This window comes from Treponema phagedenis, assembly GCF_008153345.1.
Classification (GTDB): Bacteria; Spirochaetota; Spirochaetia; order Treponematales; family Treponemataceae; genus Treponema; species Treponema phagedenis.
The window spans coordinates 1-57,671 of the sequence record NZ_CP042818.1; the positions used below are offsets into that span (position 1 = coordinate 1).

The following is a 57,671-nucleotide window of genomic DNA, read 5'->3' on the forward strand; positions in this document are numbered from 1 at the left end:
ATGGATATATCAGGATATGAAATTTTTTGGAAAGAAACTTTAAAGCAGCTAAAAGAAGAACTTAATCAAGGTGAATTTAATATGTGGTTTATTCAAATTGACTTTAACTCAAGTTCAGATGATAGTATTGAAATTTCCGTACCTTCAGATTTTTTCAGAAAAGAATTTAGTCAAAAATATCAAAAAAAGCTTGAAAATAAATTTTTAGAAATATCTGGACATGAAATTTCACTTCAGTATGTTATAAAAAAACCTAAACTTACAAATTCTGCTAACAAATCAATTATTCCTGAAAAAAAAGAAGAAAAGAGGGAAGAAAGAAAAGAAAAACCTCAAAAGATAAAAAATTCTCACCCTGCTTTAAAGGATAATTATACATTTGATAATTTTGTTGCAGGTGAAGATTTAAAATTTACTCAAAATGCGGCACTTTCCGTCGCAAAATTTCCCGGAAAAAACTACAATCCCTTGCTCATTTTGGGCGGTGTAGGCTTGGGAAAAACGCATTTAATGCAAGCTATCGGAAATGAGATTTATAGGACAACTGACTTAAATATTATTTATGTAACTGCAGAAAGTTTCAGTAACGAATTTATTTCCGCTCTTGGAAGTAAAAAAACCCAAGAATTCAAAAATAAATACAGAAAAGCCGATGTACTTTTAATTGACGACATTCATTTTTTTCAGAATAAAGACGGTTTACAGGAAGAGCTTTTTCATACTTTCAATGCATTATATGAAAGCGGTAGACAAATTGTTTTTACTTGCGATAGACCTATTAAAGAACTTAAGAATTTTTCAGAGCGTTTAAAATCACGATGTACACGCGGTTTGAATGTAGACTTAACTATGCCATCTTTTGAAACTCGTTGCGCAATCTTAATAAAAAAACTTGAAATTTACAATAAATCAAATCCCGATAAAAATATCAAAATTTCAGATGAAATTATTCACCTTATTGCACAAAATGTTTTTTCAAATGTAAGAGATTTGGAAGGCTGTTTAACAAAAATTATTGCATTCACTGAAATTTCAGGAGAGGTAACTATAGATATTATACCAGATTTACTAAAAGACTTTTTTTATCTTCCCAAACCAAAAAACGTCAGCGTGGATATAATTTTGAGAGTTGTTGCGGAAGATTTTAATATCTCATATGTGGATTTAAAAAGCAAAAAAAGAACTAAAACTATTGCTTATCCGCGACAAATAGCTATGTATCTTGCGCGGCAAATGACGGAATTATCAACAACGGAGCTCGGTATTGAATTCGGCGGAAGAGATCATACAACAATTATTCACGGAGTAGAAAAAATCGAAAATGAGATTTTGATCAATCCGTCGTTACAAGCAAATTTAAACTCTCTCAAAAATACCATTTCCGAATTATCAAAAAAATAGGATAAACTCTGTATTTCTTTTGTAAAATATGTTAATATATCGTTAATATTTGTGGATAAGTTTTAAATTTTATATAAGCTTGTGAATTTGTGGATAAACCAAACAAATTATCCACAAGCTTATATACAAGCTAAGTTAATGAAATACAATACTTTAGTTTTGTTCTTAAGAAATTCACAGGACTTACTATTACTATTACTAAATTTATATATTATACATTAATATTAAGAAGAGAAAATCGAGGAGAAAAAAATGAAATTTACCTTTGATAAAGATGTATTCTTGAAAGAATTAGCCATTGCACAAGAGATTATCTCAAACAAAACAGCCATATCTATTCTTTCAAATGTTTTACTTACAGCCAAAGAAGGAAGCTTAATACTTAAAGCAACCGACATTAAAGTAAATTTTGAAACAAAAATTCCTGTAGACATACAGGAAGAAGGCTCTACTACTGTTTTTTGTGATAAATTTGTCAGTGTTATTTCTTCTCTTCCTCAGGGAGAAATTGAAATCACCGAAAAAGATCAAAAACTGATTATAACATCAGTAGCAAAAAAAGCGAAATTTCAACTTCGAACAATTTCAGACAATGACTTCCCGGTATTCTCTGAACCAGATAATATTCAATTTTTTGAAATCAATACAAAAGATTTTAAAGAGATGATAGAACAAACCGTTTTTTCAGTTTCAGATGATGAAACTCGTTATTTTATGAACGGTGTCTATATGGAGAAAAAAAATGAAAACCTTATCTTTGTCGCAACAGACGGACGAAGACTTGCATATATCGAAAAAAACTTTGGCATTACTATTCCCGACTTTAAAGGAATTATTATCCCTCCAAAAATTCTCTCTATTATAAACAGAAGAACTCAAAACGAAGGTTCAATAGCTATTGGCGTAGGAGAAAAAAACATATTCTTCAATTTCGGATCATATAAATTCTCTTCCGTCCTTATAGACGGACAATTTCCAAATTATGATAAAGTTATACCTGAAAATCAAGATAAATCTTTTGAAATTGAAAAGTCGGAATTAACCGATGCTTTAAAACGCGTTGCTTTATTAGTTGAACAAAAAACAAGAAGAATTTTCTTTAATCTTAATTCCGGCTCTCTTATTATCAGTTCTGAAGAAAATGAGTTAGGGCAAGCAAAAGAAGAAATTCCCTGTCAATATGAGGGAGATGAAATAGTAATGGCTTTAAATTATTTATATGTTGAAGAGCCTTTAAAAGTGATAAATTCTGACCGCATAAAAATAGAATTTACTGATCCTATGCGTGCTATCACTCTGCGTGCAGAACCTAATAAAGATTTTTTTCATATTATAATGCCAATGCAAATAGAGTAGGATATGCCCTTTCTTACAATCTCTCTTGTAAATTTTCGCAACTTATCAAATAAACCGATAGATTTATCAGCTCCGGAAGTTTTTTTAATAGGAAAAAACGGGCAAGGAAAAACCAATCTACTTGAAAGCTTGTACATTGCTTCTTACGGCAATTCTTTTAGAACGCGCACAGATTCTGAAATTTATACTACCGGCACAAATGAATACAGCATTCGAGCAATGTATAAAGCGGAAAAAACCGATTCAATTTCCATTATTTCAAAAAACGGAAAAAAACAAATAGAAAAAAATTTAAAAAAAATACGATCTCGTAAAGACTTGGTAAACGCCATTCCTTGTGTACTTTTTTTTCATAACGATTTAGATTTTGTGGTCGGCTCTCCCGAAAGGCGAAGGTTTTTTATAGACCAATCTCTTTCAATGTATAATCCGTTTTATCTTGATCTTTTACAAAAATACACTGTTCTATTAAAAACAAAAAATAAAGAAATTAAAGAGCAAAAAAGAGTTTTATTAGACAGCCTTGATGTGCAAATTGCCTCTGTTGGCTTTGAAATTATCAGCTACCGAAAAAAAACAATCGATGAGTTTAATACCATTTTTTCGGATATTTATGAAAAGGTCAGCGGCATTGATAATGTAAGAATTGAGTATAAACCTTCGTGGAAACATTCATCAGCTGAAGAAGTTATGGCACATCTTGCGGCAAGAAGGGAAAAAGATATTCTTTTAGGAACCTGCATGTCGGGGCCGCATCGTGATAAAATTCACTTTGTACGAAATAACGAACTTTTTATTTCTACCGCATCAACGGGACAGCTTCGTTTAATTTCTCTTGTATTAAGAACCGCACAAGCATTGTTTTTTACAAAGATTACCGGAAAACTGCCTATTTTACTGATGGATGATGTACTTCTTGAGCTTGATCCTGATAAAAGAAAATCATTTACCGATCTTTTACCAAAATATGATCAGCTTTTTTGTACATTTTTACCAGGCGAACCGTATAAAAAATATGCAAAAGAAAAAACCTTAATTTATTTTGTTTCAAACGGAGAATTTCATGCAGAATAAAATAAAAAAAATTGCTGATTTGATCATTCCCGCTACAAAACAAATAGAGTGTTTTTATGAATCCGATGCTTTACAGGCATATAATGCATGGGTTGAAATTGTAGGAGAAAATATTGCATCTCACAGTGAGCTCACTGATATAAAAAACGGACAAGCAATAATTACTGTAGACCATTCCGGCTGGAGTCAACAAATTCTTTTAAAAAAAGAAAAAATTCTTGAGATATTTACAAAAAAATATCCTCAGTTAAACATCACCGGACTCAGTATTTTTGTAAAATCAGAAATTAAAGATGAATATAAAAAAGAAAGAAAATTTTATAAACCTTCCGCTAAAGAAATAAAAGAATTTGAAAATGATGAAATAAAAAAAGATCTGCCTCCAGAACTTAAAAAGAAGTTTAAAAGTTTAAAAAAAGCAATACAGAAAAGTTATAAAAAAGAATAGTTTATTTTTCAGTCAATAACACCATATTTTCACGAAAGAAGCAAGATTTTTTAATAAAACAAAGCTTAAAAAATTTTATAAAGAAAGAGCCCGACACGGCACAAGGGCGAAGTTTTGAAAATTTACTTTAACTTCGCCTACGAGTTTTACCTGTTTACAACAACGGATCAGGTAAAACATCGTTTTGAATTTAGCAACGGTGAGTAATTTACCATAGCAATGTTGAATCCAGTATTTTTGATGTCAATAACCAGTGAATATTTCACCCCTAAAGGGGGTTAATTTTGCAATGAAAATTGCACCCCTTAACACATCGAGTTATCCTGCTTTTGCATCTTTAAGTAAGAATTCATAAATCAAGTCAATAACTACTTGAGGCAGGTCTCCGGTTCGTCCAACCGTATCGGTTCGGTATATATCATCGAGCGGTACAATCGGATAGAATTCATCATGTATTAAAGCGCGTATACCATGTTTTTGTGAAATCAATACATTTACCGTTGTGCCTGCGCCGAATTTATTCTGCTCAATTTTAAACAAATGGTTTTTGATTGAGATGGTAGAACCGCTTGAAAGCTTGCGCGTAATAACCGATGACAACAGTTTATCAAGATCGAGTGTTTTTGGCGTCGGTACAAACATTGAATATGAATCGCAGGCCGAAACACCAAACTGTTTGTTGAAAATACCGATATACTCTTTTAAGAATTGATTCGCTTGCTCTATGGTTGTAATTCCGCGTCGTGCAAATTCAACAGGGAGTCGGCTTTGTAAAGTTTGCCATAATCGCTCAACACGTCCTTTTGCTTGTGATGAATGAGCCGGGAACATATCGATTCCTAAGTACTTGATAATTTTGCCGAATTGTGTTACTTGTTCCTCGGTTCCTTGTAATTGCTCCTCAATGGATAACTGTTTTTTTGCATTAACAAAAAAAACGCTACACTTATCCGGATAAAGAGCGGCAGGGAGTCCATAATTTTCGAGTGTCTGCCGCAGAACTTCTAAATATCCGAGCAGGCACTCGTTTTTGCATAAATAAAGACCGGTAATCATTCCGCGCGCATCATCAATAAAAGCATGTAATGCGGATTTTTCTTTCCCGCCGAACCAAGGAAACGGGGTTGCGTCCACTTGCAACAGCTCTCCGAAGCAAGCTCTTCTCTCGCGCGTTTTATGCACCTTCTTTCGTGTTCGTCTTTTCTTTGGTGAACAAATTCCATGTGATAACAGAATACGGCGCAGAGTCGAATATGACAGCTGCAATTGATATTCTTCAGTTACTATTTCATGAAAATGCAAAAAATTGCTTTTTGACAATGCGGGATCGCTTCGCAGCGCAAGTAATCGCTGCTCAATTTCTTTCGAGGTCTTCTTTGCAGAGGGACGCTGACTGTTGCCATGCAGCATTGCTGCTAAACCCTTTTCTTTGAACGCCTTTTTTAATTGCTGTACGCGTCTTCGTGAAAGGTTTAATCGAAGCGCAGCTTGTTGTACCGTACATCTCCCCTCTAAGCAGTTGGCGATAACATGTCCTCGTGTAATTTGATCAATGCTCATAAATAATTTCATTCCTCCAGTGTAATGTAATAAGTCAATAATTTCACCTCGGTAAAATATAGGGGCGAAATATTCATTGAAAACTTATAGGGGTGAAATTATCACAGATTAAAGACAACCAGTATTTTTGATTGACAGATGAAAAATCGTCCTTTATAATTCTTATAATGCGTCAACGCATTAAACATTACCTTTTTAGGAGGCGTTTTATGAATCCATTGGATTTATCTCAGTATCCGGCAGAGCCGTTTAAAATTAAGGCGGTTGAGCCGGTCGCGGTAATTTCAAAAGAAATGCGCGAAAAAGCTATGGCTGAAGCCGGTTATAATACGTTTAACCTGCGTTCTGAAGATTGTTATATAGACCTTCTGACTGATTCGGGAACAAATGCAATGAGCGATCAACAGTGGGCCGGAATAATGATCGGTGATGAGGCGTATGCGGGATCGCGTAACTGGCTGTATTTGGAATCTACGATCAAAGAGTTAATGGGTTTTGCTCATGTGGTTCCCACTCATCAGGGGCGAGGCGCTGAAAATATTCTTTCAACAATAGCTATTAAACCCGGTCAGTATGTTGCAGGAAATATGTACTTTACCACAACTCGTTATCATCAGGAAAGAAACGGCGGAATTTTCGTAGATATTATCAGAGACGAAGCTCATGATGCAGGTTTAAATGTACCTTTTAAAGGAAATATTGACCTCAAAAAATTAGAGAATCTTATTAAAGAAAAAGGTGCGGAAAATATTGCATATATTTGTCTTGCCGTTACGGTAAACCTTGCCGGCGGGCAACCTGTGTCGATGGAAAATATGCGAGCGGTACGCGAAATTACTAAAAAACACGGCGTAAAAGTATTTTATGATGCAACTCGTTGTGTAGAAAATGCGTACTTTATCAAAGAACAGGAAGAAGGCTATCAGAATAAATCAATTAAAGAAATCGTGCACGAAATGTTTAGCTATTCCGACGGCGCAACTATGTCCGGTAAAAAGGATTGTATTACCAATATTGGCGGATTTTTGGCATTAAATGATGATGAGCTTTTTGGTAAAGCAAAAGAAATTGTCGTTGTTTTTGAAGGTATGCCTTCGTACGGCGGAATGACCGGACGGGATATGCAGGCAATGGCAGTCGGTTTACGAGAATCGGTACAGGATGAGTATATTGAGTATCGAGTAAAGCAGGTTCGTTATCTTGGTAATCTTTTGCTCGCTGAAAAAATCCCGATTATTGAGCCGATCGGCGGACATGCGGTTTTCCTTGATGCACGGCGGTTCTGCCCGCACTTAAAGCAAGAACAATTCCCCGCGCAATCTTTGGCCGCTTCTTTGTACATGGATTCGGGTGTTCGTTCGATGGAGCGCGGTATTGTATCAGCAGGACGCGACCCGAAAACAGGCGAAAATCATATGCCGAAGCTTGAGACAGTACGTTTGACAATTCCCCGACGAGTTTATACCTATAAGCACATGGATGTTGTAGCGGATTCGGTTGTAAGACTTTATAAACATAAAGAAGATATTCGTCCTTTGAAATTTGTATATGAGCCAAAACAGCTGAGATTCTTTACCGCAAGATTTGCTTACGCAGATTAAAAGATAAAAATAAACTAAACTTCATAATTCGGTAGTATATCAAAATCTGATAATTACCGAATTATGTTTATCTTCTGTTGTAATATGTTTTAATTAAAAATAAAATATTTTATCTAAATTAAAAACAAAACTAAGGAGAAAACATTGGGTAATGAAAAAAAATTTCAATCAAAATGGGGATTTATTCTTTCATGCGTAGGTTCTGCCGTCGGTATGGCTAATGTATGGGGATTCCCATACCGAATGGCGGCCAATGGAGGAGGGGCTTTTCTTTTAGTATATATTCTTTTTGTTGCTCTTTTTAGTTATGTAGGTTTATCTGCGGAATACGGGGTAGGAAGAAGATCGGGAACAGGAACCTTGGGGTCATATAGATTCGCTTGGTCGACGCGCAATCAAGGAACGGTCGGATCTGTTATAGCTTGGCTTCCTTTAGCAGGCTCAATGTGTATTGCAATAGGATATGCAGTTATTGTTGCTTTAGTTCTGAAAGGTTTGGTTACTTCGGTTTCTGGTTCTTTATTCAGCTATACTTCGCAAGTTGTAGACGGAGTAACAAAATCCGGTTCTGAAATTTGGTTTGGTGAAAGCGCTTTTACTCCTTATGGATTACTTCCGTATCACATTGTTATTGTAATCGGAACACTTTTGACGCTTGTCTTAGGGGCAAAGAGTATTGAAAAAACAAATAAAGTAATGATGCCCTTATTCTTTATCCTTTTTTTAATTCTTGCTGTTCGTGTTTCTTTTTTACCGAATGTGGGAGAAGGATACAAGTATATGTTTATTCCGCGTTGGGAATATCTTGCAAAACCTTCAACCTATATTTGGGCAATGGGACAAGCATTCTTTTCTCTGTCAATTACCGGCAGCGGAATGATTGTGTATGGAGCTTATTTGCCTGAAACGGAAGATTTAGTCGGCGGGGCAATACAAACTGCACTTTTCGATGCTTTAGCGGCAATTATTGCGGCATTGGTTATTATTCCTGCAACGTTTTCGTTTAATGCAGAGGAAATAGCCGAAGTTGTTGCCGCAGGAGGAAGTATCCATGAGGTTGTAAACAAGGGTCCGGGGCTTCTCTTTATAACTTTGCCTGAATTATTAAAAACAATTCCGATGGGGCGCTTTTTTGCGATTGTATTGTTTTTAGCCGTAACTTTTGCCGGCATTACTTCCCTACAAAACATGTTTGAGGTTGTAGGAGAATCACTCATGCATCGATTCCCAAAACTTAAGCGAAATGCAATGTTAACTCTTCTTGCGGTAATCTGTTTAGGAATAGGAATAAACATGGAAGCCATTTATCAATGGGGATCGTGGATGGATATTATATCAATTTACATTATTCCGATCGGAGCGGTTCTGGGCGGTTTTTCATGGTTCTGGGTTTGGGAAAAAGATGATATGATGAAAGAAATTAACAAAGGTGCTGCACGGCAAATAGGAAGTTCATGGTTAAACCTTGGAAAATATCTCTATGTGCCCCTTGCGATTATTATTTGTGTTGCAGGCTTCTTTACCGGAGGCTTTTAAGCATAGGCTTTTACTGTTGAGACAAGGCAAGCGGATTATTTTAATTTGCTTGCCTTTTTTATTTTAAAATGAGATGTGTTCAAAAAGAAAGGGTGAGACTTTGCTACAGTCTTCCTGAGGGACGGAGTGCAATTCAATGCATAAGCGAAAAAAGCACTTAACACTATGGTAAGTTTGCTCACCGTTGCGCCGTGTCGGGCTCCTTTTTAATAAAATTGTATGGAAAACATCGGACACGCCAAAGCATCTTGTCCAGTAAAAAACTAAAATCGATGGGCTTAATGTCGGCTGCACATTGTTTGTGCGCTTTTATTAAAGGCTTGAAGAAGGCTCTATTTTTTGCTATACTGCATACGTTATGGAAGAAATTACAACCCCTGAGGGCGGAATCCTTATCCCTATTCCGATCGAAACTGAAGTAAAAAGAGCCTACATCGATTATTCAATGTCTGTTATCGTCAGCCGAGCATTGCCGGATGTGCGGGACGGTTTAAAGCCTGTTCATCGGCGTATTTTGTACTCAATGGAAGAAAAAGGTTTACGATATTCGGGGCCGACAAGAAAGTGTGCAAAAATTGTCGGTGATGTGCTTGGAAGTTATCATCCGCACGGAGACGCCTCTGTGTATGATGCGCTTGTTCGATTGGGACAGGACTTTTCTCTTCGGTATCCGGTTATTCACCCTCAAGGAAATTTCGGTACTATCGGCGGAGACCCCGCAGCTGCTTATCGTTACACGGAAGCAAAAATGGCAAAAATTGCCGAATCAATGGTCGAGGATATAAAAAAAGAAACTGTTGATTTTATTTCAAACTTTGACGATTCTACAAAAGAGCCGACGGTTCTGCCCGCAAAATTTCCTTTTTTACTTGCAAACGGTTCAAGCGGTATTGCGGTCGGTATGGCAACAAATATGCCGCCGCATAATTTACGCGAAATTGCTTCCGCTATCTCGGCATATATTGATAATCCGGAAATTACAATTGATGAGCTTTGCAAGCATATAAAAGGTCCCGATTTTCCCACCGGCGGTACTATTTTCGGTAAAAAGGGAATCCGCCAAGCATATAAAACAGGGCGCGGAAAGATTCTTGTCCGCGGTCGATTTACCATTGAGGTTGATAAAAAAGGGAAAGAAACAATTATCTTTACCGAAGTTCCTTATCAGGTAAATACCACAAATCTTGTTACAAGAATAGGCGAGCTTGCGCGTAACAAGGTGATTGACGGTATTGCAAATGTCAATGACGAGACATCGGATCGCACCGGTTTGCGTATTGTTATTGAATTAAAACGGGGTGCAATTACCAAAGTTGTGCTCAATCAGCTTTTTGCAAAAACAGTCTTACAATCATCGTTTGGTGTTATAAATCTTGCGCTTGTAGAGGGGCGTCCTCAAACTCTTACCTTAAAAGATTTAGTGAGGTGTTTTGTAAATCATCGAATTGAGGTTGTTACCAGAAGAACCCGATTTGATTTGCGAAAAGCCGAAGAGCGTGCGCATATTTTGCGAGCGTTAATTGTAGCGATTGACAATATCGATGAAGTAATTGCGATTATTCGCTCTTCCGCCGATACACCGACTGCAAAACTGAACTTGATGAAGCGGTTTGGTTTTGATGAAGTTCAATCGCAAGCAATCGTAGACATGCAGTTGAAGCGCTTAACAAACTTGGAAATAAAGGATTTGCGTAAAGAATTGGAGGAATTAGAGATTCTTATTGCGCATCTTAAAGACTTGCTTGAGCATCCGGAAAAAATTCGTGCACTGGTAAAAGATGAAACAAATGAAATCGCTGATAAATTCGGCGATGAGCGCAGAACCGATATTGTGGCCGATGAGGTTGAAGAGTTGAATATCGAAGACCTAATTCAAAAAGAAGAGATGGTGATTTTGATTTCAAACCTTGGCTATATTAAAAGAATCCCCGTTTCAGCATACAAGAGTCAAAATAGAGGCGGAAAAGGTTCAAACTCCGCAAATCTTGCAGAAGATGATTTTATTGACCAAATATTTACCGCCTCAACTCATGATTATATTATGTTTATTACGAACGAGGGAAAGGCTTATTGGCTCAAAGTTCATGAAATCCCCGAAGCAAGCAGAACAAGCCGAGGATCGCATATTAAATCGTTACTTTCCGTGTCGGGAGATGAAGAAATAACGGCGGTTGTTTCGTTAAAAGAATTTTCAGATTCTACATATTTATTGATGGCGACTGCTGCAGGTGTGGTAAAAAAAGTTACAACCGATAATTTTCAGAATGCAAAAACGCGCGGTATTATCGCTATTAAACTTGATGACGGCGATAAACTGGTCAGTGCCATATTGACAACCGGAAAAGATGAAATCATGCTTATTACGCGGCATGCACAAGCGCTGCGCATGACGGAAGAAGAAATCAGACCGCTTGGTAGAGCTTCGCGCGGAGTTGCGGGAATAAAACTTGCGCAAGGTGATGAATTGACCGGCGCACTTCGCGTTGCGGATAATCAAAAAATGTTGATAATGACTGAAAACGGTTACGGAAAACGTGTGGAATTCTCGGAATTTACTCCGCACGGAAGAGCAACCGGCGGACAAAGAATTTACACTCTGTCTGAAAAAACCGGAGAGGTTGTGGGACTTCTTACTGTTTTGGATGATGATGAGGTTGTCTGCATAACCGGACAGGGCAAAACTATTCGCGTCAACGTTGATTCCATCAGTATTATGGGAAGATCGGCGCAAGGTGTAAGAGTTCTTGACATTGAAAGCCCTGATATTCTGATTGGACTTGATGTTGTTGCAAGGGAAACAAACGAAGAAATTGGACAAACATCTTCGGAGAAAGCAATAAATACGGAACTCGATCTGGACGGAAGCGATTCCTAATCTTCTTTATGAGTCAAAAAAGCCGGCAATTGTGCCGGTTTTTTTATTGATACACGCCTAAGTTTTAAGAAAATACTTTTGCCTGTTCCTAAAGATAAGAAAAGTAATACTGTTAAATGATTTAATTCAAAAAAACACAGTCTAAAAATGTTTCACGTGAAACATTTTGATGGAGTGTAACAGTTATTTAATTTGACAAGGCAATTATTTTTAATTCATCTTATACAAAATCCTAAAAACTTTTATAAAAGAGACCGACACAACGCAACGGTGGGCAATTTACCATAGGAATGCAAAATCTGATTTTGACATTCGTGCCAAAACAACACCTGTGAGTTTTAAAAGCACTTGAAAAGAGTTGTGCTTTTAAAACATCGTTTCTGCATGGAAGCATCGCCATTCGTGGCTATTACTTCGGGAATGTTTAATTGGGTAAGCTTTATTATCGATGTATTTTCTAATAGTAACTTAATCACGAAACGTTATAATAGGGTAGCGATCTTTTGATATCTCAATTAGTTTTTTCGTTCATTTAACACAAATTGTAAAAAAAATTTATAAAAGAGAGCCAACATAAAACAATGGAAACAACTTATTAGAGGAATACTAAATCAGAGAATAATTCTATTAGTATAACAGTAACTTAATTACAAAGCATAATTAGTAATAGGAAAAGAAGGGGAGTTTTATTCTAAAAAGAAAAGTATTTAAAAACTGAAACTAATAGAGAGTAGATTCTCTTTTCGATTTCTTTTTTTTGGTGTTTTAATTTTTAAATAAATGGATTATTATTGTGGATAAGTTGTGTTTAAATTTTTTCTGTTCAGAGAATTTAGCAGATAATGTTTCACGTGAAACATTATCTGCTAAATAAATAAAAAGATTTCTGCTTAAAAGGTTGAAATTATTGCGTATTTGAGGTGTATTTAATGATTTTTTAATCTTATAAAATAAATATAAAAAAGTATTGAATTTTTTAATTGTGGATAACTTGTTAATAAAATATTCTGAATTAACAATATTCTGCTGTAAAAAAGAAAAAGATGGCTGAAGTAGTAAAAATCTCTTTATTTTCACGGAATTATACCTAATTTTCATTGATAATTTTCGATGTTCTGTCTTCTTGTAAAGTTCTGTCTACCAGATATGTTTTTATAAAATTTTTATATTTCTGAATATCTTGTGGATAACTTGTTAAAATTTTATGAAAAGATGTGGAAAATATGTTTTTATTGAGGGTATCAATGACCAGCGAATTGTATCTTACTCTTACGCGTGTGAACGCCCTGCCTGCATAATGGCAGGCGGTCTGCGGATTTGGTATTCCTATGGTAAATTATTCACCCTTGCGAAATTCCAAACGATGTTTTAAAGCATCAACATAAAACTGTAAAATTGAAGTTTAAAAACTCGTTGGCAAAGTTAAAGTAAATTTTCAAAACTTCGCCCTTGTGCCGTGTCGGGCTCATTTTTTATACAATTGTTTACGGTTCGTATGATTAAAAAGTCTTGCTCTTGTTGTGTTTTTCTCTTGCTTTGTTGCGGCTCTATCAGTAAAATGGTATTCTTATAGAAGAAGGAGTTTGCAATGACGAAAAAATCTTTTCGGCAAGTTGCTGCCGGCATTCCGTGGTGGCTGGTGATTATAAGTTTTTTAGGGCTTTATTTTTTGGTTGCGGCATTAGTAAATGAATCGTATCGCAGTATATTTTTTGCCGTGGCAAGCGGACTTATCACAACACTTTTGGTTGCGATAGTTGCATACATCCTTTCAATATTTTTCGGCCTGCTTTTGGGGCTTGCCCGTGCCTCGCATATCCGCTGGCTGAAAGAGCTTGTCACCGTATACATTGAGCTGGTGCGCGGGCTGCCGATGCTTGTTATCCTCTATTATATTGCCTTTGTTGCAGTTCCCGCGATCTCCTCCGTTTTGAATGCGGTTTTCGCACCGTTAATCAATGCGGAAATTATGGAGGGCTTTTCGCCTCGAAGTTTCAGCTTTGCGCTGCGGGCAATTATCGCTTTAGTACTCGGCTATTCCGCCTTCATTGCGGAAATATTCCGTGCGGGGATCGAAAGCGTTGATAAAGGACAGGTGGAAGCCGCCTCCGCACTCGGGCTCACCAAAACTCAAACTATGATTCATATAATTCTTCCGCAAGCAACCCGAAACATTCTTCCCGCGCTTGCAAACGAATTCATTGCCGTGATAAAAGATTCCTCGCTTGTATCCGTACTCGGTGTGCAGGATATAACGCAAATCGGAAAAGTATACTCTTCCGCCACCTTCTTATTTTTTGAAACCTATAACGTAGTCGCCTTCTTCTATCTTTGTTTAACCATCAGTTTATCAATTGCAGTGCGGCGGCTTGAACGCAAACTAAAAAAAGGAAAACGATAATGAGTGCGCTTATTTCAATTATAAACATTTGTAAAACCTTTTCAGCGGGAACCGACACCGAAGTACATGCGCTGAAAAATGTTTCTACCGAAATTCAGCAAGGTGAAGTAGTTTTAATTGTCGGCCCCTCGGGTTCAGGGAAAAGCACTTTGCTGCGCTCCATCAACCTGCTGGAAAAAATCGACTCAGGAAACATTATTATAGACGGAAAGTCAATCACCGCCGATAAAATCGATATTCGCAGTATTCGGGAAGAGGTTGGCATGGTATTCCAAAACTTCAACCTTTTTGCGCATCTTTCGGTGCTTGAGAACATTATGCTTGCACCGCGTCTTGTAAAAAAAATGCACAAGGACGAAGCCCGCTCCGAAGCAATGCGGTTTTTACAGCGAGTCGGGCTCGGCGAAAAAGCAAAAAACTATCCGGCGCAACTTTCCGGCGGGCAGCAACAGCGAGTCGCAATCGCCCGCGCCTTAGCGATGAATCCAAAAATCCTTCTTTTTGACGAACCCACTTCCGCCCTCGACCCCGAAATGATAAAAGAAGTTTTGGACGTAATGAACGACCTTGCAAAAGAGGGCATGACCATGCTTGTTGTCTCTCACGAGATGGGCTTCGCCAAAGCGGCAGCCGACCGCATCATCTTTATGGATCACGGCAGCATTGTCGAAGAAGGCCCGCCGCAGGTAATTTTCACCTCCCCAAAAGAAGAGCGCACTCGGAACTTTATTCAGCATATTCTATAGCTCCCCTTCGCACGACGTACGCTAAAATATGAAAACTCTTCTCATGTACAGCGGATAATCAGCCGATAAGAAATTGGATAGAATTTTTGAATTTGTTTACTATTGGGTAGATTGATTTTATAAAATGTGCAACTATTTTATGATCAATGTATTCTAGTATGATTTTTATTTTCATATTATACTTATATTTACAATTATGAGCGATTTAACTTTTTTTGCAGGAATTCCTTTGCCGCATGGCGCAACTTTAAAAGAAGATGGAATTAATTTCAGCCTTTTTTCTCGGCACGGGTCTTCGGTTATTTTAGAGCTTTTTGATTGCCCTGAAGCAGATACTCCGTATTATTCTTATACATTAGATCCCAAAGTTAATAAAACCGGAAATATTTGGCATGTGTTTGTGCGCGGTTTGGAAAAAAATGCTTTGTATTTATATAGGGTAAACGGTCCCTTTATTCCGAGTGAAGGATTGCGTTTTAATGTACATAATTATCTTTTAGATCCCTATGCGCGGGCGCTTGCGAATTTTGATGCGTTTACCGCCGCTGAAAATGTTCAAACCACTCCTACGCATGTTGACGGAGACTTAAGTTTTTCAACCAAAATATCCGCAAAAAACTTCCCAAAATGTATTGCCACCGATATTTCAGAATTTGATTGGCAGGGAGACCGCCCGCTTAATTATCCTTTACGAGACTGTATTATTTATGAGGCTCATGTAAAAGGCTTTTCCGTGCATCCGAATTCTCCTCAAGAATATAAAGGAACCTATAAAGGAATAATTGAATCTATTTCGTATCTAAAGCAGCTTGGTATTACCAGCTTGGAGCTTTTACCCATTCAGGAATTTAATGAAAACGAAAATACCCGTACTAATCCACGTACCGGCGAGCGTTTGCGTAATTATTGGGGATACAGCACCATTGCGTTTTTTGCTCCGAAGGCAAACTATGCCTTTAATAAAATCGGCAGTGGTCCGGTAAATGAATTTAAAGAAATGGTGCGAGAGTTGCACAAGGCCGGAATTGAGGTAATCCTCGATATTGTTTTTAACCATACTGCCGAAGGGAATCAGTACGGTCCGACTCTTTCATTTAAAGGTTTGGATAATTTTATTTACTATATGCTTGAGGATAATCCGCGTTATTATCGGAATTATTCCGGTTGCGGAAATACTGTTAACTGCAATCATCCGGTTGTGCGCAGCTTCATTATTCATTGTCTGCGTTATTGGGTGGTCGAAATGCATGTGGACGGGTTTCGTTTTGATTTAGGTTCAATTTTAGGAAGGGATTCTAAGGGGAGCCTATTGGAAAATCCGCCGATGATTGAGCGAATTGCGGAAGATCCAATCTTATATCATACTAAAATAATTGCGGAAGCATGGGATGCGGGCGGCGCTTATCAGGTTGGTACTTTCCCTGGCTCTCGATGGGCAGAATGGAATGATAAATTCCGATCCGAAGTGCGGCTTTTTTGGCGAGGAGATACGCCGAATGCCCACCGACTTGCTACAAGAGTTACCGGCTCATCGGATCTTTATCTTGACGACGGAAGAAAGCCTTTTCATTCGGTAAATTACGTTACCTGCCATGACGGTTTTACTCTTTATGATCTTGTCAGCTATAATCGAAAACACAATGACGAAAACGGAGAAGAAAATAAAGATGGCAGTGATGATAACTGCAGTTACAACAACGGTTTTGAGGGACCGACGGAAAATAAAGCGATAGAGAGCATCAGAAGAAAAAAAGCAAAAAACCTCATGAGCACTCTTTTACTCTCACTTGGAACTCCGATGTTTTTAATGGGAGATGAGGTGCTGCGATCTCAAAACGGCAATAATAATGCGTATTGTCAAGACAACGAAATATCGTGGTTTGATTGGGATCTGGTAAGAGAAAATGAGGGAATGTTGCTTTTTATGCAAAAGCTTATTCATTTGAGAAAAATGCATCCGATCTTTAGGCGTGCGGAATTCCTAACCGGGAAGGGTGATGAAAATCGCAAAGGTCCTGATATTTCCTGGTATAATGCAAAAGGTTTTCCGCCGAATTGGGAAATCCCTTCGCAATTCCTTGCGTATTATTTAGACGGTACCAAAGCGCGTACAAGAGCCGAATATGACGACAATGATTTTTATCTTATGCTTAACGCTTCCTCATTTGATGTAACCGCTGTACTGCCGGTACCGCTGCGTGGACGAAGTTGGCATCGCTTAATCGATACTTCTTACCCTGACGGAGAAGAGTTTTTATCGGAAAAGGAAGACGCTTTAATTGCCAATCAACGGCGATATGTAGTGCTTGCACAGACAATTGTTGTTCTTATCGCAAAATAAAATTTTGTGTAAACATAATTTTATCAATGACAGCGGATTCAGAATTCCTATGGTAAATTACTCACCGTTGCTCAATTTCGAACGATGTTTTGCCTCACACTCCGGCGTAAGCAGGCAAAACTCATAGGCGAACCAAAGGCGGAAATTCCAAAAGTTCGCCCTTGCGCCGTGTCGGACTCTTTTTTATAAAAATTTTTTTAGGGTTTGCATAAAATATAATTCACTGCTGATGCTTTTAAACATTGTTTGATGCCGGTGCGATTTATCGTAGGATGCTTGTGGCATAGGTTTTGCGGTTTTTCGTGCAGCCCATATACTGAGAGTTAGATTCCCGTTTTTGTGCATATGTAAACGAAGGCACACTTGCTTGCATTCTTTCCGGTTTTGTGTAATACTCTGAATTATGAGAAAGTTAACAAATATACGAATAGGTATTGATGTCGGCTCTACGACGGTAAAGGTTGTTGCCCTCGATGCAGAGAATGCACTTCTTTTCAGTAAGTATGAACGCCATCGCGCAGATATACGAAATACAATTATCAAAGTAACCGGCGAGGCTCTTGACTCCGTTGAACAGCAATGCGGGGCGGAGGTACGGCTTTCAGTGATGGTAACCGGTTCGGGCGGACTTGCGGTTTCGCATTGGCTTTCCATTCCTTTTATACAAGAAGTGGTGGCATCCACAACAGCGGTGCGCCAACTTATTCCCTACGCCGATGTTGCTATTGAGCTTGGCGGAGAGGATGCAAAAATCACGTATTTTGAGCATAGTATTGAGCAGCGCATGAACGGCACCTGCGCCGGCGGCACAGGGGCTTTTATTGACCAGATGGCAGCCCTGCTCGAAACCGATGCTTCGGGTTTGAATGAGCTTGCAAAAAGTGCAAATACTATTTATCCGATTGCAGCGCGCTGCGGCGTTTTTGCAAAAACCGATGTGCAGCCGCTTATCAACGAAGGAGCGCGGCGGGAAGATATTGCCGCAAGTATTTTTCAGGCGGTGGTAAGTCAGACCATATCGGGACTTGCCTGCGGTAAACCGATTCGCGGCAGAATTGCCTTTTTAGGCGGCCCCTTACATTTTTTAGACCAGTTAAGGAAAAGGTTTATTATCTCTTTAAACTTAGCGGAAGATGAGATTATCACTCCCGATAAATCGGAACTTTTTGTGGCATTAGGTGCCGCTTTTAATGCGCCGCTTGTTACCGACGCCGACGTTAATGCAAGTACAAAAAAGTCGGCAAAGAATTTTGCTTTTCCTTCTTATAATTGCGGCGGAGGTTGTTCCTCTTCCGTAGGAGGTTGTTCGTGCGGCACAAAAACATTTAAGCTTGCAAATCCCGCTCAGCGGATAAGTCTTGCAAAACCGAAACAGCTTAATCCAACACAGATTCAAGCTGCCGTCTTTGATTCGCAAGATGAAGAAACGGTTCACCTTGTGAGCATTGCCGAATTTCGACAGGCTCTTGCAGGAATCGCCGATGCTGAAATGAACGAAGTGCAGCGGCTTGAACCTCTTTTTAAAGATGAGGAGAGTCTTGTTGATTTTCGATCCCGTCATGCAAAAGAAAAAGCGGCAACGGCTGAGCTTGCAAAGGCGGAAGGCCCGCTTTTTTTGGGGCTCGATGCGGGTTCAACCACAACCAAGGCAGCTTTGCTTGATTCGGAAGGAAGAATCCTCTGGAAGTTTTATGCGGTGAATGCGGGCAATCCGGTAAAACTTGCTGTTGAAATGCTCAAAGACTTATACAAACAAATTCCAAAAAAAGCATATATTGCCCGCACCGTTTCTACCGGATACGGCGAAGGGCTTTTTCAAGCCGCACTCGGAGTGGATTCCGGCGAAGTAGAAACAATTGCGCATTACCGCGCCGCAGACTTTTTCTTACCCGGAGTTGAATTCCTGCTTGATATCGGCGGGCAGGATATGAAATGTCTGCATATGCGGGACGGCGCTATAACCTCTATTCAGCTGAATGAGGCTTGTTCTTCCGGCTGCGGGAGTTTTCTTGATAATTTTGCACGCTCACTCGGTATGCCTATCACCGAATTTTCGGAAAAAGCCTTGCTTGCACAAAAACCGGTAGATCTCGGTAGCCGCTGCACAGTGTTTATGAATAGCCGTGTAAAGCAGGCTCAAAAAGAGGGTGCTTCTGTCGGCGATATTTCAGCGGGGCTTTCGTATTCGGTTATCAAAAACGCCTTGTTTAAGGTTATCAAACTTCGCGACCCTTCCGCAATCGGAAAAAAAGTGATTGTGCAAGGCGGCACCTTTAATAATGATGCGGTACTGCGTGCCTTTGAGCTTATTTCTGGCGTGCAAGCGATACGCCCCGATGTTGCGGGCTTAATGGGCGCATTCGGAGCCGCCCTGATTGCGCGAAGCGAATGGATTGACGCAGGCTCAAACGGTGTCTCGAATCTTGCAAATCTCGAAGATTTAGAAGATTTTTCGGTAGACCTTGAGCTGAGACGCTGCGGGAAATGTGCCAACAACTGCCTTTTAACGGTAAATACCTTTAGCGATGGCGAACGCCGTTTTATCACCGGCAATCGCTGTGAACGGGGGGCGGAAATTGATAAACTTCCCGATTTTAAGGCGCCCGTCCGTACCGCAAAACCGAAGGCTGCACCGATTCCGAATCTTTTTGATTGGAAATATAAACGCTTATTTCAGTATAAACCGCTTGCCCCAGACAAGGCTCCACGCGGTGTTATCGGAATTCCGCGGGTGCTTAACATGTACGAAAACTACCCGTTTTGGTTCACCTTTTTTACCGAGCTTGGCTTTTCGGTTAAACTCTCTCCGCGCTCTACACGCAAAGTGTACGAGGTGGGACTTGAATCCATTCCTTCCGAGTCCGTCTGTTACCCGGGAAAAATTGCACACGGACATATTGAATCCCTCCTTAAATCCGGTGTAAAAACAATATTCTACCCTTGTATTCCCTACGAAACAAAAGAGGATGAAGGGGCGGGAAATCATTATAACTGCCCGATTGTAACTTCCTATCCGGAAGTGCTGAAAAACAATATTGACGCATTGCGCCAAGATGCGGATGTGCTTTATATCAATCCTTTTCTTCCATTATATAATAAAAAACGCTTAATCGAACGCTTGTTTGAAGAAATAGGGCAAACCTTCGGACTCTTCCTTTCAGAAATTACCGCAGCAGTAAATACGGCATGGGAAGAGCAGGAATCCTTCCGGCGCGAAACAGAGTTAAAAGGCGAGGAGATTTTAAAAGAGATTGAGGAGCGGCATTTGCACGGCATTGTGCTTGCGGGGCGCCCGTATCATGTCGATCCTGAAATTCACCACGGAATTCCGGAACTTTTAACCGGACTCGGGTTAGCCGTACTGACTGAAGATTCTGTTGCGCATCTCGGTAAGGTAGAGCGCCCTTTGCGTGTGGTAGACCAGTGGGCATATCACAATCGATTATACCGCGCAGGGCAATTTGTCAGCACCAATGCCAACCTTGATCTTATCCAGCTTACCAGCTTCGGCTGCGGACTTGATGCGGTAACAGCAGATCAGGTGCAGGAAATCCTTGAAGCAAAGGGAAAAATGTATACTTTGCTCAAAATAGACGAAGGCTCAAACCTCGGAGCGGTGCGAATCCGTATTCGAAGTTTGATGGCGGCAATAAAAGAGCGTGAGCGCTCTGGCATTAAGCTGCAAAAAAAATCAGCTGCATACAAGCGAGTTATTTTTACTGAAGAAATGGGCAAGCGTTATACTATTCTTGCACCGCAAATGTCTCCAATCCATTTTGAGTTGCTAGAAGCAGCATTTGAGCACTCGGGCTTTAACGTTGAAATTCTTCCCGAAGTGGATTCAAAAGCAGTCGATTGCGGTTTACGCTATGTAAATAACGATGCTTGTTATCCGGCTATTATCGTTGCAGGACAAATGATTTCCGCATTACAGTCAGGCAAATATGATCTTAACCGCATTGCATTGATTATTTCTCAAACCGGAGGCGGATGTCGTGCAACAAACTATATAGGATTTATTCGCAGGGCACTTGCAGATGCGGGGCTTGCGCATATTCCCGTTATCGGGTTAAGTGCACAGGCAATAGAAACGAGCCCCGGTTTTAAACCGACAGGGGCGCTTTTAAACCGTGCACTAAAATCTCTTGTGCTGGGAGATCTTCTCATGCGAGTTTTGTATCGCGTGCGTCCCTATGAAGCTATAAAAGGATCCGCTGATGCGCTACACAGAAAATACGCGGCACGAATAAAAGCTGAACTCAAAGACTTGCCAATGCAAAAATACCACGCACTTATTCAGGACATTGTGGATGACTTTGATACGTTGCCTTTGCGCAATGTACACAAACCGCGTGTTGGTGTAGTCGGTGAGATTCTGGTAAAATTCCACCCTGTTGCGAATAACGATATATTTAGAACAATTGAACGGGAAGGCGCCGAGTGTGTTGTTCCCGATCTGGTTGACTTCTTCTTTTACTCGCTTAAAACGGAAATTGATAAAAATAAAATACTCGAGAACTCACTTAAGCAGCGAATTAAATTTCATACGCTTATTTGGATGCTTGAGCGGTATCGAAGCTATATGAAAAAAGCTTTACGAAACAGCAAACGCTTTAATCCGCCTGAATCCATTTATCATCTGGCACGAGGCGTTGATGGCATTGTACAGCTCGGCAATGTAACCGGCGAAGGCTGGTTTCTCACTGCGGAAATGATAGAGCTTATCCAAAGCGGTGTTCCGAACATTGCCTGCATTCAGCCTTTTGCCTGCCTGCCGAATCACGTAACAGGAAAGGGAATGATAAAAGAACTGCGCCGCCGATATCCCGATGCAAACATTTCCGCAATAGACTTTGACCCGGGCGCAAGCGAAGTAAATCAGCTGAACCGCTTAAAACTTCTTCTTGCAAATGCACCGAAAGGCAGCCATCCGGATGAAACTAAAATTAATCCTGATGCGGATATTCGTGTAAAACGCAGCGACACACAAAAATGGACGCAAAAAACAACACAAGAAAAAATCAAGCCGTCATATAAGCAAAGTTTCGACGCATTGGCGTAATCAACTTCGGCTTAATATTTATATCAAGTCGAAGCTGTTTGCAGCATTTCCAGAGCAGCCCTGCATCTCGCACCGTTAGGAGGAATGCAAGTGTCAGAACGGGCACGGACGCCCGTGGTTCTACGCAGCAACGATGTTTTAAAGCAAAACTATTTATAAAGCTTTAAAACTCGTCGGTTAGTTTTTGCCATGGACGGCAAAAACTAACCAAGGCTCTCTTTATAATTTCGTGTCATCAATTGAATGCAAGAATTCCTTGCATGCCGGAGTTATTGATGCGATGCAGCCCGCAGCAAAGGGGTTTTTGAGATTTGCGTATTCAACAAGTTGTAAAAACGGCATGGAGCCGCCCGCCTTGCAAAGCCGCAGGTAGTCTTTCCATGCAGAGTCGTGGTTTTGTTGCGAGCGCACCCAAAATTGCAGCGCGCAAACTTGGGCAAGGGTGTAATCGATATAATAAAAAGGCGAATCAAAAATATGGGATTGGCGCATCCAATAACCGCCGCGGTTCAGATAATCATTGTCGCCGTAATTGCGCATCGGAAGATATTTTTTTTCTATTGCGCGCCACTGCGCTTTTCGCTCCGCCGGAGAGGCTTCGGGATTTTCATAAACCCAATGCTGAAATTCGTCGACACTCACGCCGTAGGGCAAAAACTCAAGCGCCCCGGAAAGATGGGTAAAGCGGAATTTTTCCGTTTGGTGCTTAAAGAAAAGATTCATCCACGGCCAAGTAAAAAACTCCATGCTCATTGAGTGAATTTCGCACGCCTCATACGTAGGCCAAATATATTCGATAAGGCGGGCATTTCTGCTTTGATAGGCTTGAAAAGCATGCCCCGCCTCGTGCGTCATCACTTCGACATCATGCTGGGTTTCATTAAAATTAGCAAAGATAAAAGGCGCCTGATAATCATAGATGGTGGTACAATACCCGCCGCCCTCTTTTCCTTTTTTTGAAAGCAGGTCAAGTAGCTCGTTATCGGTCATAAACCTGAAAAACTCATCGGTTTCGGGGGAAAGCTCCTTGTACATTGTTTTTGCCTGCGCAATAATCCAATCGGGGTCGCCTTGCGGAACCGCATTGCCGGTGGTGTACTTTAACGCCTCGTCATAATAAAAAAGAGTATCAAGCCCGAGCCGCTGCTTTTGCCGCTTTAAAAGCTCAGTGCTGATAGGCACAATCTCATCGTAAATTTGCTTGCGGTATTTTGCGACCATATCGGCAGTATAATCCGTGCGGTTTAAACGGTCATATCCAAGCTGCACATAGTTTTTATAGCCCAGAGTGCGCGCAATGCGCGTGCGCACTTTTACCAGCTCATCATAGATTGAGTCCATGTCATTTTACATGAGATTTGGCAAAACTGTTACCTTTCGAGCAAATCCATATATAGCGTATGTTTATTAAAAAATAAGCAAAAAGCCATATATATAGTGTTTATCAGTGATAAAGTGTGCTTTTAGGAAAAGGTATGATTTTACACGAGGTTTGGCAAAAATTGATGAAAAATGCCCAAAAAGGGCTGTTTTTAGCCGTTTCTGTTACCTTAAATCTTTTTATTTTTTGGTTTTGAAAAATCGGGAAAATTTTTAAGAAAATCCGCTTAAAAAGTAGTAAAAAACCAGATATCCGGGGCTGTTTTTTATGATGTTGTAAAAGTTATTCACAGCTTGTGGATAACCATCGTTTTACAGGGCTTTTTATTCGGATTTTTACGCCGTTTTAATACCCATTAAACCGCTTTTTTTGATTGCCCTTTTATCGCGGTTTCCAGTCTGTTTTTTGCGATATTAAAATAATTATCGTCAATTTCCATGCCGATAAATCGGCGGTTTGTATTCAGGCACGCAATGCCGGTTGTGCCGGAACCCATAAACGAATCCAATACGACATCGCCTTCATCGGTGCTGTCAAAAATAAATTTTTCCATTAGTTCTATCGGTTTTTGCGTCGGGTGTATTTTTTCGCCGTTTGTTTTTCTCGCTCCGATATTAAACGAGGCTACATCATCAATTATATTTGTTATGTAGGACTTTTTAATTTTTCCGGAAAACATAATAAATTCATGACCTGAACCGTAAACATTTAGAGACGGCCGACCGTGTTTTTCCCAGACTAATAAATTTTTAACCTGCATAACAGAATCAAGAAGCGGATAATAAAAAGCATAGCTGCGCCAATCACAAAAGAAATATATACAGCCGTCAGGCTTTAAAATGCGCTTATATTCTTTAAAAAGCTTTTCATAAAAAGGCTTACAAATAGCTAAATCATTAAAGCAACCCTTTTGGCTATTGTGAGTCATGCCTAAAAAATACGGCGGATCAGTAATTATTGACTGTATGCTTTCATCCGGAATTTTCGGCAAAAAGTCTAAACAGTCGCCATGCAGTAGTTCGATATTTTCGGTTAATTTCATTTTTTTTACCTTCCTTTTTTACATAATTTTTAAATTATACTGAATTAAACGATGTAATTTTGTAATACAGATAAATGCAAAAAAAAATAAAAAATCTTTCAAACAAACTGCTTGAAAGCTTTTTATATTGAGAAGATAATATGTTTTTAAATTTAAACTTATTTTTTATTTTCCGGTTCCGGTATGGGGCTGTCATCAACAATATCGAAAAAAACCTTTGGGTATAAATAGTCTTCTCCGGAATCGTCGACTATACGATAATATTTTCCCTCTATTGCAAATACCTCATAAGCTTCTTTATCTTGAAACCAAATATCTTTTTTATTTTTATTTACTACCTTCATGTATCACCTTTATAATTCGTTTTTGTTTAATCTCAACCTTTCCAATGTTTTTACATTGGTACCAGTGTATTTCAGCACGATATTCATCACCGTCTTCATTCACAAGTATCGCCGTACCTCTCACCTTATACCAATCTTTTGCTTTTGTAAAGCTCCCGTTTTGATGTTTATATGTTTTTATAAGTCTGTTTACATCTCTTATTTCTTTCCCTTCCGCAATTACTTTTATACTTTTTACATAAGTGCCCTGTTTGATAAAAGTATCAAAATCATATGCGTCATATTCAGGATTATATACGGTTTTTTGATGTTTAATATACCACCGTCGTTCCATTGCTCCAACCGATTTAGGAGTAGTTTTAAACGGTGTGTTTTCTATATCTTCTTTTGTAAGAATATAATCTTGTACACCGATTTCCTTTGCCTGCTCTTCAACCTCTTCTTGTATGCCGTACTCTTCTATCCGTTTTTCCATTGATTCAATTAAACGCCACCAATCGCCATTTTCGATTGGATTTCCGCCGAAGCCTTCTTGCGGCATAAAGTCTTTTTTTATTTCGTCTATTGACGGTTCTACGATGTTGGTGCCTGCTCCCGCTTCATAATCGTATACGGCGCGGATTGTGGTGCGGCAGTTAAAATGGTATGGCGGGAATCCGTAGACCGTCCAAAACGGGTGATCGGCCTTGAGTGCTTTCCCGTTGCCTGCAATGCTTGCGATGTTGTTGCATATGTCGGTTGTTCTTCCGTCTTGGATGACTAAGAGCTCCCACGCACGAGGCGGATTACTTGCGTATTGAGTGAGGCGGCCTGCGGTATAAGCGGTCTGCACATTGGTGCGATAAACTGTTTCCCAATAGCCGGGTAAAAAAGGCTTTCTAATATTTTTGGTAAAGCTTTCTATTTCTTCCCATGACTCCTGCCATCCTTCGCCTTTTTCGAGAGCTTGAATTAATCGCTTACGCACATCTTCGATATGGTCGCATTCGCTCAGGCGTGCAACCGTAAAGGCTCTAAAGCGGAACTTCGGCTCCAATGCATCCCAAACTTGTTTTTCAATTGATACTTTGCTTTTTAAAAAACCAATCGCTTCTTCAAACGGGAGCGGGTCAACGGCGGAAGTATAAGAAACATTATCGGCAAGGTTTACGTCTTTTTTTTGCAGCGTAATTCCTGCATGATTAAAGCCTAAAAGAAAAGCACCCGCAATTATTTTTTCGGTGAGCTTGATAAGCTCCGCTGAGCTTTCAGGATACGAGATATTTTTTACAAGCTTTTTTAATTCGTTTTTCTCAAGCGTTTTATCAATGTTGAAAACATCTTTTAACGCTTGTTTTAACGTTTTAGAAATGCACTCATCAAATCGTTTTTTGCCGGCATCGCAAAAAGATTCAAGCTCCGATGATTTTTCTTTTTCATCGGCTAAAATATTTTTACGGGTGATCTGCTGTTTTGAATTTTTTTTTTAGAGTTTGAATCGGCAAGCATAAAGCCTTGCGCTTGCGGAGCCTCTACAATAAACGTATCCTCATCATCTTTCGGGCGCGGTAAACCGTACCGAGTGTATAAGGCCTCTTTTGAAACAGGGATTTTATTTTGTATTGCCTGCATAATTTCCGTAAACGTTGCATAGCTTTTTAAATCAAAATAACCGGACGGTGCTGCTACTCCTTCGCCGAAGTTAATCGCAACCATCCAATTAATTAATTCTTGGAATACGCCTTGCACCGCTTTTGCATCTCCATGACAAACTCGCACTAAATTTTCATCGTGCACTTCTGCTTGACTTCGTGTGCCATATGTGCCCTCTTGCGTGCTTAACGATTGCGTGGTAAGCGCAAAGCTTATTTCTTGATTGCATGTTTCAATTAATACCTTATGGTCTTGCAGAGCTCCGCTCATTTCAAGCGTCTTAATATCTTTGACATTAGAAAGAGCTAAGCCCGCGCCTCCTTCCATTTCTGAAAGGGTTTGCGAAATAGCCTGTGCTGCATTCCTTGCTTCCTCTGTGTTCGTGCTTTCAAACAATGCAACAATAGAAGGAACGCCAGCCTTTTTTGCAGCCTTAAGCCAAAACTCCCAGCCAAACTGTTTAAATCGCCACGGCCAATAACACATTAGCAAATCTGAAAAACCGTAGGGATTTTCAGCGCGCGGATTATTTCGGTAAATTAAAAATTTACATTTTTCGATAAGCGGTCTATTCTCTTTTGTTAACATCGGAACCCATATTGAACGCTGTCCCTGTTTTGTTTTTATAATTTCCGTTTTAAAAAATATTTGCTCCGGTCTTTTATTTCGAAGTGAATCGGGAATCCAGTAGCCCGCATCGTTTTGGGCCCATAAGACTTCTGAAAACGCAAAACCGTATTCAATGGCGGTTAAAAACTCTTTTACATCATTATCCCAATTAAGATTGGAGGTAAGATTATCGCGCACAAACTCATATACTTTATCGCTTGCGTTTTTTTGCTCAATTACAAAATTAAAACTTGTAACAATATCTTTCCGCAAGCGTAAATGCGAACCGATTTTTGAATCAAGCATCATTTCATCGATAAGCGAATAGAAGCTTACCTTATCGCTTATTATCTCATTCGGATTGGGAAGCTCGGCAATTACCGCTTCGAATTTATCCGGTGATATTATTTCAATGTTTAAATTATTTTTCATCTTCTTCTCCTAAAACCATGCAATGCCGCGCCGAGACGGTCAAAGCCGGATGTTAAATTAAACGCGGTAACTTCTTTAAAACCGATTTGAGAAATTTCCCACGCATAATAGAGCGCGTCCTGCAAATCGTCAAACTCCGATTTGGGATACATCGTCAATTGGTCAATTGTTTTATTCATGTTCTCTTTGAACTTAAGCATGCCGTTTTCAATAAACGGTGAAAGTGAAAGAATGCGTTCTTTTCCGATCCCTTTTGTACTGCATCCTTTAATCGGTAAGTACACACCTTTTTTGCTCGCCGCTTCCATGATGTGCTTTTTATAAATTGATTGAAAACCTACCTCTTCAAATCCGATTAAAATCGGTTTGTATAAAAGATACTTTTCAATTAATTTATTTATTGCTGAGTCAACCGAACAACACTCCGCCCATTCGTTGAGTGCATACATCATTCCATCCGAGGCGATACCTAAAGTAAAAATAGCGAACTCATCATGCTTACCGGCGGAAGGGTCAACGCCCATGTATACTTTTAAACTTGATATATCAACATGAGAAAAGCGCGTAAACCATTCAGGTTTAAAGACTCGCTCCTCATCGCTTAAGGGCTCGTTCATGTATTCGGTACTGAATGCTGCACTTCCGATTTCTTTCTTTTTTGTTTCTAGTTTTTCACTTGTCCAATAGGAAGACCAAAGGGAATCGCCTTGCGGAGTAAACGCTGCAAATCGTAAACCAATCCAGTTTTCCAATTCGCCATTTTCAATTCTTTTTAAAAGCCTACTCGGTAAATCATCTGAATGAAAGATAGTATTTATAATAATAGTAAACGTATCTTGACCGAGCGGCATAACAGCTCGCAAGAACCAATTATATATTTTTTGTCTTTGAGAAAATGTACGTGCTGCTTCATCTTTTAAAATGTCATCACAAATAATTAAGTCAGGGCGGTACTGCCTAAACTTCACGCCTCGAACGGCAGCACCCGCGCCGAATGATTTTATTGCTGTTCCGTTTTTAAACGATAAAAAATCGCTTTTCCAAATTGAGCCTTCCATTGCACCGAAGTCTTCAAAAATTATTTCGTTTCCTTCGATTTCATCTTTGATACTTTGTAAAGCTCTATTTGCCATATCTTGCGTTGCACAAAAAATACAGACAAAATTATTTTTTTTAAATAATAAACGCCATAACGGATAGGCTAAAGCCCATCGGGTTGATTTTGAAAATCCGCGCGGCTCAATATCAACAACTGCTTTTAATTTCTCAGTCGGAATTAAAAGCGAATGATATTCTTTTTTAAGAAGCGATTTTATGTTTTCAACATGCTCATTGGTGAGCGTGTGAGTGTTTGCAATGTCAATTAATATTTTATGATACGGAGCAGGCTCGTACGAAAAATAATGCGGAAGGTATGTTTTGCAAAAGTAAAAAAAATCATGCTCCGCTTTTTGAAGCCGCTCTTTTTTTTCAAGAACTTCTTTTGAATTTTCGCCTACAAGCTCATTTAAAATATCGCTCACTTTACTTCTGCCTTATCCACTATTGCGCAAAGCTTTTGTAAAAGTTCTGGATCGTTTTTGATTGCATTTTGCAATTCTTTTTTAATTTCCCCTTTTGCTTTCTCCAATGCCTTTGCTGCTTTTGTTCTGTAGTTTGAAAGTTTTAATTGAGCTTCTGCAATGCGCGCAGTAGTTAAAAGTAATTCTTTCGGGTCTTCAAATTCCAAACTATCGATTGTACGCAAATCTTTAGAGATGAGACTTGTCATTTGCATAAGGACTGCTTCGCTTGCTTCGGTGCCGGGATAGTCTTTTAAAACTTCCGCCATTGCCTTTGCAGACTCAATCGCTTTTTTTGCATCTTCAATTTCTTCTTTGTGAGATTTTATAACCCGCCGAATGCCTTCGCGGCTTAACGTAACCTTAAGGCCGAGCTCTTGTATTTTTTTATTTACTTCTTCAGTAACATAAACGATTGTGTTTTTTCCGCCTTCCCATTTTTCAATGATAAGTTCAACGAGTCCGTGCTCTTCCGCTTTACTTTTTGCGCCCATAGTTTGCCCCCTTGTTTAGTCGAGGACTATGCCGGCGTCTTTCGAGATGTTTCCTTCAAGCAGGTCAATGCCTTTTGCGGTTATTTTAAACCAGCGAACCTTTTGTTTTTCTTTGTACGGATGCGGCACTTCTTTTTTTTCCGTGTACCCTTTTTCGGTCAGGTACTCTGTTGACATTTTGATTTCTTCCGTTTCGTTATATTCATAGAAACGGTGAAATAATACTTGTTCCGGAATCCCGTCAGGGTATGTTGTCATTAAATAGTTTAAAATTTCACCGCGTAAAAACTTTTTGTTTCCTTTCATTTTTTTTTACCTCTTCTTTTTTAAATTTATTTTTTATTTTGTGATTGCCAAAGTTCAATAATCTTTTGCAGCGTACTATTATTTTGATTGATGACTAAATCTTGTAGGCGATTTATTTCAGCCCGCCAGCCTCCCATGTCTTTATAGAAATCTTCTCGCTCAAGTTTTTCTAACTTTAACGTATCAATTTCATTTTGTTGTTTTTCAATTTTTTGTTTTAATTCCGAAACATTTTTATTGAAATTTTCTTCTAAACGATTCAACCCGTTTGCAAGATTTTTTTTAAACTCATCAGAACGTGCTGCGTCCTCTGCGGCGTTTTTCATTTGCTGTTTAAAAAGATACGAGATGACAAACGCTATAATCGTTGTTACCGCCGTCGGCCCCCAATCTTTCGCCGCTATGATTAAACTTTCAAATCCCATTTTTTTATTTCCTTAAATACGAAAAACTAAAGCCGAGAGCTGTACCTCCGGCAATGCAAAGCGGGATAGTCCACCACGGCACAACTCGCCATGATTGTAAGCGGTTTACTTCCTTTTCTAAATCTTTACTTAAACGTTTATAATAAGCAGCATCGGGAGAGGCGGCGAGTAGACCTTGCTTGTACCCTTCATCAAATGCGCGGTCAATACTCGTGTTCATTTCCTCAAAACAAATTGCAATAATCTTTTCAACTTCGGATTTACTATAATCCGCTTTCTTCAATTCTATTTTGAATTGCTGATGCGGAATCGCTTTTGATGTCGTCTTTGGTTGACTGTAACTCATCTGCATTGTGAGCACCAGAAACAAGATCACCTGCAGGAGTTTGATTAACTTTTTCATATTCTTTTTTCCTTTCTTCTTCCGCGTTTTGTTTTGTGGTAAAAAGTATTTTTTTACATCGTTGTTTATTTTTCACAACAACATACAGAAAGAATGCTGCCGCAGCGGAACAGGCTGCGGCAAACGCTTTCCAATGCGTTTTAAAAAAAGCAATCGCTTGTTTTAAAAGCGCTGTAATGCGTGACAAAATTTCTTGTATTCGTTTTTTAAATTTTGTACACATTCTTTTTATTTCCCTCTTCATCCGTTTCAGTTTCTTTTTTAGGATATGACGTCTCTTGTATTTTTTTCAAAATAGCTTCATAAAAAAATACACTCAATCCGAAAATAGTCGCTCCCCAAAACCACACCTCGCGGATTTTAATAAACTCGCCAAACTGTAAAAGAAACGCAAAAAGAGCGGAAAACAAAAAAGGTATCCATACGCGATAGCCTTTCAGTTTATCTTTCACATCAAGCTTTTTGATAAGTTCCGTAAAAATAACGGTGAGCAGCACCGCAATGAGTACGAATACCGGGAGGAAATTCATAAGTTCAAACATTTTTTAACTCCTTTTTTAAGCATTTATAAAATGCTTATTAAATATTTTTCAACGGCACATTTAAAATCAATCCATGCGCCGAGGTTGCCGATAAAATATCGCGGACAGTCTTTACCGGTGATGTCGAAATGCCGGTATAAATCTGTTTGCGGATTTAATGAAAATTGTTTTAACAAAGTTGCGGTAAGTACAATTGCACTTGCAAGCGTTTCCTCTGTAAATGCACCCGTCCAATTTTTATGACAAAGCTCAATGCCGATGGTGCAATTATTCGGATACGAACTTAAACGGTACTCAATGCCATCCCGATATTTCCACGCGCCGACATGATAGGCTACTTCATCAATCGGTAAACATTGCAGTACATCGCCTGTAATGCCGATGATAAAATGTGCTGAAGCGTATCTGGCTCCGTCTTTTTTTTTCTGCCGCTTTAAACTTTCAAAATAGTTTCTATTTGCTTGTGCACTTGTTCCGGGGTTTGCAACCCAGTGAATAACCACTCCCTTAACCTCTTGCAGCTTTTGCCCTGGACGGGAAAACGGATTTACCGTTAACATTTGTTTTTCAATATTCATAAAAACATTATAAGAAAGAGAAGCGGGAAAAATCGGAGAAGAGATACATAGAAATAAAAAAACACTTTAAGATATAAAAAATCCTAAAGTGTTTTTTTACGCTGAAAAACAAAATTCTAATTGTTTATCGTTTCGTTTCTTTCGATAAACTTTTTTAAATCTGACTTGTTGATATTCCACTCCCGCTCTCCCGGGATTTTGTACGCATTTAAATTCCTCTTGTATATCAATCGACGGATAGTGATTTGGCTTACGTTGAAAACATCCGCCACCTCTTTGACGCTTAATATTGCCGGCAAGTTCTCTAACAATTCCTGCACACCGCGGATCCCTTCGCTCATAATACTCCTCCAATTCTTGTATTGTTATTTTGTAACTATTACCGATTTTAACCGCAAGCAATTCAAAACTTTCAAGCAAGTAATACACTTTCCTAACCGATACTTCTTTGTTTTCAATTTCGCTCATAATTTGAGCACATTCACAGGGCGTCAAAAACATTTTTACATCCTCTTTTTTTTAACTTTGTTTTGTATCAGGATTATATCCTGCCTTTTTGCAAATATCTCGTAAGGCAAGAATAACCTTACTTGCGTCTTTTTTGCTAAGCCATGAAATATCGTATTCGCCGGTTATTCGATACACGATTGCCCGAAGGCTCCGCTCACTTCGGTTGCGGCTTGCTAAATCCCACAAGCCCCGTATATAGTATTCTTGTTTTGAAGTTAAGCGATTAGCCCCGCCTCCTGAGCGTTTATTTTTAAATTCATAATTAGAAAGTGTGCGCTTAAATCCTAAGTTTTCAAAGGCGCGCATAATTATTTTAAACTGCTCCTCGCTTTCTATTTCGCTTGCGGAATTTATATTAGCATTTAAAAGAATCGCGCGATAGTTTTCATCGTTTAACCCAAGCTCTTTTTTTGCAATATGAATAAGTGCAATTTTTTGTTTTCGCTCTCTCAACAAAATAACATCTCTTCTTAATTTGAATAAAAATACACACAGGGGAAAAAGTTTTTTCCCCTGTATGGTTTGGCTTTAAAAATTAACCGGCACTTTTAAGAAGGTCTCGATTAACCTCTTCTTTATTTGCCTCGCAAAAGAAAGTATCTTTTACCTTTCGAACGGCGTCAACTTGTGCAAGCGTTTCATCGTCAAGCTCTGCCATCTTTTCCTTGTCGGCTTCTTTTTTAAGTCGAATATAATCGGTCAGCCCGAGTTTTTCCAGAAGACCGACTGTCGTTTTTGTTTTAATACTAATGCTTGTCGATTTTCTAAATCCGAAAGTTCCGAATGTAAGTTCAATCGTTTTTTTATCGATGAACAATTCATCACGATTGTATTCGGCGAAGGCTCCAATTTTTGCGGCAAGCTCTGCAATTTGCTTTCGCTTTCCCTCGCCGTCCTTTGCTGCCTTTTCTTTAATTGCGCTTATCTCTTTATTTGATTTTGCGTCAATTAAATCAAGTTCATGTTCGAGAAGTCCGATAGTTTTAAGTGCGCTATTGACTTCCTCAATCGATTCAATTTTTCCCGTACTCGGTTTGTACTTCGCCATTATAAAACCTCCTAAAGTTTTATGTTTATTTTTTTTATCTTTTACGCCGCAGGCGGTTCATCACCGCCATCGATGTAAAATTCATTTTTTAAAATCTGCCTTATTTCAAAGACAATATTTTTAATTTCCACACAACAATCGCGCGGGTTTTTTTGTAAAATCCCCGAAGTTGCCGTATTTTCAATTTCAAAAAGTTTGCTATCAAGCAAGCTATATGCGTCAGCACTTACTTTCATATTCTCACCTCCTGCCGATATGTTTTAATCCAAACGGCGTGTCTTCAGGTTCAGGAATTACGCCCTCATCTTCGCACCGCTCTATTTTTTCAAAATACTTTTCAAAAACAATTTGCACTTCGTTTTGCATGGTAAGCCATTCAAGTTCGGGAAGCCCCGCAGGTTTAGTCAGGCGAATATCCGCAATTGAAATTCTGCCGTAGCCTTTCCTGAAGCCCCAAACCGTGCCGTCCTCAACATTCACGCGATACTTCTTGAGTTGTATTCCGCTTAAAGGATTGCGCTTAAATATTTCGGCAAGCTCTGCATCGTATGCTTCTTCCTCTTCGCCTGCGGTAAATACCTCTTCATACTCTTCTTTCGGAGGTGGTAAGGCTTTTTTAACCGCAATGCCCGCTTCTGCGTACGCTTGCATAATGGTAAGGTTTTCCAAGCGTTCGGGATCCTGATAGAAAAACACAAAAAGCTTTTTATAGTTCAAACACGTTTGCCACGAGATTTTTAAATCCTTTGTTACCCAATCTACAAACGCTTGTCTGCCTTTTGAATTGTTCGCTTCGACCATGTATAATATTTCGCCGATTTTAAACGCTTTCAACGTTGCTTCCGTCAATACTTTTATAAGCCCTTGTTCCAAACTCTTAATCCGTTTTGCCGTTTCTTTGTTCAATCCGAGCTTTTCAGTTAATGCTTTTGTTTCAATCATTTTTACCCCCCTATATAATTTCTGCGTAAAATCATTTTGCCGGCCATTTCGATTATTTCAACATTGGGCATTTCAAGCCTGTTTGCAGTCATAATGTTCTGTGATCGATTGATAATCTTTACAAACTGCCTAATATCTCGTTTTGAAATCTCATAAATGGATTCCGTAATTTCTTGCGAAACTTCAGGCCACACACTCTCGGCTATTCTTTCAGCGTCGACTTTCATAAGCCCTTGTAATTTCAAAAATACCCCGATGCGACTTTCAAGCTGGCGGTGGTCATTCTTTAAGTTTTGAATGCGGGCAGCAAGCCCGGGAAGTCCTATCAACACAAGACCCGTTTCTCCTAAATCGTTAATGAGCCTGCGGCTAAACTCTAAGGCATCATCGCGAAGACTATCCGCTTCATCAATAATTACAATTGCTTCTTTTTCCGCTAACGCCTCACTTACCATATCAACGAGGTTATCAAACTTAACGCGATACGTATTTAGTCCTATTTGCCGCGCAATCTCTTCGGTCATGCGTCTCTTACTCATTGCCCCGGAACACTTAATCAAAATAGAAGTGCGCGGGTTGTCGCGAACGTATTGCTCGGCTGTTGTTGTCTTTCCGCTTCCGGCATCTCCTACAATAAGGGCGATGTCCTTTTCATCGTGCGCAAGCCGAATTGCCCGGCTCATTTGCCGCATCGCAGTGGTTTCAATTATTGCGACATGTTTTTTGCCGGCGTTTTCGGTTTTGCGCGCAATCCATTTGATTATTGCCTCTTCAACTTTTACAACATCGCCGCGGTACGTGTCATTTAAATATTGACTTAATACACTCGATGTGTAACCCATTTCTTTTGCCGCTTTCGTTTGACTTATGTCAAAACGCAGCAGCGCTTCCTTCAACCTTTCTTTAACTGAAAGATTATCAATCGAAACATCACTCATTCTCATTCCTCCTATGATGTTAGTATTTGTAAATCATCCGCATCAAAATAATTTTGATACTTTCCCTTTTTAGGTTCAGTTTCTTTTTCTTCTTTTTCAGGCTCTTCAAGCTGCGGAATGTAAGAATCGATTTGCGGCGTTTCAATGCCGGTTGCTTCCATCGCAATTTCAAGCATGTTTTTAGGTTTAAACGAAAGCCGCTCAAGCGGATTGTCTTTTACAAAAGCGCGCACCTTTTTGCGCACCGATTGCACAAACTCCATGTCCGCTTCTGTATTGCCTGTTTCAATAAACATGCCCGCATACGCCCGGCATAAAACCTTGCCCTTTGAATCGCAGACGAGCACTTCATTTTTATTGGTGAGATTTAACCGCGCTATTACTTGTTGCCCCGTTAAGCCCCGCAGCTCCTCAGCCCAATATTCGGTGCTGCCAATTCGAATGCCGTTTCTCGAAACGGTGCGCACCTCCGCCTTCGTGAGCGCAAGCTCTACCGTTTCCATATCGGGGGCGCGCAAGTTCTCAGGTAAGTTTTCTAAAAAAGCCTGCTCAGGCGTTAGCCCTTTTCGCCCCTTTGCATTGCTAACCCATTCGGTATTGTACCAATGCACCCAGTGGACGAATTCGTTTACAACATCAGCCCATTCGCTTACATCATCCCGCTTTGCCTTGCCGTTTATTGCTCTCCAAAAAAGCCGCTGTTCGTCAACTCTGGCGCTCGTATTGCTGCCGATATAGTTCCCGGTATTCTTTGAGTAATACTCTTCGAGTACCCCGTAGAACCGCTCTTGAACGCCTTTCGATTGCCCATGGAACGGCGTTGCATAAATTAATTTACTGCCGCAGGTTACAATTGCTCCGGTGATAAGCACTTCCTCTTCTCGCTCAACTCCGGCCGCATCAAAGACTTTCATGCGCGCACTCTGACCCTTGATTACTTTACCCTTGTAGTCCTTGCCGTTGTCGACGTGCACAACTAAAGGAATTCCGAAGCGCACAATCATCATGTAGTACGCGGCGAGAATTGTTTGACTTGAAGGGTTTGTGTTCACGCACCAACCTAAAACCGCCCCGCTTCGCATATCAATAAAAGTACTTACCCATGGCCGCACTAGCTTTCCCTTGTACTTAACCACGCGATCTAATATATGGTGATCCCCCTGCACATGCTCCATGCTTTTGTATAGCGGTTTGTTTCGCTCAATGTACGGCAGGTGCCGCGCTTCAAAGAAAGTTTCGCCTTTGCGGTACCGGTCAACTTGTGCAGGCGGTAAACTTTTTAAATACCGATAACAAACCTGATACGTTGCCGTTGTATCCGGCAAGTTTGCTTTAAGTGCAAGGAAGCAGTGATTAATGCTTCGTCTGTTAATGTCTAAATAAAAATGTTTGAGTACATCTTTTTCTTCGTCGGTTAAACTTGCCCCGCTGCCTCCGCGGCTATTGCCGGAAGAGTATAGCGGGGTTATTCCTGAAATCCCGCTTTGCGTAAACTCACTTAACCAGCGGTAAAAGGTGCGCTCGCTTAAATGCTTGCCGTATGCCTCTTTTAATGCAAGGGAAATTTCCCCTGCATTAAACGCCTTACAAAACTCCTTCGCCGAAAGCTCGGCGGTGTTGTATGCGTTTATGATTGACATTCTAAGCTTTGCAACATCTCGCTCCGATTCGGTAACTTGTGTAAATAACTGCCCCGATTCGCTTTGCGTTTTTGTTGCTACCTCTCGGGCAGAAAGAACGGCAAGCTGCACATCTTCGCTCATGCTTTCGGTTATCCAAAACTTGCCGCCCTGCCTTTTAACGTACTGCCATTTTTCCCGCCCCGCTTTTTCTAATAACGCTTTGCGGCTTATGCTTAAAATATCCGCCATATCTTTTGTTGATACTTTCATGCAACACGCCCCCCGTTACTTTCAATTTGTTTTTTGTTCATCTTTGCAAGTTCTAAAGGAGTACGTACAGTAAAGAGTTCGGCGGCGGGCCTTTTTAAAAAGGCTGCAATACGAGTTTCTGCCTTTCTACTTAAGCGGGTACCGTTGATTATTTCCGATAGGCTTGTATAATTCATTTTTAACCGTTTCGCTAATTCGGAAACGCTTCGAATACCCGCGTCAAACATAGCCCGCTCTACCTTTTGTTTACGCTCAAGGTCAAAGGGGTACGGTCTACTTGTTACCGCGTATTTTTCCAAAATTAAAAAATCATCAAGAGGTACAGTGCTGTTGTCCATAGTGATTCCTCCTTACATGTTGTTTTCCTCCGTTAGGTGAAGTTTCCCAAAGCCCCGCTTCCGGAGTTGAACCGGAATAAAAACCCTTGCGGGGCAACCTTCGGGCGCAAGGCTCGAAGGTATAAAACCATCTTAAAATTTGCTATAATTAATTCGCCAAAAAAAACTATAAAAATTTTAGGAGTGGTGTTTTTTATGAGTAATGAGTTAGCAATAATTATTGCAGCAGGTATAACCGTAGGCGGAAGTGTGTTAATATTTGCTCTTAATTCTTTGTTTAACTTTTTCGCAAACGCTCGGGCTCGCAAGGAACGATTGTTTTATGAAGTATTCCCAAAACGAATCGAGTTTTATCACGAGCTTTCTGCTGCAATGGTCAAGTTCATTTATGAGTACCCGGATTTGGATTTCTGTTCGCTTATCGCTTTTGATAAATTCATCGAGGAACTCAGCGTACAACTCGTCGATTTTCTCAACCGGGGTGTACTCATTGCAAGTAAAGATGTGTGTAAATATATCGCCGATCTCCATCGTATCGTTTCGGCGACTAAAATTATTAATAACGCATTGTTGCTCGGAAAGGATTCCGGCAACTCCGATAATACCGCCGAAAAGCTCAAAAAAAGCCTCCTCACTCTTAGCCAGCCGCATTATCAAAATATTCTTGCACAAATACGAATTGAGACAGGCCAGGAAATCGTAGACAATTATTGTTTTAATCTTAACAAAAAAGATATAAAGCGGCTCAGAAAGTTGTATAAGAAGATGGAACAAAATCAGTAAATTGTTTGCAATTAAAATAATCGCAAGAAAAAAATAAATATTCATTTTTTATTTTCTCCTAACATTCCTCCGTATACCCCGCCGCATCCACTGCGGCGGGGATTGTGCTTACATCAAAGTTTCCTCAATGAGTTTTTTAAACCTCAATAAATCATCATCCGATAGCGTTTCAGTTCCTCGCTTAATTTGCTCAAAATTACTGCAATCGCTTAAGTTGCAAGTTGAGGTGATTCCCTTCCCTGTTTGTTTTTTAGAAAAGATATTTGCGCCGTATTCTAATCCGCCATTTAAAAACTTAGTTATTAATTCAAGAGATATTGAAAGTCCGTCTTCTTTTTTTTGTAAGGGAATACTTAAATATTCCTTTGTTTTTCCCACGGCTTCTTCAAAAGAATTGCTGTAAAAATACTCTCCCATAAGTCCGTGATTACTCGTAAAACCAAGGTACTCCGTTTTAAAAATATATCCGCCATGTTCTTTGATAATCGCATCCAATCCCGACTCATCATTTGCCACGATTAAATCGTCAATCTTTTTTGTTAAATCCATTTTCATTCCTCCTACATCAACTCTTCCTCAATGCGGTTTTTAAAATCCCACAAATCATATTCTGGCAATGTTTTAATTTTTTCTTTAATACTTCTAACAGTGTAGGGAATGGTAAGCTCATTGCTTTTTTTAACCGCTTCTTTTGTTTGTTCCTGCAAAAAAACAATACTGCCGGAATACAGTCCGTTCGGTGAGATGTCGCTTATTAAGCGAAGGTATACGGAACATTGTTTTTCATCTTGTTCAAAAGGATAGCCGCAATATGTTTTTGTAATTTTCAGTGATTCATCAAAATCGTTGGTTAAGATATTTATGTATCTTGTTGTTGTACTATCGTCCTTTGCTATGAAATCTATGCTGAAAATATATCCGCCACATTTGGCAATAAGTTTTTGAAGCTTCGACTTAGACTTTTTACGAACCAAGTCGTCAATAATTTTAGTTAAATCCATGTTTATTCCTCCGTTCGGGAAGTATCCCGATGCCCCGCTTCCGGATTTGAACCGGAATAAAAACCCTTGCGGGGCTTTTGCCGTTTTTTTATGTTGGTAGGAAAGCAGTGCATCGGCATTGCCTGTTAAGGATAGTCATGGTGTACTTATCCTTTTTTCTTTCCTATCAGATTTTATTTTTTCCCTTACGCACTTGAATAAAATAAAATCGCTTTTCAAAAACCAGTTTGACGTTTCAGAAGTCCTGCGCTTACTCCACGTCTTTATTTTTTCCGATTTTTTCGATATAATCGGAAATGGCGAATATTTACGCCGTTTTGTTTAGTGTTGCTTTTATGATATGGCGAATATTTACGCCATTTCTTACAAGGCAACCGCTATAAAGTGGCGAATATTTACGCCATGATTTTATAATAACGGATATATCCTAAATTGTCAAGGGATATTTCCGAAAATTTATATAAATTTTAATATTTATAGGGGACAAATCCTAAATGAATGACTGGAAAAATAAAATTGCTATGATTTTACAACACTTTAATTGTACTAAGTCTGAACTTGAAGCAAAAACAGGGGTAAAAAACGGTTATATCCGAGATATTGAGACAGGAAGAAATAAAAATCCTTCTAAGTTTATAAAAGGATTAGTGGATTATTACGGGATAAATCCTAATTGGATAATGGGCAATGATAGTAATATGCTTCTTTCTGACATCGAAAACGCGGAAGAAAATCCTTTGTTGCGGGAATTTAATAATGCGGTAGAACAGACCATCGCTCCTAAATTCGCAGAACAAAACAAAAGGTTTGAAAAAATAGAAAATCGCCAACAAGCCATAGAAGAGGAGTTACAAAAGCTTATCCAATTATATTCTCCTGAAAACATGAAAAAGCCGGAGAATCCTCGTAAGTCAATTATTCGCACAATGGGTTCAACCGGTGAAGTGCACGAGCGGCTCGCTTATTACGGCGCGGACGGGGAAGAGGAAGAAACGGAAGATTTACCGCTTGCTGAAAACCTTGCGGCGGGCTTTCCAATAGAAGCTTTTGACAATTATGAAACCTACCCGGTACCGAAACGCTTTTTAAAAAAGAGGCATAAATATTGCGTGGCAAAAATTAAGGGTACCAGCATGACAGCGGCGGGAATTGCGGACGGCAGCCATGTATTATTAGAATACTGCAACAGCCCGGTAAACGGTTCAATTATGGTCGTAAAATATGGAGAAAATACCACGTTAAAACGACTCCACCAAACAGATGAGGGAGAGTGGCAGCTTTTGTTTGAAGACGGCAGCGGGGCGATTATTCCGCTTAAAGATGGAAACTGGGAAGCAAAGGCTATGTTTATTACTGTTCTGTAAAAACGGCTTTTAACGCGCTTTAAACCGAAAAAGGCTAAAATGATAGCCTTAAATCTTTCGAACGTTTTTTAAACGGCATTACGCAGCTGTGGGCAGGGTTTAAGGGCGATGAGGGATTGTAAATTCAGGAAATTTGAGGTATAATTAGGTAGTGATAATAAACAATTCTTGGGGGCAAAGTATGAGTAAGGAAAATATGGATCAACGTATAGTCGTATCATTACGCGAATCAAAGACTAAAGAAAAAATAGAAGATACTTTTAAAACATTTAACATTCAAGATATACAAGAAAAAACGGCTTATCTTGATGAAGCTATGTACAGTCCCGAAGTGTTTTATTCTTCCGGAGAAGAAAGAATAACGCCTGAGCATAAATATGAATTAGCTCTGCAAATGTTTTTAGAAGGCAGTTGGAAATTATATTCATACTATGAAAAATTAGGGCTGGGTCAAGAAAATGTTCAAAATTGATAATGAAAAAAAAGCCAGAATAGCAAAAGAATTTGATGTCAAAATTGAATCTGTAAATATTATTGCGGATGAATATAAAAAAATTCAAGATGGTATGAAAGAACAATATTTAGCACATATAATACGTACGATGGAAATTCAATTGCAAGAATTAACAGAAAACCCGATGTTTAAAATAATTATAAAACCATTACCATTGACTAAAGATAATCTTTCGGCTCGGGCGCAATACCAACGTGGTAAATTTTTCTTAATCGGCTATTCTGAACGGTTAAACGATATACAGCTTAGGGTTTGCCTTGCACATGAATTGGGGCATTTATATTTGATAGAATATATAAACAGCATTGATAAAAACGCAAACCTTACAGAAAAAACAAACATGGAACCGTTGTCGACTGTTTTCGGTATTTTAGCAATACTGGATAAGAATGATTTTTATTCAACAATTAGCGACAAACAATTATTGCATAAAACTTGGGAAGACGTGCTTGCCGATTTTAAGCAGCTCCAAAATCGCAATAACGGGATAGATAATATATCATAAGTCTAAATTTTAATCATCAAAAAAAAGCTCCGGCAAAATGCGCGGGGCTTTTTTATTTTTCTTTTATCAAGCGCAAAAGCTCTTTTTTTATTTCAGGAAGAATATTTTTAAATCGAATTTTCCTCACCTCTTTTTGAAACCCGCGCCGGATTGCTCCTCCAAAACTTTCTTCCAAAAATCCCGGAGTAAAAACAATTGTGCCGGCAAAGTCAACACACAACTGGCACGCGGTTTTATTTTTTTTTAAAAACGGTATTAAAAAATTATTTCTGAATTCTTCTCCGGAGTCAGGACTTATGTGAATAAATCTTCCTCCTTGAAATTTATAGCCGCTGCCGCATTCCGCTACTTTTAATGTTGCTTCCTTCAATTTTCTCACCTCTTTTTTTTTCACATTATACCTTAAAAAATAAAAAACTCAACTAAAAAAAATTACATTCAATGTATCTCCTCTCCGATTTTCGCATTTAAAACGCGGTATCATCAAGCTATGAAAACAAGAATAAGACCGATTGCGCGTGCCGGAGTTTTCGGCTCGGAATCGAATACGCAAATTGTAAGCGAACAAGACTTACAGGAAATTTACGAATCATTTACCGCACAAGATTCAAGCCCCATCACAATCGGGCATGTTACCGAAGCGGCTGAACCTCGACTCGGATCTGTTGTAAGCCTTGAATTAAAAGACGGTATTTTATACGGCATTATTGAAGAACAGGATGAATTAGCGAAAGCCGTTGACGCGGGATTTTTCCCGGAATGCTCAATCGGAGCGAAACGCTCAGGCGAAACCGGAAAATTGTACTTGCACCATTTGGCATATTTGGGCGAAGAGCCTGCGGCAATTAAAAGTTTTAAAAAAAATATAAAAGAAAAAATACAGTTGGATGACAGCGGAGTAATTCACGCATTTCCCGCGGTCTGGAAAATCACATTGTCCGATATGGACGAAGGAGTAAAAAAAATGAATGAACTTGATGAGGCTAAAAAAAGGATAGCCGAACTTGAGGCAGAGGTTCAAAAACTCACCGCGGAACTTGAAAAAGCAAAGGCCGGGAGTAATGGAAGCGGTGAAGATTTTGAAAAGCTTAAAACTGAAAACGAAGAGTTGAAAAGAAAGCTTTTAGCATTTCAGGAAAAACACCCTGAAGATGAATTGAGCTTGTCAGATTCCGACCCGCGCACAAAAATGCTTTTGAATGAGCTGCGTAAAACAAAAACGGCAAGCCTTATGCAGGCAGCAAAAGGGAAGGTTCCGGCGGCGCATTTAAAAGACCTTGAAGTGTTAGCGAATGGGCTTACATTAAGTAATGAGCTTTTGCTCTCGGACGGAAAGAAGGCATCAAGCATTGAAACTCTTACGGCAATTTTTAACGCAATGGCTGACCCGGTATTGGGCACTGAAATTGTTTTAAGTGACCCTGAGGCAAAGAGCGCAGGGCAAGGCGCAAGTTATGCAAGCTCGGCTGCAAAACTTATGGGCGCTTTGTAGTTTTTTAATTTAAGGAGATAAAAAAAATGATTAATGCAAATATCGGAAAAGTTGCAATTGAACAATCAAGCATTCTTTCAGGCAACAATCATATTATCGTTTCGTACTCGCTGAAAGATGGGCTAAAGGGTTTAAAAGCCGGCACGGCTTTAAAACTGGTTGACGGCAAGCTTGAACATCTTGCAGCCGATACCGAAGATGCAATCGCTCTTTTGCTTTCTGAGGTTGAGGGCGACAGCAAAGACAGCACCGCAGCGGTCGTTGTCTTCGGTGCGGTAAAAAAGGAAGCGGTAACATTCGGGGCGGACGGTGCGGCTTGTACTGAAACCTTGGTTGAGAAGCTCCGTAAAAACGGGCTTTATGCAATTAATTAAAAATGCGGATTAAACGCTTTTAAAAAAGAAATTTTAAGGAGATTTTACGATGATTAAAACGCAATTAACAGGGGCGCTCAATGCGTTTTTTAATTTAAAGAATTTTACCGATGTGGTAAGCGGTCTACCAAAGCCGCAAACGCCGATGACCGATCTACTCTTTCCGGCTGCAAGCCGAAAGCAAAAAACAAGTCCGTATATTGCGGTTGCTGACATTCAAAATGTAACCGGTGCCGTTCCGGTTGTCTTACGCGGAACAAAGTCCTATGCGGTAGGCGGCGATAAAAAATCGCTCGGCATGATTGAAGTGCAGCCTTTGAGCATGAACAGATTTATATCCGGGGCTGAATTAAATAACCTTATTGCAATGGGCGATGTTGAGAACATTAACGCAAAACTGACCGAGGTAATCGAGAACTTACGCGACCGCACGGCGGTATCAACTGAAATTCTTGTATGCCAATCGTTGAGCGGAAGGATAGCGTATCCTGCAAGTATCGAAGGCGGAGCCGATGATATATATCAGGTCGAAATCGGCAAGCTTAAAGAATTAAGTGCTGCCGCTCTTACCGCTACGGCAACATTGGCTGATGTGCAAAAAGAACTTGAATCGCAATTTGTTGAGCAGCAAAAAACGGGCGCATCTGCTGATGTAGTATTCTTAGTTGGCTCAGATGTGTATTCAAAAATCATTGACATTATCGCAAAGGTAACAAGTAACGTTCCGGTTCAATGGACAGAAACAGGCTGCACCTTATTCGGTAAATATAAACTTATGCCAATGAGCGGCACCTACGCACTTCCGGGACAAACGGCAACAACGCCTATAGTGGATGCAAAATCAATTCAGACTATTGATCTAAAAAACACCGGTAAGTTGTTTTATGCTGCCCTCGATGAGCTTGATGCAAAGCTGCAACCCTTGCCGTTTTTCGCAAGCTATGAAGAGATAACCGATCCTTCAGGGATTAAGGTTTTATCCTCTTCAAAACCATTGCCGGCATTTGCAGTTTCAAAATCAACAATTAAGAAGTATTTAAAATAGAACCCTCTATTTATGTAAAAATGTCGATGTAAAAAAGTTTATGTTAAGGAGATGATGGAAAATGAGTAACAAGATGTTTAATTTACCCGCCAATCCGGCCAACATTCCTCCGTCGGGGAAACAGGCGGGAACTTCGCGCACTCAATCTATCATCTCCGTTTTTGATATTAAAAATTTTATATCGCCAAAACTGTATAGCGAATTGAGTTGGGATGAAGATCGTGCAGCGGATGAGGTAACGCAAGATTGTATCAATCGTGCTGAAGAATTAGCGGAAACGCTCCTTCATTTAGTCGGCGAAAAAATAAATCCTTTTAGCAGAACACAAAAGGAAGTGTTAAAAATTTTAACCGTATACGAGCTTTACACGTATAACGGCGACCGCATAAAAGCAAAGGAGTACATGGAGCGCGCAGAGCGTTTAATAAGCGACCGGTACCGCTCCATTGAAAAAGAGCGGGAAGCGGTGTTGCCTGAAATTGCATTGACAAATCCTAAAAGTGAGAAGGTAAAAAAATGAAGATACAAGTTACGCTTCAATATGATAATTTAAAACCTGCAGATTCTCTAGCTCCTCTTATGAAAGAGTTTTCGCTTATGGGTTTAAGTGCAATTCAAAAAAATATTGAAAGCAATGTAAAGCCTGAAAATGCGCCGCTTACAAAGTCGGTAAAGCAGGGAGACAATACGCTTCGAGATTACGGAAAACTTCGCGCAAGCCTTACCGCGCGGCACTCGGAAACGGAAGCGATAATCGGAACAAAGGTTCCGTATGCACGAACTCACAATCCTGAAAACGGCGAAAAAGAAACGGTTATTCGTCCTAAAAACGCGCAGTATTTGTGCATCCCCGCAAGTCCTTATACAAGAACGTTATTTAGGCGTTACGGATTTTCTCCGCGTAACGTTATTGACGGATTAAAAAAGAACGGCGTTTCAGTGTATCGCCCGTATAGAAAAGGAACGAGTACAAGGGCGAATGTTATTTTGGCAAAAGAAAAAGACGAAGAGCCGAAAGTAATTTTTATTTTAAAAAAACAAATAACAATCCCTGCGCGCCCGTTTATGTTTTTACCGGATTCAGTAATTAAAGCAATGGAAAAAAGAGCGGAGGACTATTGTGCCGTGTAATTTTTTAAAAATCATAAAATCCTATGCAGGGCTTTTATCGGAACAAACAAAAACGCCGGTAATCATTGCGCCGAGCGAAGTGAAGTCGGAGAAATTCCATGTTGAGCTTACACTGTTGCCGCACCCGGCATTAATTGGAAACGGGAGAGCACGTTTTAGAATGCGCGGCACCGTCTTCGCGGAAATCCCCGCAAGTGAGCCGGCAATAAATGACTGCTTATCCCGCTCTCTAGCATTAGCACAATTCTTTGATGATACGCAAGGTTTCACCATTCAAAATAAAACGAATGAGCAAAAAGGAATATACGGCTTAGCGTATCACCGACCATTACGGGATGATGACGACCTCTTTTCAGATTTAGAATCGGAGGAGCGATCTTATTCATACAATGAAAGTTGGCTCATCGAACTTGAATTCAATCTCGATGAAGTAATGTAAAAATCGTTTTTAAGGAGTTAAAAAAAATGGATGTAACAAAATCACGATACCCGAATAGTATCGTTCTTGCAAGTGCGAAAATTGAAATTTCAAAAAAAGATATTTTACTTGACCGCATTGCTAAAACATGGGATTTGCAGGAGTTGGAAGATCTAGGGCTTGCGCGCGGAATTAAAATTTCTTTTTCCTCAAGCAAAATTGACATCAAGGCTGACAACGGCACGGTGCCAATTAAAGGACAAACGGATGTTAAGGGCAAGGTTGAGTTTGCGCTACTTGAAAGGCATATTCCGCTTTTAGGTACTATAATGCACGGACTTGTAACCGTAAGCACACAGGGGGGAAAAGAGCAGGAAAAAAGCGAAAAGCTTCAAGCAAACACATTCGCCCTCGATAAGTTTTATGAATTCAGCCATGCAAGTTTTGATAATAGTAAGCCGAAGGATATTACTATCAAGCAGGGCGGTAAAAATTTAACCCAATCCGATTATGAAATATCTCAAAGTAAATCTGGAGCATGGGGTTATAAGTTTTTACCGACAGGTACTTGCGATATAACAAAGCCTATAACAATCGAATATAAAACAATACCGATTAAAAGCTATCGGTTAACAAAAGGTTCAGGCGGAGTTGTACAGCCGATATCAATGCGCTTAACAAACAGTCGTAAAGCCGATGACGGACGAATTATCAATCGCACGTTTGAATTCCCGTATGGCTTTTATGATGGAGAAGATTCAATTCAATTAAAATCAAAAAACGATTCGGACAATGTCGCAGAAGTTCCGATGAGTTTTGAATTTTCTCCGCATCCCGATTTAATCGGCGATGAAGAACTTGAACCCGGAAGTTTGTATCGAGAAGATCAAGACGTGTAATAAAATGTTTTTTTTTGCCGGATGCAAGTGCGCAACCGGCAAAGATTTTAAAAAAAAGTTAAGGAACAAAAGGTAAAAAAAATGAAAATGGTAAATCTTGATTTATTAAAAGCTGAAAGCGTAAAGATAAAATTTTTAGAAAAAGAATTTGAAATAGGCTATATTCCTTCAGGGCTTGCAATTCCCTTACTTGATAATCATAATCAAAACGTAGAAACGCAAAAAGAAGATGACCCGCCTGAAAAATTATTCCATGATACGGTGCGCTCGGTTTCTCTTTTTTGTTCATTTTTTCATCCTGAGTTTACCGAAGATTATTTACTAAAAAATGCAACTGCGCAGCAAATCGATGCAATGTATCAAAATATAATATACGCAATTCTTACCAATTTCACTTCTGCAATTCCAAGCGATGGAGAAGAGTCTTCAGATGACGATATTGAAAAAAAAACGACTGGGGAGAAATAATTAACCATGCGCTTTTAATGTATAACATAACAGAGCGCGAAATATTAACTGAATGGAGCCTTGAAACTTTGGTTAACAAGGTGCGCGCAGGATTTAATTTTGAATTGATGAAAAAAGGTATTCCGATTAAAAAAGAAAAAAAGTTATTAACACAATCGGAAGTTGATAATATCGAAGATTTGTATCGATAGATTTAAATATTTTAAAAAAAAAGTTTAGGATGTAAAAAAAATGGCAACAGTGCGAGAGCTCATTTTTAAAATCACTGGGGACAATGAAAAATTTAAAGCCGCAATTGATGAGTCAAAAAAAGCCCTCGATGATTTTAATAAAAAAACAAAAGACGTAAGCGAGCTTTATGGCAGTATTGCAAAGCAAGCGGCAATTGCAACAACAGCGATTGCCGCTGTCGGCATTGCAACTGCAAAAATGGCGGTTGAATTTAACGAAGGCTTTGGGAAGGTGCAAACACTTATTCCGGGAGCTACAGAGCGCATTGCAGAACTTGAAGAAAACGTCCTAAATCTTTCTCCTGCTGTCGGCAAAACAACCAAAGATTTAACCGAAGGCTTATACGAAATAATCTCCGCATTCGGAGATTCAGCCGATAGCGCAAAGAATCTTGAACTTGCCGCAAAGGGAGCAACGGCGGGAGGGGCAACTACAAAAGAATCTATTAAGCTTTTATCTGCCGTAACAAAAGCATACGGGAACACTTCTTTTGAAGCTCAAAAAAGGGTTTCAGATTTAGCCTTCACAACATTAAAGCTCGGACAAACATCAATGAGCGATCTTGCTGTTTCCATGCAGCGGGTAACATCGATGAATAATGATCTCGGTGTCTCTCAAGAAGAACTTTTTGCCATATTCTCTTCCGGAACCGGTGTAATCGGCGGAGCTGCGGAAGTTTCAACAAAGCTTTCGGCTGTATATACTGAATTGCAAAAACCGCAAGAGAGGCTTGCAAAAAGTTTTAAAGAATTAGGAGTTGCAACCGGTGAAGAACTCATTGCAAAATTTGGAGGACTTTCCGGAGCACTGCAAGCATTAAAATCGGTAGCCGATAAAACAGGGGAACCTATTAGTAATCTTTTCGGTTCTGCTGAAGCGGGGAAACTCGCCTTGTATGCGGCGGGAAAAGGAGCTGCAAAATTCGCAAGCGACTTAGAAGCAATGAACGAATCGGCGGGGGCTACCGAGCAGGCATTTAACGATGCAACCGTAGCGGGACCAAATGCGTTCGGTTTCCAGCTTGAACAAGCAAAACTTAACGCACAAAGCTTCGCAATTAAACTTGGCCAAGAATTAATTCCGAGTTTACAAGCCCTTTTATCTCCCGTCTTTAAACTTGCCGAGTGGCTTAAAAATTTAAATGAAGAACAACTGCGTCTTATTATTTCAACAGGAAAAGTTCTTATCACATTCACAGCGGTAACCGCCGGGGCATTTGGATTGGTAAAAGGAATCATTGCCGTGCAGCGAGGTTTAAGAGCAATGGACGCCGCATTTAAAGTTATCGGTGCGAGCAACCCGTTTATGCTTGCAATTGCCGGAGCCGCAGCAGCTGTTGTTGCAATTAAAGAAGTATGTAATTGGATTGATTATGCAGCAGACAAACAACGCCAATACAGACTTGCATCTCTCGATAAAGAAAATCGACACGCAGTAGAAGCACAAGGCGTCCATGAAATTGCAAAACAATACGGAACGCTTTTGGCAAAAAAAGAAAAGACCGCACAAGAGACGGAGAGGCTTGTACAGCTTGAAAAAAAACTTGCAGATATTACGCAAGACTATAGCGAAACACCGAACACAAATACTTTTTTAGCTTCGGCAAAAAATGAAGCGGCAATTCTTGAAATGAATATTGCAAAAAAAGAAGAACTTATTGAACAAAAAGAACGGGAAAGAGAAGAATCTTCAAAAAATGCAAACGAAAAAGCAGTACAACGAATTGACGAAGAAATAAAAAAAACAAAAGAGTATATTGAAAATGCGCGCATGGCTGTTGCTGCACTAAGAGACTTAAACAAAGAATCTTTTGCCCCGGAATTGGAACCGGAAAAATTATCAATGCCGGAAATTACTAGCGGCAAGGGAAAAGAAAGCAGTGAAAAAACACAGGCGGAACGTCTTTCCGATTTGGAAAAAGAACATAAAGCTGAAACTGAATTAATAAAAAAATCTGTTGCAGATAAAAAAGAACAAGAAGAGTTACTTTTAAAAAATGAAGAAGCTTTTTATAAAAAAAGACTTGAGCTTTTACAAACCTTTCATAAAGAAAATGTTACAAAAAATTTAAAAGAAAATGCGGAGCAAAATTTAACCGTTGAGCAGTCCCTTGCAAAAGCAGTTGGTGCTGCACATGAAACAATTTTAGAAGAAACAAAAAAAACAAATGACGAACTTGACAGGATCTCCGATGAGCGGCACAAAAAAGAAATTGAAAAAATAAATAAAATTACGGACGAAACAAAAAACGCTGTTGAGCTTGAAGTAAAATTAAAAGCGGAAGCAGGGCAAATTGAAGGCCGCTCCGACAAAGAAAAAGACCGAGCTGCATGGAAGGAAAAAGCTGCCCTCTATCAGCAAAAACAAAATGAGCTATTACAGCAATACATTGATTTACAGAGCTCAGCAAAAAAAGAAGATAAAGAAAAGGCGGAGGCAATAAAAAAGCAAGCGGACAATATTGGAGTGCTTGCAGAAGAAGCGGCAAAGAAAGCACGCGATGCTTTTGCAGACGCGGCCCGCAACATTGCCGATAAGCTTTCAGAAATCGGCAATGTTATAAGCTCAACTTTTTCGCAAATTGCAGATGCAGCGCAAGGATTTATAAATAATAAAGAAGAGAAGCGAAGACAAGAGACCGCAATTCGCCTTGCTGAAATTGAGCGTGAAAAAAACGAAACGCTTTTAGAAATTGACAATGAGCTTTCAGAAAAAAGAGAGCAAAAACAAATTGAAGATGCAGAACGGGAAGAGCAACGCCGGCAAGAGGAATACGAAAAACGACAGGCGGAATCAAATCGAAACATACAGGAGCTTTCAGGAAGTTTTGAAGTTGAAACAAACTTGATAAAACTCCGCAACACGGAACAGCAGCTTGAAGCGGCTCGAAAGAAAAAAGCGGAAGACGCAGCACATAAAAAAGCGGAAGATGAAAAAATAAAACGCGACAAAGAAGCGCGCATGCAAGAGGTTGCCTTATTAAACGCAAAAGCTCAAGCCGAACATGAATACGCGGTTACACGAATTACAACAGAAAACGCTGCAGGAGATGCCGCCGCAAAGGCTGCACAGGAAGCTGCAAAATGGCAAAAGGCACAAGGTGTTATTAGCATGAGTATTAAAGCAGCAATAGAAACGGCGGAAGCGGTTGCGCAGTTTGCACTTGGTGTTGCCGGAAATCCGCAAGGGTTTGCAGCAGGAGCTGCACATACTGCTGCCGCTGTAATGGCAGGCGTACAAATAGGCGTTATTGCGGGGCAACCCTTACCGCCCGACTACATCCAGCAAGCCTTACCGCCTGCACCTCGCCCGATTAAATTCGCACAAGGCGGTATTGTTATGCCGAGTGCAGCGGGTACCGGCATCACCTTACCGAACGGCGCCCCGGGGCTTGTCGCTGAAGCGGGAATCCCTGAAGTGATACTGCCACTTAACTTGCCGAATCTTGAAACAATGTTTAAAGCCGCAGGAATTTATAACACCGATAACAGCGCAAGTACGAATTATTCTGCAACATACAATGTCGAAGTTGTGCACAATCAAGGAGATGATTTAGAAGAAAGTATTTTAAACGCACTAAGAAATCACGACCGTGAAGTATACAACATTGTCGAAGAAGGAAATAAAAACTGGCGTGTTTAAACATTAAGGAGTTAAAAAAAAGAACATGACCGAACAAGAATATATTACCAAACACTATCCGCAAGATGTCATTGTAATTGACGGGGAATTTTTCCCCCTACCACTCGGCGGAAAAATTACAATTGAGCAAAAAGAAATCGCCTCGCAGCTTACAACTGCAAACGGTACAAAACGAAAAGACATAATCAGAAAATATGAATCAGCTTCGATTAGGTTTGCAACACTGTTTGATGAGGGATTAAACACCATTCAAATGATTATTAGATGTATTGAACAAACCGACTTTGAAAAAGAAAAATCGCTATTTATCAAAAAACAACACATGCCGGCAACCGCTGCAAGATTTAACCGGGAACACTTTCATGCAATTAAAATAGAAGTGGTCGGCACAATAAAAATAAATTTTCAATTTAGAAAAAATAATTGCTATATTTATTCAGGTGTGAATTTAAAAATAAACTAAAAAAAAAATTACTATAAATTAAGGAGTAAAAAAATGGGATTAAAATCAAAAATTGATGAACAACTTTTGGAGGTGCAAAAGAACTTACCTTCTACACTGAATCCTGATGATGCGTTAACAAACAAAAACTGGAATTGTGTAGTAGCGTCCATAAAAGCGATTTATGAAGCCTTGCAAGCTGCCGCAAGCACTCCGCCTTCCATTCCGCCTATAGGATTTTTATATACTCGCTTCCCCGGCATGCCCCTCCCCTGGGAGCAATTTACGGATACTGCACCGGTTGAATGGAAAAACTTACACGAAAAATATCCGGGCACCTTCTTACGTCTTGCAGGCGGCAATGCAAGTGCCTTTAGTGGATCCGGGTCGGTAAGCTATGATTCAGGGGTAAGAGGCAATGGCGGCGGACAAATAGATGCAATGCAACGGCATACCCATAGTTACACGTATGAAGGCAGTAATGGAGTTGGAAGTACAAAAGGAGTTGATGCACAATATCAGTGGCAGCAGGAAAACAAAAGCAGTACAACCGGCTCTGCTTCCGGAAGGGAAACTGAAGAAACTCGACCGAAAAATATCACCGTTGAAATGTATTTGTTTGTAGGACAGTAATTAAAAAGTTTTTTTAACAGAGCGATGATAAAAACACCCCTTTCAACCGAACAAAAAATACGCGGCAATAATCGCAGTTACACCGCTCGCATTATCTTCTCATTTCTCTCCTGCAAAGTGCCGGAAAGCATTAAGATTTTCGCCCCGAATACACAAACGGGATCGGTACCTGACCAAATAGTCTACCCGTATTTATACCATATCGAACAGAGACTTTTTATTGACGAGGAAATAAATTATCGCGTGTTCCCTGAACCGTACAATATTCACCGCGACAATAGAATCCACCAAGTAAAGCGCCAGCCATATTCACACATCGGCTACATCGGAAAGAAAGCTGACCACTCCGGATCGGTAACAGATTGTATCAAACTGTATCTGCCGAACACAGACACAAAAAAAATTACTATCCGCACTAATCCTGACCGAATAATTAAAGAGGCAACCGTAATTGCAAAAACAAAAAACGATACGGAAATCACCCGGTATACAATTACAAACAATACACGCAATGAAATTGTCTTTCCACTAAAAGCAGAGAATGTCGGTATCCTTGAATTGCATGTTACGAAACACACAGCGAATAAAAGAATATGGATTGTCTCCTTTTATCCCGGATTTGAATTCTTTGTTACTGAAAAAGACGTAGTAAAAATTAAACAGCAAAAAAAGAAAACAGAAAACAAAGAAGGCTCTATTGGCAGGCTCTATATTAATTCACTTGAAATCGAATTGAATAATATAACTCGCATGTATGATGATAAAAATAGTGAAAGCCCCATTGCAGGTTTTTTTAATGCAAATGCGATTGTCTCCGTCGCACTCATTCTCAATACACGAAAAAATCAAAAGCCGTTTATATTGAACTTCGGAAACTTCTTTGTAACCGACATTGACACGAACGAGCAGAAAATAAGTGTAACTGTAAAAGCACAAGACTATATCGGAGTGCGTAAAAATGATTATCTTAATTTAGGAATAGGAGACAAAACAAACGCCTATGAGTGCTTTGCAAAAATCGCAAACGCAATAAACTTATCTGCTATCAAAGTTGACGAGCAATTAAAACGGGTTGCGCTAAATCGCATCCCTTTAAACGGAAACATCGGATCACTGCTAAATAAACTGTGCGTATTAACCAACGCCTTTTGCGCCTGCGATGAAACAGGCTCCGCCCTCATCGCAACACCGATGCTCTCTCGTCACGGAGCAATTCGCTACCCATTGCGCTATTTTCTATTGCACGAATATAAAGCACAAGGCGGCGGACAAACTAAAACACTTTCGCCGAATATCATTAATCTTTCATACGCAACGTATGAATATGACGGTGAATATCATGCTGGGAAAAAGCAATCATACATCTACAATGAGCGAATCCCAAAGCGGGAATTTCCGCAAGATAAAATACGCATTCCCCTTCATGAGCGCGAACTCGGCGCAGGAGCAGAGCCGAGTGCAACCTTTACCGTTTTACTTCCTGATAATTTTGAAGCCCTTGAATTCTCTGACCCGCTTATTCCGAAAGCCCTCGAATATGAAACCATTTACGAGTATGGCGCACAGGAAAAACCGATACGGGCAATTGTGAAGGTTTGGAACTTTATCGACCGAGATGAAGGAGAGCAGTTCACTATTATTCAAATGATACGAGAAAAGCCGTATAATACTATTTTAAAAACGGAAAACTTCATTGTACCGAAAATGCCGCGCACGTATATCATCCCTGAAAAAGACCCGTCATTAAATAGCGCCGATGCCGAAGCAGTCGAGTCGCGCAATGCACACAATAAGCCGGAAGTATTTAAAATCGATTTAAAAGATGCGGCAAGTTTTGACCTCATTAAAATTGAAAACATTTTTAAACAAACTCAATTTGAATTCTTATATCGAATTACTAACGAAGGAATTGAAGTTAAGGCGTGGAATTATTTTAAAGAGAACCCTCAAACGCTCACCGTTAAAATATACGGCAGCCGTCTTACTCCTTCACAATTTAAAAAAACAATCACCGCAAGAAACGAAGATGACATACAAGTCAATGGCGAAATCGTAAAAAATATTGAAGTGGGCGCGCTCGCCTCCGATGACATTGCACGCGATGTGTTACAATCAATGAGTTATTATTACCGACACTTTGCAAAAGATTTTAGTGTACAAGCATGGAGCGACCCGCGCCTGATGCTCTACGATTTAATCGCCTTTAAAAGTTTACGCGGCTATGGATTTATGCAAGGAATAATTGATGAAATGGAATACACCTATAACGGTGCATTAGCCCAAAAGATAAAAATTAAACAAACTAAAAAGCATACTCGCGACAGCAGAGCCTTAAAAAGTTTTGCATTGAAAGACCGCCCCGTCCTTGCAAAACGAGAAGCGGGGTATGCGTAAAAATAAAAAAAATCTAAGGAGATTATAAAAATGGAAAAAATTAGAATCAGGAAATTATTTAATGCAGACCTTACAAAGGAAAATTCAGAAAACTTTGTACAAAAAGAAAAAATTACAAATATTATTCCGAATAAGGTATACTATGTTGAACACTCAATTTATTTTTCAAACACCATGGAAGTCTATGAAGATGATACAATGCAAAAGCCGCTTGTCCTTGAAACCGATTATAACTTTGCAGAAATCGATTCAATCGCTTCTGAAATGTCAAACATTGATTGTTACAAAGCGCTGACCTTCAATCAACGTTTTGAAAAAGTATTTATTCGCTATCATTCTTATGGAGACCTTTTATCTGCCGAAGATATTAATTGCATTGCCGACGGAGTAAACACGCTAAGCGAAATAAATGAAAAACAAACACAAGAATTTAACACACTCGTGCGCAACTTTGAAGAACACATTACAAACGGCAAAGCACACAACGCAACCGAAACGGTTACCGGTAACTCCATCGCATACAGAACCGAAGACGGAAGACTGAAGGCGGCGGATGCAAAAGAAAATGAAGACCTGGTAAACTTAAAGAGCCAAACCCAAGCAATACAAACAAGTGAAGAAAGAACACAAAACAAAATTACCGAAGCAAAAAATGAACTCATCTCCGATATTGAAACGCTCACAAAAAAAGTTAAGGCGGAAAATCCCACCCTAACACTGCAAGACTTTTTGCCTGCGGGTATCGATGGGTCAAGCGCAACCGATGAACAAAAACAATCGGCGGAGCAAAAACTTGACGAGCGTACTGCAGAGCTTAAACCCTATCATAATGTTATCCGCAATAAAAACAGCTCTATTGAAGTTCCCGATGCCAAAACTGAAGCCGAAGCCGTAAATAAAAAAGCACTTGATGTAGTTGAAGTTAATGTTGCGAATCTTAGAACAGGTCTCGGCGAAATTTCAAACCGTGTAGAAGAACTCGAAAACAAGCCCGCTCCCGGAGGCGATATATATAAATTTGACGGGTTTGAAACTGAAACAAACAAAATATGGCGTACCGATAAAACAAACTGGAATGGGGTTGTTGTAAAAAGAGTTTCAATGCCTATTTATTTTTTGAAAAAAGGATTGGGAAAACTTCTTGATCTCAAACCGCTCAACATTGATACCATAACAAGCATAGAAGGGGTTGTAACAATCGGAAAGGAAACCTATCCTTTAGCCTATGCTGCGGCAAAAAATATGATTGCGCTTAATACTACTAAGGCTCAATTGCTGTTTAGTGCGATAAGTACTAATTGTTCAGCTTACATTGTGCTAGAATATTTTTAAAATTTATTTTTTTGAGCCTGCAATAATCATATCAGGGTAGCCTTTAATGCTTACCTTTAGCTTAAACGGATGCCCGCTTGCGGGGTCAAAATATTGATTGTCCAGCACTTCAACTTTGGTAACCGGTATTTTTATTCTTTTACTAAAATCAAGACTATCTTTCGCAAGCCATGTTTCGGCAAAATCGTTTTCAGGCTTAGCCGGATATAAATATATATCCCAGCACGTATAGTCATCCGGATAAACAGTATCCCCACCTGCACAATTGGTAAAACCAACAGTTTCAGTGTATATATAAGTCATCCATGTAATTTCATCAAATGCCGGGGCATCGTTAAAGGTTACTTTATAATTCTTAATAGTAAATTCAGGTCTTTTTGTTTTATCGTCAAACCATCTTTTTGATACAAAACCAACGGTTTCAAGTTTGCCTGATTGCGTTCCGCTTGGTTGCGTTTTGCCTGAATTATTCGCCCCGGAATTAGTCGATCCGGTATCTACACCGCTGCCGGCTTGCGTGTTATCTCTACACCCGACCAAGGCTGCAATCGCAAACAATAAAAATAAAACCTTCCTCCGCTCTTATTATACCACCTTATCTATATTCCGAAAAGTCAAAAATTAAAATAGTACAATGGCTAAAATAAAAGCTTAAGGAAGTAAAAAATGAAAACACCTATTAGTTATTACGGCGGCAAACAATTACTTGCAAAAAAAATAGTATCACTTATTCCGGAACATAAAATCTACTGCGAACCCTTCTGCGGAGGTGCTGCTGTTCTGTTCGCGAAAGAGCCCTCACAAGCTGAAGTCATCAACGATACAAATGCGGAAATCATCAACTTTTACCAAGTTGTACAAGAAGACTTCCCAGCACTCCAAAAAGAAATTATGAAAACGCTGCATAGCCGTGAAATGCACCGACATGCCAAAATAATTTACGAAAACCCTGACATGTTTGATACGGTAAAAAGAGCATGGGCTGTATGGGTGCAAGCTAATATGTCATTTGGGAATAGTATCGGGACGGGGTTTGCGTATGAAAAAAAGAATGAGAGTACAACAAAGAATATTGTAAATAAAATAGATGAGTTTACGGATAAAATATCAAATAGAATTAGAATGCTGCAAATTGAAAATTGCGATGCCTTAAAGGTTATTGCTTCCCGCGATACAGCCGATAC

At 39.6% G+C, this 57,671-nt stretch carries 55 protein-coding genes and 1 pseudogene (1 of these 56 running past the window's edge); 30 read left to right on the forward strand and 26 right to left on the reverse strand.

The genetic code is table 11. The features are described 5' to 3' along the window. The 4 genes from dnaA (at position 1) to FUT79_RS00020 (ending at position 4,279) form a co-directional block, all read left to right on the forward strand. Positions 1–1,401: a chromosomal replication initiator protein DnaA gene (gene dnaA, locus FUT79_RS00005; protein ID WP_024752807.1), complete on the forward strand. Its 1,401-nt coding sequence runs from the start codon at positions 1–3 to the stop codon at positions 1,399–1,401. A gap of 252 nt (positions 1,402–1,653) precedes the next feature. Beyond that, positions 1,654–2,757 (forward strand): DNA polymerase III subunit beta, encoded by a 1,104-nt coding sequence (gene dnaN / locus FUT79_RS00010; protein ID WP_002695674.1) that lies wholly within the window; start codon positions 1,654–1,656, stop codon positions 2,755–2,757. A gap of 3 nt (positions 2,758–2,760) precedes the next feature. Further along, entirely contained in the window at positions 2,761–3,831 is a 1,071-nt protein-coding gene (gene recF, locus FUT79_RS00015; RefSeq protein ID WP_024752808.1) for a DNA replication/repair protein RecF, read from the forward strand. Next, complete coding sequence (locus tag FUT79_RS00020) at positions 3,821–4,279, forward strand: DciA family protein (RefSeq protein WP_024752809.1); 459 nt, start codon at positions 3,821–3,823, stop codon at positions 4,277–4,279. Before recF ends, FUT79_RS00020 begins: the two co-directional genes overlap by 11 nt. Positions 4,280–4,597: 318 nt before the next feature. Here the strand turns inward: FUT79_RS00020 and FUT79_RS00025 are convergent, their stop codons facing one another. Then, positions 4,598–5,851 (reverse strand): ISNCY family transposase, encoded by a 1,254-nt coding sequence (locus FUT79_RS00025; RefSeq protein WP_148889167.1) that lies wholly within the window; start codon positions 5,849–5,851, stop codon positions 4,598–4,600. A 197-nt stretch (positions 5,852–6,048) separates the two neighbouring features. Here FUT79_RS00025 and FUT79_RS00030 point away from each other — a divergent pair, with 197 nt between their 5' ends. The 7 genes from FUT79_RS00030 (at position 6,049) to FUT79_RS00060 (ending at position 22,401) form a co-directional block, all read left to right on the forward strand. After that, on the forward strand, positions 6,049–7,440 hold the full coding sequence (locus FUT79_RS00030; protein WP_231577591.1) for a tyrosine phenol-lyase: 1,392 nt from the start codon (positions 6,049–6,051) through the stop codon (positions 7,438–7,440). A gap of 144 nt (positions 7,441–7,584) precedes the next feature. After that, positions 7,585–8,976, forward strand: a complete 1,392-nt coding sequence (locus FUT79_RS00035; RefSeq protein WP_024752812.1) for a sodium-dependent transporter — start codon at positions 7,585–7,587, stop codon at positions 8,974–8,976. A 358-nt stretch (positions 8,977–9,334) separates the two neighbouring features. After that, the gene (gene gyrA, locus FUT79_RS00040; protein ID WP_024752813.1) at positions 9,335–11,851 is read left to right on the forward strand and encodes a DNA topoisomerase (ATP-hydrolyzing) subunit A; all 2,517 of its coding nucleotides are present in this window, start codon (positions 9,335–9,337) and stop codon (positions 11,849–11,851) included. Between the two features lie 1,588 nt (positions 11,852–13,439). Then, positions 13,440–14,252 (forward strand): amino acid ABC transporter permease, encoded by an 813-nt coding sequence (locus FUT79_RS00045; RefSeq protein WP_148879489.1) that lies wholly within the window; start codon positions 13,440–13,442, stop codon positions 14,250–14,252. Beyond that, entirely contained in the window at positions 14,252–14,998 is a 747-nt protein-coding gene (locus FUT79_RS00050; RefSeq protein WP_002695655.1) for an amino acid ABC transporter ATP-binding protein, read from the forward strand. Before FUT79_RS00045 ends, FUT79_RS00050 begins: the two co-directional genes overlap by 1 nt. 196 nt (positions 14,999–15,194) lie before the next feature. Next, positions 15,195–17,339, forward strand: coding sequence for a glycogen debranching protein GlgX (gene glgX, locus FUT79_RS00055; protein WP_024752816.1), 2,145 nt, complete (start codon positions 15,195–15,197; stop codon positions 17,337–17,339). A 403-nt stretch (positions 17,340–17,742) separates the two neighbouring features. Then, the gene (locus FUT79_RS00060; RefSeq protein WP_024752817.1) at positions 17,743–22,401 is read left to right on the forward strand and encodes a 2-hydroxyacyl-CoA dehydratase; all 4,659 of its coding nucleotides are present in this window, start codon (positions 17,743–17,745) and stop codon (positions 22,399–22,401) included. Between the two features lie 219 nt (positions 22,402–22,620). Here the strand turns inward: FUT79_RS00060 and FUT79_RS00065 are convergent. The 21 genes and pseudogenes from FUT79_RS00065 to FUT79_RS00165 form a co-directional block, all read right to left on the reverse strand. Continuing rightward, a pseudogene (locus FUT79_RS00065) lies at positions 22,621–23,745 on the reverse strand (M3 family oligoendopeptidase); the annotation flags it as partial. A 392-nt stretch (positions 23,746–24,137) separates the two neighbouring features. Then, entirely contained in the window at positions 24,138–24,824 is a 687-nt protein-coding gene (locus tag FUT79_RS00070; RefSeq protein WP_148889169.1) for a DNA-methyltransferase, read from the reverse strand. 158 nt (positions 24,825–24,982) lie between these two features. Beyond that, positions 24,983–25,168 (reverse strand): hypothetical protein, encoded by a 186-nt coding sequence (locus tag FUT79_RS00075; protein WP_024751770.1) that lies wholly within the window; start codon positions 25,166–25,168, stop codon positions 24,983–24,985. After that, the gene (locus FUT79_RS14930; RefSeq protein ID WP_244951101.1) at positions 25,152–26,204 is read right to left on the reverse strand and encodes a phage head morphogenesis protein; all 1,053 of its coding nucleotides are present in this window, start codon (positions 26,202–26,204) and stop codon (positions 25,152–25,154) included. Before FUT79_RS14930 ends, FUT79_RS00075 begins: the two co-directional genes overlap by 17 nt. Positions 26,205–26,590: 386 nt before the next feature. Then, positions 26,591–27,841 carry a phage portal protein family protein gene (locus tag FUT79_RS00085; protein WP_044634727.1) on the reverse strand — a complete coding sequence of 417 codons (1,251 nt, stop codon included), beginning with the start codon at positions 27,839–27,841 and terminating at the stop codon, positions 26,591–26,593. Continuing rightward, entirely contained in the window at positions 27,838–29,364 is a 1,527-nt protein-coding gene (locus FUT79_RS00090) for a hypothetical protein (RefSeq protein WP_044634728.1), read from the reverse strand. The genes FUT79_RS00085 and FUT79_RS00090 overlap by 4 nt, the downstream gene beginning before the upstream one ends. Next, positions 29,361–29,897, reverse strand: a complete 537-nt coding sequence (locus FUT79_RS00095; protein ID WP_002696333.1) for a phage protein Gp27 family protein — start codon at positions 29,895–29,897, stop codon at positions 29,361–29,363. Before FUT79_RS00095 ends, FUT79_RS00090 begins: the two co-directional genes overlap by 4 nt. Before the next feature lie 15 nt (positions 29,898–29,912). Then, complete coding sequence (locus FUT79_RS00100) at positions 29,913–30,203, reverse strand: hypothetical protein (RefSeq protein ID WP_024751680.1); 291 nt, start codon at positions 30,201–30,203, stop codon at positions 29,913–29,915. Between the two features lie 26 nt (positions 30,204–30,229). Then, entirely contained in the window at positions 30,230–30,628 is a 399-nt protein-coding gene (locus tag FUT79_RS00105; RefSeq protein WP_148878661.1) for a hypothetical protein, read from the reverse strand. Positions 30,629–30,632: 4 nt separating this feature from the next. After that, positions 30,633–30,911 (reverse strand): hypothetical protein, encoded by a 279-nt coding sequence (locus FUT79_RS00110; RefSeq protein WP_238569973.1) that lies wholly within the window; start codon positions 30,909–30,911, stop codon positions 30,633–30,635. Beyond that, complete coding sequence (locus FUT79_RS00115) at positions 30,892–31,254, reverse strand: hypothetical protein (protein WP_148889171.1); 363 nt, start codon at positions 31,252–31,254, stop codon at positions 30,892–30,894. Before FUT79_RS00115 ends, FUT79_RS00110 begins: the two co-directional genes overlap by 20 nt. Further along, positions 31,238–31,573: a hypothetical protein gene (locus FUT79_RS00120; RefSeq protein ID WP_024751776.1), complete on the reverse strand. Its 336-nt coding sequence runs from the start codon at positions 31,571–31,573 to the stop codon at positions 31,238–31,240. The genes FUT79_RS00115 and FUT79_RS00120 overlap by 17 nt, the downstream gene beginning before the upstream one ends. Before the next feature lie 23 nt (positions 31,574–31,596). Then, positions 31,597–32,151, reverse strand: coding sequence for a peptidoglycan recognition protein family protein (locus tag FUT79_RS00125; protein ID WP_024751777.1), 555 nt, complete (start codon positions 32,149–32,151; stop codon positions 31,597–31,599). Between the two features lie 96 nt (positions 32,152–32,247). Beyond that, on the reverse strand, positions 32,248–32,652 hold the full coding sequence (locus tag FUT79_RS15425) for a helix-turn-helix domain-containing protein (protein ID WP_024751778.1): 405 nt from the start codon (positions 32,650–32,652) through the stop codon (positions 32,248–32,250). A gap of 18 nt (positions 32,653–32,670) precedes the next feature. Continuing rightward, entirely contained in the window at positions 32,671–33,114 is a 444-nt protein-coding gene (locus FUT79_RS00135; protein WP_231577609.1) for a regulatory protein GemA, read from the reverse strand. Between the two features lie 82 nt (positions 33,115–33,196). Further along, entirely contained in the window at positions 33,197–33,709 is a 513-nt protein-coding gene (locus FUT79_RS00140; RefSeq protein ID WP_024751779.1) for a host-nuclease inhibitor Gam family protein, read from the reverse strand. A gap of 41 nt (positions 33,710–33,750) precedes the next feature. Beyond that, positions 33,751–33,945, reverse strand: coding sequence for a hypothetical protein (locus FUT79_RS00145; protein WP_002696308.1), 195 nt, complete (start codon positions 33,943–33,945; stop codon positions 33,751–33,753). A gap of 4 nt (positions 33,946–33,949) precedes the next feature. Further along, positions 33,950–34,651: a hypothetical protein gene (locus FUT79_RS00150; protein WP_148884190.1), complete on the reverse strand. Its 702-nt coding sequence runs from the start codon at positions 34,649–34,651 to the stop codon at positions 33,950–33,952. A gap of 2 nt (positions 34,652–34,653) precedes the next feature. Then, positions 34,654–35,595 (reverse strand): AAA family ATPase, encoded by a 942-nt coding sequence (locus tag FUT79_RS00155; protein ID WP_238569974.1) that lies wholly within the window; start codon positions 35,593–35,595, stop codon positions 34,654–34,656. A gap of 5 nt (positions 35,596–35,600) precedes the next feature. Further along, positions 35,601–37,481 (reverse strand): Mu transposase C-terminal domain-containing protein, encoded by a 1,881-nt coding sequence (locus FUT79_RS00160; RefSeq protein ID WP_148878664.1) that lies wholly within the window; start codon positions 37,479–37,481, stop codon positions 35,601–35,603. Beyond that, positions 37,478–37,819 (reverse strand): helix-turn-helix domain-containing protein, encoded by a 342-nt coding sequence (locus FUT79_RS00165; protein WP_148878638.1) that lies wholly within the window; start codon positions 37,817–37,819, stop codon positions 37,478–37,480. The genes FUT79_RS00160 and FUT79_RS00165 overlap by 4 nt, the downstream gene beginning before the upstream one ends. Positions 37,820–38,014: 195 nt before the next feature. Here FUT79_RS00165 and FUT79_RS00170 point away from each other — a divergent pair, with 195 nt between their 5' ends. Further along, complete coding sequence (locus FUT79_RS00170; protein ID WP_148889173.1) at positions 38,015–38,602, forward strand: hypothetical protein; 588 nt, start codon at positions 38,015–38,017, stop codon at positions 38,600–38,602. Between the two features lie 108 nt (positions 38,603–38,710). Here FUT79_RS00170 and FUT79_RS00175 read toward each other — a convergent pair whose 3' ends face one another. Both FUT79_RS00175 and FUT79_RS00180 read right to left on the reverse strand, forming a co-directional pair. Further along, positions 38,711–39,157 carry a hypothetical protein gene (locus FUT79_RS00175; RefSeq protein ID WP_148889175.1) on the reverse strand — a complete coding sequence of 149 codons (447 nt, stop codon included), beginning with the start codon at positions 39,155–39,157 and terminating at the stop codon, positions 38,711–38,713. 5 nt (positions 39,158–39,162) lie between these two features. Next, positions 39,163–39,603: a hypothetical protein gene (locus tag FUT79_RS00180; protein WP_148878668.1), complete on the reverse strand. Its 441-nt coding sequence runs from the start codon at positions 39,601–39,603 to the stop codon at positions 39,163–39,165. Positions 39,604–40,097: 494 nt separating this feature from the next. Here FUT79_RS00180 and FUT79_RS00185 point away from each other — a divergent pair, with 494 nt between their 5' ends. From FUT79_RS00185 to FUT79_RS00195, 3 genes are all read left to right on the forward strand, one after another. Continuing rightward, complete coding sequence (locus tag FUT79_RS00185) at positions 40,098–40,967, forward strand: S24 family peptidase (RefSeq protein ID WP_244951109.1); 870 nt, start codon at positions 40,098–40,100, stop codon at positions 40,965–40,967. 181 nt (positions 40,968–41,148) lie between these two features. Further along, entirely contained in the window at positions 41,149–41,439 is a 291-nt protein-coding gene (locus FUT79_RS00190; protein WP_002695871.1) for a hypothetical protein, read from the forward strand. Then, a complete protein-coding gene (locus FUT79_RS00195) occupies positions 41,426–41,986 on the forward strand; it encodes an ImmA/IrrE family metallo-endopeptidase (RefSeq protein ID WP_024751784.1) in 561 nt (186 codons plus the stop codon). The genes FUT79_RS00190 and FUT79_RS00195 overlap by 14 nt, the downstream gene beginning before the upstream one ends. A 52-nt stretch (positions 41,987–42,038) precedes the next feature. On the opposite strand, the gene FUT79_RS00200 is transcribed toward FUT79_RS00195, so the two are convergent. Then, on the reverse strand, positions 42,039–42,365 hold the full coding sequence (locus tag FUT79_RS00200; protein ID WP_244951147.1) for an STAS-like domain-containing protein: 327 nt from the start codon (positions 42,363–42,365) through the stop codon (positions 42,039–42,041). A gap of 111 nt (positions 42,366–42,476) precedes the next feature. Here FUT79_RS00200 and FUT79_RS00205 point away from each other — a divergent pair, with 111 nt between their 5' ends. The 14 genes from FUT79_RS00205 to FUT79_RS00265 all read left to right on the forward strand — a co-directional run bounded on the left by FUT79_RS00205 (position 42,477) and on the right by FUT79_RS00265 (position 56,487). Then, a complete protein-coding gene (locus FUT79_RS00205; protein ID WP_187426846.1) occupies positions 42,477–43,478 on the forward strand; it encodes an SH3 domain-containing protein in 1,002 nt (333 codons plus the stop codon). A gap of 26 nt (positions 43,479–43,504) precedes the next feature. Then, entirely contained in the window at positions 43,505–43,852 is a 348-nt protein-coding gene (locus FUT79_RS00210) for a hypothetical protein (RefSeq protein WP_002695879.1), read from the forward strand. A 49-nt stretch (positions 43,853–43,901) separates the two neighbouring features. Next, on the forward strand, positions 43,902–44,897 hold the full coding sequence (locus FUT79_RS00215) for a major capsid protein (RefSeq protein ID WP_039943637.1): 996 nt from the start codon (positions 43,902–43,904) through the stop codon (positions 44,895–44,897). A 61-nt stretch (positions 44,898–44,958) separates the two neighbouring features. Further along, a complete protein-coding gene (locus FUT79_RS00220) occupies positions 44,959–45,417 on the forward strand; it encodes a hypothetical protein (protein WP_024752645.1) in 459 nt (152 codons plus the stop codon). Beyond that, a complete protein-coding gene (locus FUT79_RS00225) occupies positions 45,414–46,028 on the forward strand; it encodes a phage virion morphogenesis family protein (RefSeq protein WP_148889178.1) in 615 nt (204 codons plus the stop codon). The genes FUT79_RS00220 and FUT79_RS00225 overlap by 4 nt, the downstream gene beginning before the upstream one ends. Next, entirely contained in the window at positions 46,018–46,467 is a 450-nt protein-coding gene (locus tag FUT79_RS00230) for a hypothetical protein (protein ID WP_024751790.1), read from the forward strand. The genes FUT79_RS00225 and FUT79_RS00230 overlap by 11 nt, the downstream gene beginning before the upstream one ends. Before the next feature lie 26 nt (positions 46,468–46,493). Next, entirely contained in the window at positions 46,494–47,345 is an 852-nt protein-coding gene (locus tag FUT79_RS00235) for a hypothetical protein (protein WP_148889179.1), read from the forward strand. An 81-nt stretch (positions 47,346–47,426) separates the two neighbouring features. Beyond that, positions 47,427–47,813: a hypothetical protein gene (locus tag FUT79_RS00240; protein ID WP_024751792.1), complete on the forward strand. Its 387-nt coding sequence runs from the start codon at positions 47,427–47,429 to the stop codon at positions 47,811–47,813. Positions 47,814–47,830: 17 nt separating this feature from the next. Continuing rightward, positions 47,831–48,004 (forward strand): hypothetical protein, encoded by a 174-nt coding sequence (locus tag FUT79_RS14935; protein ID WP_187426435.1) that lies wholly within the window; start codon positions 47,831–47,833, stop codon positions 48,002–48,004. A gap of 40 nt (positions 48,005–48,044) precedes the next feature. Next, the gene (locus tag FUT79_RS00245) at positions 48,045–51,686 is read left to right on the forward strand and encodes a phage tail tape measure protein (protein ID WP_148889181.1); all 3,642 of its coding nucleotides are present in this window, start codon (positions 48,045–48,047) and stop codon (positions 51,684–51,686) included. Between the two features lie 25 nt (positions 51,687–51,711). Then, positions 51,712–52,149, forward strand: a complete 438-nt coding sequence (locus tag FUT79_RS00250) for a hypothetical protein (RefSeq protein WP_002695900.1) — start codon at positions 51,712–51,714, stop codon at positions 52,147–52,149. A gap of 33 nt (positions 52,150–52,182) precedes the next feature. Then, the gene (locus FUT79_RS00255) at positions 52,183–52,761 is read left to right on the forward strand and encodes a hypothetical protein (RefSeq protein ID WP_148878625.1); all 579 of its coding nucleotides are present in this window, start codon (positions 52,183–52,185) and stop codon (positions 52,759–52,761) included. Between the two features lie 24 nt (positions 52,762–52,785). After that, positions 52,786–55,155, forward strand: coding sequence for a hypothetical protein (locus tag FUT79_RS00260; protein WP_044634744.1), 2,370 nt, complete (start codon positions 52,786–52,788; stop codon positions 55,153–55,155). A gap of 30 nt (positions 55,156–55,185) precedes the next feature. Next, positions 55,186–56,487 (forward strand): hypothetical protein, encoded by a 1,302-nt coding sequence (locus tag FUT79_RS00265; RefSeq protein ID WP_148884137.1) that lies wholly within the window; start codon positions 55,186–55,188, stop codon positions 56,485–56,487. Positions 56,488–56,490: 3 nt separating this feature from the next. Here the strand turns inward: FUT79_RS00265 and FUT79_RS00270 are convergent, their stop codons facing one another. Further along, positions 56,491–57,045: a hypothetical protein gene (locus FUT79_RS00270; RefSeq protein ID WP_024751798.1), complete on the reverse strand. Its 555-nt coding sequence runs from the start codon at positions 57,043–57,045 to the stop codon at positions 56,491–56,493. A gap of 108 nt (positions 57,046–57,153) precedes the next feature. Here FUT79_RS00270 and FUT79_RS00275 point away from each other — a divergent pair, with 108 nt between their 5' ends. Beyond that, positions 57,154–57,671, forward strand: the 5' portion of a protein-coding gene (locus FUT79_RS00275; protein ID WP_148889183.1) for a DNA adenine methylase. The gene runs 301 nt beyond the window's last position; the window shows 518 of its 819 coding nt (coding positions 1–518); the start codon lies at positions 57,154–57,156; its stop codon lies beyond the right edge, outside the window.

Coding starts and splice junctions, on each gene's coding strand:
- FUT79_RS00245 (WP_148889181.1), top strand. CDS start 48,045: ATGGCAACAGTGCGAGAGCTCATTTTTAAAATCACTGGGGACAATGAA.
- FUT79_RS00095 (WP_002696333.1), bottom strand. CDS start 29,897: ATGGGCGCAAAAAGTAAAGCGGAAGAGCACGGACTCGTTGAACTTATC.
- recF (WP_024752808.1), top strand. CDS start 2,761: ATGCCCTTTCTTACAATCTCTCTTGTAAATTTTCGCAACTTATCAAAT.
- FUT79_RS00195 (WP_024751784.1), top strand. CDS start 41,426: ATGTTCAAAATTGATAATGAAAAAAAAGCCAGAATAGCAAAAGAATTT.
- FUT79_RS00260 (WP_044634744.1), top strand. CDS start 52,786: ATGATAAAAACACCCCTTTCAACCGAACAAAAAATACGCGGCAATAAT.
- FUT79_RS00205 (WP_187426846.1), top strand. CDS start 42,477: ATGAAAACAAGAATAAGACCGATTGCGCGTGCCGGAGTTTTCGGCTCG.
- FUT79_RS00180 (WP_148878668.1), bottom strand. CDS start 39,603: ATGGATTTAACTAAAATTATTGACGACTTGGTTCGTAAAAAGTCTAAG.
- FUT79_RS00050 (WP_002695655.1), top strand. CDS start 14,252: ATGAGTGCGCTTATTTCAATTATAAACATTTGTAAAACCTTTTCAGCG.
- FUT79_RS00020 (WP_024752809.1), top strand. CDS start 3,821: ATGCAGAATAAAATAAAAAAAATTGCTGATTTGATCATTCCCGCTACA.
- FUT79_RS00220 (WP_024752645.1), top strand. CDS start 44,959: ATGAGTAACAAGATGTTTAATTTACCCGCCAATCCGGCCAACATTCCT.
- FUT79_RS00235 (WP_148889179.1), top strand. CDS start 46,494: ATGGATGTAACAAAATCACGATACCCGAATAGTATCGTTCTTGCAAGT.
- FUT79_RS00250 (WP_002695900.1), top strand. CDS start 51,712: ATGACCGAACAAGAATATATTACCAAACACTATCCGCAAGATGTCATT.
- gyrA (WP_024752813.1), top strand. CDS start 9,335: ATGGAAGAAATTACAACCCCTGAGGGCGGAATCCTTATCCCTATTCCG.
- FUT79_RS00125 (WP_024751777.1), bottom strand. CDS start 32,151: ATGAATATTGAAAAACAAATGTTAACGGTAAATCCGTTTTCCCGTCCA.
- FUT79_RS00145 (WP_002696308.1), bottom strand. CDS start 33,945: ATGAAAGTAAGTGCTGACGCATATAGCTTGCTTGATAGCAAACTTTTT.
- FUT79_RS00140 (WP_024751779.1), bottom strand. CDS start 33,709: ATGGCGAAGTACAAACCGAGTACGGGAAAAATTGAATCGATTGAGGAA.
- FUT79_RS00075 (WP_024751770.1), bottom strand. CDS start 25,168: ATGAAGGTAGTAAATAAAAATAAAAAAGATATTTGGTTTCAAGATAAA.
- FUT79_RS00210 (WP_002695879.1), top strand. CDS start 43,505: ATGATTAATGCAAATATCGGAAAAGTTGCAATTGAACAATCAAGCATT.
- dnaA (WP_024752807.1), top strand. CDS start 1: ATGGATATATCAGGATATGAAATTTTTTGGAAAGAAACTTTAAAGCAG.
- FUT79_RS00025 (WP_148889167.1), bottom strand. CDS start 5,851: ATGAAATTATTTATGAGCATTGATCAAATTACACGAGGACATGTTATC.
- FUT79_RS00045 (WP_148879489.1), top strand. CDS start 13,440: ATGACGAAAAAATCTTTTCGGCAAGTTGCTGCCGGCATTCCGTGGTGG.
- FUT79_RS00085 (WP_044634727.1), bottom strand. CDS start 27,841: ATGAAAAATAATTTAAACATTGAAATAATATCACCGGATAAATTCGAA.
- FUT79_RS00115 (WP_148889171.1), bottom strand. CDS start 31,254: ATGTGTACAAAATTTAAAAAACGAATACAAGAAATTTTGTCACGCATT.
- FUT79_RS00240 (WP_024751792.1), top strand. CDS start 47,427: ATGAAAATGGTAAATCTTGATTTATTAAAAGCTGAAAGCGTAAAGATA.
- FUT79_RS15425 (WP_024751778.1), bottom strand. CDS start 32,652: ATGTTTTTGACGCCCTGTGAATGTGCTCAAATTATGAGCGAAATTGAA.
- FUT79_RS00120 (WP_024751776.1), bottom strand. CDS start 31,573: ATGTTTGAACTTATGAATTTCCTCCCGGTATTCGTACTCATTGCGGTG.
- FUT79_RS14935 (WP_187426435.1), top strand. CDS start 47,831: ATGTATAACATAACAGAGCGCGAAATATTAACTGAATGGAGCCTTGAA.
- FUT79_RS00215 (WP_039943637.1), top strand. CDS start 43,902: ATGATTAAAACGCAATTAACAGGGGCGCTCAATGCGTTTTTTAATTTA.
- FUT79_RS00100 (WP_024751680.1), bottom strand. CDS start 30,203: ATGAAAGGAAACAAAAAGTTTTTACGCGGTGAAATTTTAAACTATTTA.
- FUT79_RS00265 (WP_148884137.1), top strand. CDS start 55,186: ATGGAAAAAATTAGAATCAGGAAATTATTTAATGCAGACCTTACAAAG.
- dnaN (WP_002695674.1), top strand. CDS start 1,654: ATGAAATTTACCTTTGATAAAGATGTATTCTTGAAAGAATTAGCCATT.
- FUT79_RS00165 (WP_148878638.1), bottom strand. CDS start 37,819: ATGGACAACAGCACTGTACCTCTTGATGATTTTTTAATTTTGGAAAAA.
- FUT79_RS00155 (WP_238569974.1), bottom strand. CDS start 35,595: ATGAGAATGAGTGATGTTTCGATTGATAATCTTTCAGTTAAAGAAAGG.
- FUT79_RS00070 (WP_148889169.1), bottom strand. CDS start 24,824: ATGAAATTAACCGAAAATATCGAACTACTGCATGGCGACTGTTTAGAC.
- glgX (WP_024752816.1), top strand. CDS start 15,195: ATGAGCGATTTAACTTTTTTTGCAGGAATTCCTTTGCCGCATGGCGCA.
- FUT79_RS00190 (WP_002695871.1), top strand. CDS start 41,149: ATGAGTAAGGAAAATATGGATCAACGTATAGTCGTATCATTACGCGAA.
- FUT79_RS00030 (WP_231577591.1), top strand. CDS start 6,049: ATGAATCCATTGGATTTATCTCAGTATCCGGCAGAGCCGTTTAAAATT.
- FUT79_RS00225 (WP_148889178.1), top strand. CDS start 45,414: ATGAAGATACAAGTTACGCTTCAATATGATAATTTAAAACCTGCAGAT.
- FUT79_RS00185 (WP_244951109.1), top strand. CDS start 40,098: ATGAATGACTGGAAAAATAAAATTGCTATGATTTTACAACACTTTAAT.
- FUT79_RS00255 (WP_148878625.1), top strand. CDS start 52,183: ATGGGATTAAAATCAAAAATTGATGAACAACTTTTGGAGGTGCAAAAG.
- FUT79_RS00060 (WP_024752817.1), top strand. CDS start 17,743: ATGAGAAAGTTAACAAATATACGAATAGGTATTGATGTCGGCTCTACG.
- FUT79_RS00170 (WP_148889173.1), top strand. CDS start 38,015: ATGAGTAATGAGTTAGCAATAATTATTGCAGCAGGTATAACCGTAGGC.
- FUT79_RS00150 (WP_148884190.1), bottom strand. CDS start 34,651: ATGATTGAAACAAAAGCATTAACTGAAAAGCTCGGATTGAACAAAGAA.
- FUT79_RS00175 (WP_148889175.1), bottom strand. CDS start 39,157: ATGAAAATGGATTTAACAAAAAAGATTGACGATTTAATCGTGGCAAAT.
- FUT79_RS00105 (WP_148878661.1), bottom strand. CDS start 30,628: ATGGGATTTGAAAGTTTAATCATAGCGGCGAAAGATTGGGGGCCGACG.
- FUT79_RS00160 (WP_148878664.1), bottom strand. CDS start 37,481: ATGAAAGTATCAACAAAAGATATGGCGGATATTTTAAGCATAAGCCGC.